Origin of the sequence: Bacteroides sp. AF25-38AC (assembly GCF_003602995.1) — a bacterium.
GTDB lineage: Bacteria > Bacteroidota > Bacteroidia > Bacteroidales > Bacteroidaceae > Bacteroides > Bacteroides uniformis.
Map to the genome: position 1 here is coordinate 57,672 of NZ_QTMD01000012.1, position 57,671 is coordinate 115,342.

39 protein-coding genes and 1 tRNA gene (2 of these 40 cut by a window edge) are annotated in these 57,671 nt (G+C 47.6%); 28 read left to right on the forward strand and 12 right to left on the reverse strand.

All coding sequences use genetic code 11. The features are described from left to right. From DWY55_RS10050 to DWY55_RS10070, 5 genes are all read left to right on the forward strand, one after another. Window positions 1-397, forward strand: partial view of a glycoside hydrolase family 3 N-terminal domain-containing protein gene (locus tag DWY55_RS10050; RefSeq protein ID WP_057256552.1) — the 3' end only. 1,994 nt of this gene lie to the left of the window's left edge; 397 of the gene's 2,391 nt are visible here — the last part of the coding sequence; its start codon lies beyond the left edge, outside the window; its stop codon occupies window positions 395-397. An 86-nt stretch (window positions 398-483) separates the two neighbouring features. Continuing rightward, complete coding sequence (gene bglX, locus DWY55_RS10055) at window positions 484-2,805, forward strand: beta-glucosidase BglX (RefSeq protein ID WP_057256553.1); 2,322 nt, start codon at window positions 484-486, stop codon at window positions 2,803-2,805. A gap of 25 nt (window positions 2,806-2,830) precedes the next feature. Beyond that, window positions 2,831-4,243: a glycoside hydrolase family 5 protein gene (locus DWY55_RS10060; protein WP_057256554.1), complete on the forward strand. Its 1,413-nt coding sequence runs from the start codon at window positions 2,831-2,833 to the stop codon at window positions 4,241-4,243. Window positions 4,244-4,265: 22 nt separating this feature from the next. Continuing rightward, on the forward strand, window positions 4,266-6,788 hold the full coding sequence (locus DWY55_RS10065; RefSeq protein ID WP_117878807.1) for a beta-glucosidase: 2,523 nt from the start codon (window positions 4,266-4,268) through the stop codon (window positions 6,786-6,788). 5 nt (window positions 6,789-6,793) lie between these two features. Continuing rightward, window positions 6,794-9,094 (forward strand): alpha-L-rhamnosidase C-terminal domain-containing protein, encoded by a 2,301-nt coding sequence (locus tag DWY55_RS10070; protein ID WP_070101232.1) that lies wholly within the window; start codon window positions 6,794-6,796, stop codon window positions 9,092-9,094. A gap of 246 nt (window positions 9,095-9,340) precedes the next feature. Here DWY55_RS10070 and DWY55_RS10075 read toward each other — a convergent pair. Then, a tRNA-Arg gene (locus DWY55_RS10075) sits at window positions 9,341-9,412 on the reverse strand. 165 nt (window positions 9,413-9,577) lie between these two features. On the opposite strand from DWY55_RS10075, the gene DWY55_RS10085 reads away from it, so the two are divergent. The 8 genes from DWY55_RS10085 (at window position 9,578) to DWY55_RS10120 (ending at window position 22,807) form a co-directional block, all read left to right on the forward strand. Next, on the forward strand, window positions 9,578-11,425 hold the full coding sequence (locus tag DWY55_RS10085) for a 2-oxoacid:acceptor oxidoreductase subunit alpha (RefSeq protein WP_005830698.1): 1,848 nt from the start codon (window positions 9,578-9,580) through the stop codon (window positions 11,423-11,425). 99 nt (window positions 11,426-11,524) lie between these two features. After that, window positions 11,525-12,529, forward strand: a complete 1,005-nt coding sequence (locus DWY55_RS10090; protein WP_005834397.1) for a 2-oxoacid:ferredoxin oxidoreductase subunit beta — start codon at window positions 11,525-11,527, stop codon at window positions 12,527-12,529. Window positions 12,530-13,158: 629 nt separating this feature from the next. Next, complete coding sequence (locus DWY55_RS10095; protein WP_373153235.1) at window positions 13,159-16,539, forward strand: SusC/RagA family TonB-linked outer membrane protein; 3,381 nt, start codon at window positions 13,159-13,161, stop codon at window positions 16,537-16,539. A gap of 31 nt (window positions 16,540-16,570) precedes the next feature. Then, on the forward strand, window positions 16,571-18,253 hold the full coding sequence (locus tag DWY55_RS10100) for a SusD/RagB family nutrient-binding outer membrane lipoprotein (RefSeq protein WP_008662569.1): 1,683 nt from the start codon (window positions 16,571-16,573) through the stop codon (window positions 18,251-18,253). Window positions 18,254-18,554: 301 nt separating this feature from the next. Beyond that, entirely contained in the window at window positions 18,555-20,063 is a 1,509-nt protein-coding gene (locus tag DWY55_RS10105; protein ID WP_008662567.1) for an amino acid adenylation domain-containing protein, read from the forward strand. Window positions 20,064-20,071: 8 nt separating this feature from the next. Continuing rightward, complete coding sequence (locus DWY55_RS10110; RefSeq protein WP_005830717.1) at window positions 20,072-20,314, forward strand: acyl carrier protein; 243 nt, start codon at window positions 20,072-20,074, stop codon at window positions 20,312-20,314. 3 nt (window positions 20,315-20,317) lie between these two features. After that, window positions 20,318-21,706 carry an MBOAT family O-acyltransferase gene (locus tag DWY55_RS10115; protein WP_055288298.1) on the forward strand — a complete coding sequence of 463 codons (1,389 nt, stop codon included), beginning with the start codon at window positions 20,318-20,320 and terminating at the stop codon, window positions 21,704-21,706. A gap of 12 nt (window positions 21,707-21,718) precedes the next feature. Then, window positions 21,719-22,807 carry a hypothetical protein gene (locus DWY55_RS10120; protein ID WP_034529249.1) on the forward strand — a complete coding sequence of 363 codons (1,089 nt, stop codon included), beginning with the start codon at window positions 21,719-21,721 and terminating at the stop codon, window positions 22,805-22,807. Here the strand turns inward: DWY55_RS10120 and upp are convergent. Beyond that, window positions 22,750-23,409, reverse strand: coding sequence for a uracil phosphoribosyltransferase (gene upp, locus DWY55_RS10125; RefSeq protein ID WP_117878829.1), 660 nt, complete (start codon window positions 23,407-23,409; stop codon window positions 22,750-22,752). The genes DWY55_RS10120 and upp overlap by 58 nt on opposite strands. 292 nt (window positions 23,410-23,701) lie before the next feature. Here upp and pckA point away from each other — a divergent pair, with 292 nt between their 5' ends. Then, window positions 23,702-25,309 (forward strand): phosphoenolpyruvate carboxykinase (ATP), encoded by a 1,608-nt coding sequence (gene pckA, locus DWY55_RS10130; protein ID WP_005830728.1) that lies wholly within the window; start codon window positions 23,702-23,704, stop codon window positions 25,307-25,309. Window positions 25,310-25,446: 137 nt separating this feature from the next. Continuing rightward, window positions 25,447-26,094, forward strand: a complete 648-nt coding sequence (locus DWY55_RS10135; RefSeq protein ID WP_005830732.1) for a nitroreductase family protein — start codon at window positions 25,447-25,449, stop codon at window positions 26,092-26,094. A 90-nt stretch (window positions 26,095-26,184) separates the two neighbouring features. On the opposite strand, the gene typA is transcribed toward DWY55_RS10135, so the two are convergent. Next, window positions 26,185-27,984: a translational GTPase TypA gene (gene typA, locus DWY55_RS10140; RefSeq protein WP_005830735.1), complete on the reverse strand. Its 1,800-nt coding sequence runs from the start codon at window positions 27,982-27,984 to the stop codon at window positions 26,185-26,187. A gap of 158 nt (window positions 27,985-28,142) precedes the next feature. Here typA and rpsO point away from each other — a divergent pair, with 158 nt between their 5' ends. From rpsO to DWY55_RS10170, 6 genes are all read left to right on the forward strand, one after another. Beyond that, window positions 28,143-28,412: a 30S ribosomal protein S15 gene (gene rpsO / locus DWY55_RS10145; protein WP_005830737.1), complete on the forward strand. Its 270-nt coding sequence runs from the start codon at window positions 28,143-28,145 to the stop codon at window positions 28,410-28,412. 92 nt (window positions 28,413-28,504) lie between these two features. After that, entirely contained in the window at window positions 28,505-29,392 is an 888-nt protein-coding gene (locus tag DWY55_RS10150; protein ID WP_005830741.1) for a helix-turn-helix domain-containing protein, read from the forward strand. A 13-nt stretch (window positions 29,393-29,405) separates the two neighbouring features. Next, the gene (locus DWY55_RS10155; protein ID WP_005830743.1) at window positions 29,406-29,894 is read left to right on the forward strand and encodes a DUF4251 domain-containing protein; all 489 of its coding nucleotides are present in this window, start codon (window positions 29,406-29,408) and stop codon (window positions 29,892-29,894) included. 143 nt (window positions 29,895-30,037) lie between these two features. Then, the gene (locus DWY55_RS10160; RefSeq protein WP_117878827.1) at window positions 30,038-32,362 is read left to right on the forward strand and encodes an outer membrane beta-barrel family protein; all 2,325 of its coding nucleotides are present in this window, start codon (window positions 30,038-30,040) and stop codon (window positions 32,360-32,362) included. Between the two features lie 176 nt (window positions 32,363-32,538). Then, complete coding sequence (locus DWY55_RS10165) at window positions 32,539-33,114, forward strand: helix-turn-helix domain-containing protein (RefSeq protein WP_117713750.1); 576 nt, start codon at window positions 32,539-32,541, stop codon at window positions 33,112-33,114. Window positions 33,115-33,201: 87 nt separating this feature from the next. After that, window positions 33,202-34,848, forward strand: coding sequence for an AMP-binding protein (locus DWY55_RS10170; protein WP_034525939.1), 1,647 nt, complete (start codon window positions 33,202-33,204; stop codon window positions 34,846-34,848). Between the two features lie 105 nt (window positions 34,849-34,953). Here DWY55_RS10170 and DWY55_RS10175 read toward each other — a convergent pair whose 3' ends face one another. Next, a complete protein-coding gene (locus tag DWY55_RS10175; RefSeq protein WP_005830754.1) occupies window positions 34,954-35,445 on the reverse strand; it encodes an S-ribosylhomocysteine lyase in 492 nt (163 codons plus the stop codon). 24 nt (window positions 35,446-35,469) lie between these two features. Then, window positions 35,470-36,174, reverse strand: coding sequence for a 5'-methylthioadenosine/adenosylhomocysteine nucleosidase (locus DWY55_RS10180; RefSeq protein ID WP_005830756.1), 705 nt, complete (start codon window positions 36,172-36,174; stop codon window positions 35,470-35,472). A gap of 244 nt (window positions 36,175-36,418) precedes the next feature. Between DWY55_RS10180 and DWY55_RS10185 the strand changes: the two genes are divergently transcribed. The 3 genes from DWY55_RS10185 to DWY55_RS10195 all read left to right on the forward strand — a co-directional run bounded on the left by DWY55_RS10185 (window position 36,419) and on the right by DWY55_RS10195 (window position 41,191). Then, complete coding sequence (locus DWY55_RS10185; RefSeq protein ID WP_005830759.1) at window positions 36,419-38,929, forward strand: YfhO family protein; 2,511 nt, start codon at window positions 36,419-36,421, stop codon at window positions 38,927-38,929. A gap of 694 nt (window positions 38,930-39,623) precedes the next feature. Next, window positions 39,624-39,956 carry a 30S ribosome-binding factor RbfA gene (gene rbfA, locus DWY55_RS10190; RefSeq protein ID WP_005834378.1) on the forward strand — a complete coding sequence of 111 codons (333 nt, stop codon included), beginning with the start codon at window positions 39,624-39,626 and terminating at the stop codon, window positions 39,954-39,956. Continuing rightward, window positions 39,956-41,191 carry an FtsX-like permease family protein gene (locus DWY55_RS10195; RefSeq protein ID WP_005830763.1) on the forward strand — a complete coding sequence of 412 codons (1,236 nt, stop codon included), beginning with the start codon at window positions 39,956-39,958 and terminating at the stop codon, window positions 41,189-41,191. Before rbfA ends, DWY55_RS10195 begins: the two co-directional genes overlap by 1 nt. A gap of 8 nt (window positions 41,192-41,199) precedes the next feature. Here DWY55_RS10195 and DWY55_RS10200 read toward each other — a convergent pair whose 3' ends face one another. From DWY55_RS10200 to aroQ, 3 genes are all read right to left on the reverse strand, one after another. After that, complete coding sequence (locus DWY55_RS10200) at window positions 41,200-41,829, reverse strand: O-methyltransferase (protein WP_005830764.1); 630 nt, start codon at window positions 41,827-41,829, stop codon at window positions 41,200-41,202. A 118-nt stretch (window positions 41,830-41,947) separates the two neighbouring features. Continuing rightward, window positions 41,948-43,405 carry a pyruvate kinase gene (gene pyk / locus DWY55_RS10205; RefSeq protein WP_005834375.1) on the reverse strand — a complete coding sequence of 486 codons (1,458 nt, stop codon included), beginning with the start codon at window positions 43,403-43,405 and terminating at the stop codon, window positions 41,948-41,950. A gap of 20 nt (window positions 43,406-43,425) precedes the next feature. After that, window positions 43,426-43,845 carry a type II 3-dehydroquinate dehydratase gene (aroQ, locus tag DWY55_RS10210; protein ID WP_005834372.1) on the reverse strand — a complete coding sequence of 140 codons (420 nt, stop codon included), beginning with the start codon at window positions 43,843-43,845 and terminating at the stop codon, window positions 43,426-43,428. Window positions 43,846-43,963: 118 nt separating this feature from the next. Here aroQ and xerD point away from each other — a divergent pair, with 118 nt between their 5' ends. The 4 genes from xerD to DWY55_RS10230 all read left to right on the forward strand — a co-directional run bounded on the left by xerD (window position 43,964) and on the right by DWY55_RS10230 (window position 49,509). Further along, a complete protein-coding gene (gene xerD / locus DWY55_RS10215; RefSeq protein WP_005830767.1) occupies window positions 43,964-44,917 on the forward strand; it encodes a site-specific tyrosine recombinase XerD in 954 nt (317 codons plus the stop codon). A 136-nt stretch (window positions 44,918-45,053) separates the two neighbouring features. Continuing rightward, the gene (locus DWY55_RS10220; RefSeq protein WP_117589182.1) at window positions 45,054-46,748 is read left to right on the forward strand and encodes a tetratricopeptide repeat protein; all 1,695 of its coding nucleotides are present in this window, start codon (window positions 45,054-45,056) and stop codon (window positions 46,746-46,748) included. A 111-nt stretch (window positions 46,749-46,859) separates the two neighbouring features. Beyond that, on the forward strand, window positions 46,860-47,933 hold the full coding sequence (locus DWY55_RS10225) for a TlpA disulfide reductase family protein (RefSeq protein WP_117878805.1): 1,074 nt from the start codon (window positions 46,860-46,862) through the stop codon (window positions 47,931-47,933). 37 nt (window positions 47,934-47,970) lie between these two features. After that, window positions 47,971-49,509 (forward strand): YifB family Mg chelatase-like AAA ATPase, encoded by a 1,539-nt coding sequence (locus tag DWY55_RS10230; protein ID WP_005830774.1) that lies wholly within the window; start codon window positions 47,971-47,973, stop codon window positions 49,507-49,509. Window positions 49,510-49,635: 126 nt separating this feature from the next. Here DWY55_RS10230 and DWY55_RS10235 read toward each other — a convergent pair whose 3' ends face one another. From DWY55_RS10235 to DWY55_RS10250, 4 genes are all read right to left on the reverse strand, one after another. Next, the gene (locus DWY55_RS10235) at window positions 49,636-52,320 is read right to left on the reverse strand and encodes a discoidin domain-containing protein (RefSeq protein ID WP_008662537.1); all 2,685 of its coding nucleotides are present in this window, start codon (window positions 52,318-52,320) and stop codon (window positions 49,636-49,638) included. 53 nt (window positions 52,321-52,373) lie between these two features. Further along, entirely contained in the window at window positions 52,374-53,564 is a 1,191-nt protein-coding gene (locus DWY55_RS10240; RefSeq protein ID WP_005830778.1) for a glycoside hydrolase family 172 protein, read from the reverse strand. Window positions 53,565-53,606: 42 nt separating this feature from the next. After that, on the reverse strand, window positions 53,607-55,982 hold the full coding sequence (locus tag DWY55_RS10245) for a GH92 family glycosyl hydrolase (protein ID WP_117878803.1): 2,376 nt from the start codon (window positions 55,980-55,982) through the stop codon (window positions 53,607-53,609). A gap of 76 nt (window positions 55,983-56,058) precedes the next feature. Next, a protein-coding gene (locus tag DWY55_RS10250) for a RagB/SusD family nutrient uptake outer membrane protein (protein ID WP_008662530.1) crosses the window boundary here: on the reverse strand, window positions 56,059-57,671 show its 3' portion. It continues 178 nt past the right edge of the window; 1,613 of the gene's 1,791 nt are visible here — the last part of the coding sequence; the start codon falls outside the window, past its right edge; it ends in the stop codon at window positions 56,059-56,061.

Sequence of the window (57,671 nt, forward strand, 5' to 3'; positions counted from 1 at the left end):
CCTAGTAGTTGACAAATCAGTTTTCACGACTGATGAGTTATTCAATATTTCCTTCAATGTGACTAATACCGGGTCGCGCGAAGGTGACGAAATCGTACAGATATATATATCACCTACTTCAGCAAGTCAACCATTGAAACCCATTAAACTCGCCGGGTTTGGTCGAGTATCACTTAAGCCGGGCGAAACTAAAAAAATAGACTTTATCATGTCACCGCAACAATTGGGTTATTATAATGATGGAATATGGGCTATAGAAAAGGGTGATTTCATTATAAAAGTTGGTGCAGCATCCAACGATATTCGCCTTACTGATAGTATCTGTCTCATCGGTGATGCTCACACTATGCCATTGCGCACAGTTTACTTTTCGGAGATGAAAACTATTGATAATTAACAATCTTAAGAGTCGTTAACAAAGTCTAATGTGGAGTGGTGAATCCTCTACAATTTTAGAACTCTAAATAATAAATTTAAGTGAATATGATGAAATATAGCAAATTGATTGCTTTAGCATGTGGAGTATTGACTCTGACCAGTTATACTCCCCCTCCCTCTGCTAATGGAGAGATGGATGCGTTTATCGATGACCTGATGGCAAAGATGACGCTCACAGAAAAGGTAGGACAGTTGAATCTTCTGGCGGTGCCTTCGTTTGTATCGGGCAACGCATCTGACGATAACGACAGCCGCGAACAACTCATAGTCGATGGCAAACTTGGCGCCATGTATGGCAGCTATGTGGCAGAAGATCTGCTGGCAGCACAGAAACTGGCAGTAGAGAAGAGTCGCCTGGGCATTCCACTGATGTTCGGCTACGATGTTATTCATGGTTTGCAAACGGTGCAGCCTATACCGCTAGCTATGTCCACCTCATGGAATCCGGAACTGATAGAGCGGGGAGCCCGCGCTGCTTCCCTTGAGGCTACGGCTTCCGGCATCAACTGGGTCTATTCGCCGATGCTGGATATCTGCCGGGATGCCCGTTGGGGACGCATTGCTGAAACATTTGGAGAAGACCCTTTTCTGTGCGGTGAACTTGGCAAGGCAATGGTACGCGGTTATCAGGGTACTGACCTTGCCGACAATACCACGGTAATGGCCTGCGTGAAACACTATGCGCTCTATGGAGCGGTAGAGGGTGGCCGCGACTACAACATTGTGAACATGGGACGCCAGGAGGCTCTTAACGGATTCCTTCCACCTTATCGTGAATCTGCCTACGAGGGTGCCGGCAGTTTTATGGCTTCTTTCAACGATTTCGAGGGTATCCCTGCACACATCAACCGCTATCTGCTCAACGACCTGTTGCGCGAAGAATGGGGATTCAAGGGATTCATCACCTCCGATTATGAAGGCATCAACGAATGTGTGAACCACGGCATAGGCGATATTGAGGAGGTTACTGCACTGGCCATAGAGGCTTCGGTAGATATGGACCTCAACGGAAGTGCCTATATGGACAATCTAGAGAACCTCGTCAAGCAGGGACGTTTATCGGAAAAAGATATTGAGGTGGCTTGTCGCCGGGTGTTGGAAGCCAAATACAAGCTGGGACTCTTTGAAGACCCCTATCGCTACCTGAATCTACAGCGTTACCAGCGCGAGATTCACACCGATGAGGCGCGTCAGCTCAGCCGTGAGATAGCCAGAGAATGCCAGGTGTTGCTCAAGAATGAAGCCAATGTGCTGCCTCTCTCCAAATCGGCCAAGATTGCCCTGGTGGGTCCGTTTGCGGTGGCAGCCAAAGAGATGCAGGGCAGTTGGTCCTTCTCCAGGTTTGCCGATGGCTGTGTAACTTTTTTGGAAGGTATGCAAGAAGCTGTAACAGGTCATGGCGGTTCGGTTACATACGCCGAAGGCTGTTGGGTGCTTGAAGACAAGCAACTGGAACAAGATATGGTCAACCAATATCTGGGCGCCTACAAGCCGGGACAGGTCATCAAACCTGTACATACTCGTCCAAACGAGCAACTCGTGGCAGAGGCTGTGGCCCTGGCCCGCCGGAGCGATGTGGTGGTGGCTGCCTTGGGTGAGCTGAACAACATGAACGGCGAAGGCGTGTCACGTTCCGACATTACCCTGGGGCTCCCGCAGGTAGAACTTCTCAAAGCGCTGAAGGCTACCGGCAAGCCGGTAATTCTCATCTTGACCGCCGGCCGACCGCTGGCGCTCACCGAGACCGAACCGCTGGCCGATGCCATACTTTATACATGGTCGTTGGGCGACCAGGCAGGTCGTGCCATGGCCGATGTGGTCTTTGGCGATGTCAATCCGAGTGCCCGTCTGTCCACCTCTTTCCCGCGCAACGTGGGTCAGTGCCCTATCTACTACAACCACAAGAACACGGGACGTCCGCATCAGGATGGTGCAGCCTATTCTCGCTTCAACAGCAACTATCTCGACTGCATCCACGGGCCACTCTATGCTTTTGGGCACGGATTGAGCTACACGACCTTCGAATACAGCGACGTCACACTATCAAACAATGAGATGACTGCCGACGGTCAGGTGAAGGCATCGGTGACGGTGACCAACACCGGCAAACGGGATGGCAAGGAGGTGGTACAACTCTATGTAAGGGACATCTATGCCACCAGTTCACGCCCGGTGAAGGAGCTGAAAGGTTTCGAGAAAATCAGTCTCAAAGCCGGCGAGAGCAAGACCGTATCGTTTGAGATTGGCCGCAAGCAACTGGAGTACTACAACCATGCGTTGCAACTGACCGTTGAGCCAGGCGACTTCGAGATAATGATTGGACATGATAGTCAGCATGTAAACAAAGCAAAACTGACTGTAAATTGAAAATTAACACTGAAAAAATATAATCATGAAAAAAATACTTTTCTTACTCCTCTCGGTAGCGTTGCTGGTTGGCTGCACCACCGGCAAAACCCAAAAACCATCGTTTACCGGCACTTGGTATGCCTCGCAGTACGGTTGTCGCAGCGTAGTCCACTTCAACGAAGACAGCACCATCACCATCAGCAGCGAGGCCAACTCCGCTGCCAACATGACCGTGGGCTATGTAGTTTCCCCCCAGGCCGATGGCTATCATTTCGACCTTAAGATGGGTATGGAGAATCGCGGTATCGCCCTCTTCGATGGCGCAGACCATCTGCAGATTGGTATCGTGTTCGGTCCGGAACAGTATGCTCCCCGTCCGCAGAAGTATGAAGATGCCAATTCGACACATGGAAATCTGATGCTGGATCTTTATCGGGATCCCACCAAGGTAATCTCCGTGCTCGACACCAAGGTAGAGGCTCCGGCAGAGGCGGCTATTCCCTTCGAACGGAACAAGCGTCTGGGTAGAGGGCTCAACATGAATGGATATGTGGATGCCAACCCCGTAGATGGTAACGATGCCCCCATGACCGAAGCTGATTTCCAGGGCATTGCCGAAGCCGGATTCCAAAGCGTACGTATCCCGACGACTTGGGTGAAGCACTGCGCCAAAGAGGCTCCCTATACCATCGATGCGGACTTCTTCCAAAAGATGGACTGGACCATTGAGCAGTGTTTGAAAAACAACCTCGCTGTCTCCATCGACCAACACTACTACCCGGCCATCAATATGGGCGAAGACGACCCTGACCTCACATGGGAACAGAACCTCGACCGAATTAAGTCGCTCTGGACACAGATTGCCGAGCATTACAAGGATTACCCCAACGACATGCTCTTCTTCGACTTGCTAAACGAACCCAACATGCGCCTTGGAGCCGATGGTTTGAACAAGCTGCATGCCGAACTCATTGCCATCATCCGCCGGACCAACCCGGGCCGTACACTGATTATAGGCACTCCCAATCTGGGACAGACCTGGACACTGGGCGAACTAAAATTCCCGGAAAACGAATGGAATATCATCGTTCAGGGTCACTACTACCTGCCTCATACCTTCACCCATCAGAATCTGGAGTATGTGCCGAGTGCGATGGTAGGACATCAGGTAGAGTGGCACGGAACCGAAAATGAGAAGGCGCCCATTATTCGCGACCTCGACTTCTGCCAACGCTGGAGCGAACAGAGCAGTCGTCCGCTCAACATCGGCGAATACGGTGTCTGCCTCAAAGCCGACCAGCAATCGATGAACCGCTACTTCTCCTTCATGCAAGAGCAGTTCCAATTGCGCGGATTCAGCAGCCACATCTGGGCATACCGCGGGCTGTTCGGCCTCTATGATCTCCAAACAAAGAAATGGAATCAGGAAAGTATTCAGGCGCTGACCAATTTCTAATTATAAAAGATTATTTATTCCTATGAGATATTTATTTAGCCTACTTTTCTTGCTGGCTTACGGGAGCACTGTGGCGCAACAACCGCCCATGTTGCCACGTGATGCCGCCATAGAAGCCAAGATAGAGAAACTGTTGGAGCAGATGAGCCTCGATGAGAAAATCGGGCAGATGGTGGAACTGGAGATAGGCATGATTACCTATCGAGACCCGCGTTACGTCGTGGAGAAGCTTGCCCGGATGTCGGAGCAGGAACTTGCCGACACCTTACGCCGCTTTGGGCTCGACAAGCAGCACAATGCAGCCCAGTTGGCACTGACAACGCCCGAAGATAAGCAAAACAGGGAAAAGCTAATGAGGCTCTACTGGGTGTCCAACGATATCCAGTCGAAGCTTCCCTTCCGGTTGGATGAGGCGGCGCTCGATTCCGTAGTGGGCAAATATAAAGTCGGCTCCATTCTCAATGCGCCACAAACTACCGCCCAGACCCCTGCTATGTGGAATCAGGTGGTAAAGACCATTCAGAATGTGTCAATAAAACATCTCGGTATCCCCACCGTGTATGGTCTCGACCAGATGCATGGCACCACCTACTCCGCCGGTGGTACGCTTTTCCCGGGTGCCATCAACATGGCGGCCACTTTCAACCGCGACCTTGTATATAAGATGGGCGAAATAGTGGCCTACGAGACTCGTGCCTGTAATGTACCCTGGATTTACAGCCCGTGTATCGACCTCGGCAGAATGCAAGCCTGGAGTCGGCAGTATGAATCATTTGGCGAAGATGTATTCCTCTCCAGCGAGATGGGGGCAGCCGCTCTTCGCGGCATGCAAGGTGATAATCCTAACCATATCGATGCATACCACGTGGCAGGCTGCCTAAAGCATTACTTTGCCTACGGAGCACCATACAACGGACTGGATCGTTCACCGGCCAGATTGAGCTACGAGGAACTGCGCGAGAAGCAGTTTGCGCCCTTTCTGCGGGGAATCCGGGAAGGAGCCTTAAGCATCATGACCAACAGTTCCAACGTAAATGGAGTGAAGGGCACGGTCAACCGGGAATTTATCACCGACTGGCTCAAGGAAGGGCTTGGCTGGGACGGAATGGTGGTAACCGACTGGGGAGACATCGATGGAGCCGTTACCAGCGACCGCGTGGTCCCTACTGCCAAGGAGGCAATCCGGCTAGCCATCAATGCCGGTGTAGATATGATGATGGTTCCCTCGCAATTCACTTACAACGGCTTACTCAAAGAACTGGTAGAAGAGGGTGGCGTCAGCATGGAACGCATTGACGATGCCGTGCGACGCATCCTGCGCCTGAAACACCGGGTGGGACTTTTCGAACAGCCTAACACCTTTGCTAAAGATTATCCCAAATTCGGTAGTGAGGAGTTTGCAGCATACAGCCGGCAGGCCGCATTGGAATCCATCGTTTTATTGAAGAACGACTCTGTAGACAGCCAAAGTCGCTTATTGCCCATAAAGCAAGGCACCCGACTGCTGGTATGTGGACCTAATGCCAACAGCATGCGTACACTCAACGGCGGCTGGAGCTATACCTGGCAGGGCGACGGTGCCGACCGCGAGGAATTTACCGGGCATTTCAATACCATCTATGAAGCCCTGCGAAACAAGTTCGGAAGCAATCATGTGACATTGGTAGAGGGCGTGAGTTACGACTCGAAACGCTGGGCAATGGATCATGCCGATAATATCGGCGATGCCGTGGCTGCTGCTGCCGACAACGACTATGTGATAGTGTGCATCGGAGAGAATACCTACGCCGAGACCCGGGGCAACATTGCCGATATCAATCTCAGTACCAATCAGAAAAATCTGGTGAAGGCACTGGCTGCTACGGGCAAGCCCATCATCCTGGTGCTGAACGAGTCGCGCGGACGCGCCATCAGCGACATCGAACCTTTGGCAAAGGCCGTAGTACACACCATGCTGCCTGGCAATTATGGAGGAGATGCGCTGGCCGAACTCTTAGCGGGCAATGAAAACTTCTCCGGCCGTCTGCCATATACCTACAGCGCTCAGCCGAATGCAATGGTCAACTACGACTATAAGGCGAGCGAAGTGCGCGAGACCATCAGCGGTGTATACGACTATAATGCCAAGACCTACGAACAGTGGTGGTTTGGAGCCGGTATGAGCTATACCACCTATACCTACAGCAACCTCCGTGCCGATAAGAATAGTTTCACGAAAGACGATGTGCTCACTTTCACAGTCGATGTAAAAAACACAGGCGCCATGGCGGGCAAGGAAACAGTAATGCTCTATGCTTCCGATCTCTATGCTTCGCTCATGCCCGACAATCGCCGCCTGCGCGGGTTCGAGAAGATTGTACTCGCCCCGGATGAAAGCAAAACAGTAACTTTCCGCATCAAGGCAAGCGACCTCGCCTTTATGGGAACCGGCAAGAAGTGGACACTCGAGGCTGGCGAATTCAATATCGCCTGCGGAGACCAGTCGGTGAACATCCACTGCACGGAAGACTATACCTGGGAAGAAGAAAATATACCTGATAACTGATGAATATGAAGAAGAGTGTTTTCGTTTTATTTTCTCTTTGCCTGGCACTATCCTGCGACGCGTCTGTATGGCCGGCTGTATGGATTGGTTGCCACGCAGAAAAATCGGGCGCGGATCTGCGTGTCGCCTATTTCCGTAAAAGCGCGCAGTTAAACACGGTGCCCGACGCGCACCTGATACGCGTATCGGCAGACAATAGGTATAAACTCTTTGTCAATGGAGTACTTGTTTCTCTGGGACCGGCGCGCAGCGATCTCAGCAACTGGAATTACGAAACGGTGGATATCGCACCCTACCTTCGCCAAGGGAAAAACACCCTGGCAGCCGTAGTATGGAACTATGGAGAGAAGCGTCCGATGGCACAAATGGGAACCAACGAGATTGCCCTATTGGTATGTGCCGACGGAGCAGACCCGGTGTTCAACACCGATTGGAATTGGCAGGTGCTGACGGGCGAATCCTATTCATCGCTCGACGACTTTGTAGTGCCCGGCTACTATGCGGCCGACCGCGGTGAGCGGTTTGACGCCAACAACTACCCCTGGGGATGGCAAACAGAGCAAGAAGCCCCCGGATTCGATTGGAAGCAAGCCCGGAACCTGGATGCGGCAGCCGACAAGGGTACACGCGACCGTGGAGGCCGCCTCCTTGTGCCTCGCTCCATACCACAAATGGAGATGCGCGAGGTGTCGGCAGGCGATATCAACTTGCCACTGACCGTTGCTCCACATACAAGAACGTCGGTATTGATTGATCGCGACTCGCTCACCAATGCCTATCTCCACCTGACCACTTCAGGCGGCAAGGGGGCTAGTGTGGAAGTATGTTACGCCGAGGCACTGTTCAATCCCGATATGCCCGACATCTGGCATGCCACCAAACCACATCGCGATGAGACAACAGGCAAAGTTATGATGGGAGTGAAAGACCAGTTCCTGATGGATGGGGGTACGCATCGGCAGACGACTACACTTTGGTGGCGTACCTGGCGTTATCTGGAACTGACGGTGGAAACAGCCGACGAAGCATTAACTATCGAATGCCTGGGAGCCACCTTCACGGCCTATCCGCTAAAGAAGGAGAGTCACCTGCGCGCAGGTCGGGAACTGGAGCAAATGGAGAAGATAGGCTGGCGCACCGCCCGCCTCTGTGCCAACGAAACCTATATGGACTGCCCCTATTACGAACAGCTTCAATATTTTGGCGACGCCCGGATTCAGGCCATGCTCACCCTGTACAACACCCGCGACACACTCCTGCCCCGGCACGCCATCGAGCAGGGACGCATGTCGATGACCGCCGACGGGCTGACACAAAGCCGTTACCCTTCGGCCTCGCCACAGATGATATCCTCCTATTCGCTCAGTTGGATAGGTATGCTCTACGACTACTGGATGATGCGCGACGGACATCAGTGGCTCCGTCAATACCTGCCCGCCGCTCGTCACATCATAGGCTGCTACGAGGAATACTTGCGGACCGACAAGAGTCTGGCGCGTATGCCCCATTGGTTCTTTGCCGATTGGGCCATGGGTTTCGACTATGGAGAACCCAACTACGGTCAAGACGGCAGCTCGGCCTATCAAAATCTGGTGTTTGTTATGGCACTGCGCGAACAGGCCGCTATGGAAAAGGCTTTCGGCTTAGAAGTTTTGGGAAATTATTACCATGATTTAGCTCGTCAGATAACCGCCGCCATCAAAGTCAAATACTGGAACAGCGCGCGCGGATTGTTGGCCGATACTCCTGAACACGATGTTTATTCACAACACGTCAATGCCCTGGCCATACTGGCTGAGGTGCTTGAAGAACACGAAGCGCAAGAGGTGTGCCGCAAGATGCTTGATGATACTACACTCATCCAAGCCACTTTCTATTTCCGCTATTTCGTACAGCAAGCCATGGATAAGGTCGGCATGGCCAACCGCTTGCTCGATACCCTGCAGCCCTGGCGAGACCAGCTTGCCATCGGGCTCACCACCTGGGCAGAAAATCCCGAACCGTCGCGCTCCGACTGTCATGCCTGGAGTGCCCATCTCAATATCGAGTTCTATCGTATGTTGTTGGGCATTCACTCTGCCGCTCCGGGGTTTGCCAAAGTTCGTCTGACTCCTGCTCTTGGTCACCTGTCGGAGGCATCAGGCTCCATACCCCATCCGTTGGGTAGCATCTCTGTAGCATACCTAAAGACGGGCCAAACCTTGCATGCCCGGATTGTGCTTCCGGAAGGAGTCCACGCTACCCTTGAATGGAAAGGTCAATGCGTGGAAGTAGAACATTCGCAGGAGTTAGTTATAGCAGAATAAAAACTTATTTATGTTTTATCAAAATCTCAATACGTTCGAATGAAAAAAATACCAAGATAACTTCTGAGCGGATAGCTATAGGCTATTCGCTCATTTTTTACCGGACAGTAATGGATGATGAATTGGACCGAAAAAACCTCCGCTTTAAATGTAGCCATATCTTTATTTGTAGAACATCTTACTGCAAAAGTAGCCTTATTTTGCGGATTCTGCGGAAACTCCACACTATCTAAATCTGTTATTTTGTACCCCTGAGCAGAATCGAACTGCTATTTAACGTTTAGGAAACGCTTGTTCTATCCGTTGAACTACAAGGGCTTTTGCATAGATTCTGCATATTGCAGTAGATTGCGGATGCAAAGATAATGTATTCTGTCGATTTTCCGAAAAAAGTTTTGTTAATCCGATTAACTTTACGAAATTTGTCGGTCAGTGATAGAATACAGTAACCCCCAAAAATTAATCTATAGTAATTCGTAAGTTATGGCAAACGACATGATGGTCAAAGAACTGGAGCAAGTGGTAGTCCGCTTCTCCGGAGACTCCGGCGATGGTATGCAGCTCGCCGGCAACATCTTTTCAACAGTTTCGGCTACCGTGGGCAATGATATCAGTACATTCCCCGACTATCCGGCAGATATCCGCGCCCCGCAAGGCTCACTCACCGGTGTTTCCGGTTTTCAGGTACATATCGGTGCAGAGAAAGTCTATACCCCAGGTGACAAATGCGACGTATTGGTAGCGATGAACGCCGCCGCACTGAAAACCCAATATAAGTTTGCTAAATCCACTGCTTGTATCATCATCGATACAGATGCTTTCCAGAAGTCAGACTTGGAAAAGGCCGCTTTCAAGACCGATAATCCGATAGAGGAAATGGGTATTAAGCAGGATGTCATCGCCGCCCCCATCTCGAAGATGGTGAAAGACTGCCTTGCCGACACCGGAATGGACAACAAGTCCATGCTGAAATGCCGCAATATGTTTGCAGTAGGCCTGGTATGCTGGCTGTTCAACCGCGATCTGAAAATAGCCGAAGATTTCATCCGCGAGAAATTCGCCAAAAAGCCCGAAATTGCCGGGGCAAATATCAAGGTCATCCATGCAGGATATGACTACGGACACAACACCCATGCTTCCGTAGCCCATACATATAAGATTGAAAGTAAGACTACCGTTCCCGGCAGATACATGGATATCACGGGGAACAAAGCAACTGCTTACGGTTTCATCGCCGCAGCTGAAAAGGCTGGCTTGAAGCTGTTCCTCGGCTCCTATCCCATTACTCCGGCAACCGATGTACTGCACGAACTCTCCAAGCACAAGTCTCTGGGCGTGATGACCGTGCAATGCGAAGACGAGATTTCCGGTTGCGCCACTTCTATCGGCGCCGCTTTTGCAGGTGCGCTGGCTGTGACCTCCACTTCCGGTCCCGGTGTCTGCCTGAAATCGGAAGCTATGAACCTGGCAGTCATTACAGAACTTCCGCTGGTTGTGCTCGACGTGCAACGTGGCGGTCCTTCTACCGGTCTGCCCACCAAGTCAGAGCAGACAGACTTGTTGCAGGCATTGTTCGGCCGCAACGGTGAAAGCCCAATGCCCGTCATCGCCGCCTCTTCACCCACAAGCTGTTTCGACGCAGCCTACATGGCAAGCAAAATTGCACTGGAGCACATGACCCCGGTCGTATTGCTGACCGACGGCTTTGTTGCCAATGGCTCCGGCGCCTGGAAGCTGCCCAAACTGGCAGACTATCCCGCCATCACCCCTCCCTACGTGACTTCCGAAATGAAGGACAACTATACTCCGTACAAACGCAATCCCGAAACAGGTGTCCGCTATTGGGCCATCCCCGGACAAGAAGGCTATATGCACATCCTCGGCGGTCTGGAGAAAGACAGCAATACCGGTGCCATCTCCACCGATCCCGAAAACCATGACTTGATGTGCCACCTGCGTGCCGAGAAGGTTGCCAAAATCCCCGTACCTGATGTAGAAGTGCAAGGCTGTGCAGACGATGCCGATTTGCTGATTGTCGGTTTCGGCGGTACATACGGCCACTTGTATTCGGCCATGGAAGAGATGAACAAGGCAGGCAAGAAGGTTGCCCTCGCCCACTTCACTTATCTGAATCCGCTCCCCAAGAACACGGAAACCGTTCTGAAGAAGTACAAGAAGGTGGTAGTTGCCGAACAGAATCTCGGACAATTTGCAGGTTATCTACGTATGAAGATAGACAACTTCACCCCGTACCAGTTCAACGAAGTCAAAGGACAACCGTTCGTCGTTGCCGAGCTGGTCGCAGCGTTCAATAAATTAATTGATAATTGACAGTTGACAATTGATAATAACCATGCGTAATATGCGGATTATCAATGACCAGCCACCAATTATCAACTATCAATTATCAACTATCAATTAAAAAAGATTATGTGCGAATATACAGCAAAAGACTATAAAAAAGGACAACCCCGTTGGTGTCCGGGTTGTGGTGACCACTTCTTTCTGGCTTCACTGCACAAAGCAATGGCAGAAATCGGCAAAGCTCCTTGGGAGAATGCCGTCATCTCAGGTATCGGCTGCTCCAGCCGTCTGCCCTATTACATGAATACGTATGCGATGCAGACCATCCACGGACGTGCTGCTGCCATCTCTACAGGTGCCAAGGTTGCCAATCCCAACCTGACGGTATGGCAAATCTCCGGCGACGGTGACGGTCTGGCCATCGGCGGTAATCACTTCATCCACGCCGTACGCCGTAACATCGACCTGAACATGATTCTGCTGAACAACCGCATCTACGGTCTGACCAAAGGTCAATATTCTCCGACCTCTCCACGTGGTTTCGTCAGCAAGTCGTCTCCCTATGGTACGGTAGAAGATCCATTCCACCCGGCAGAGCTTTGCTTCGGTGCCCGCGGCCGTTTCTTTGCCCGCGCGGTAGCTACCGATGCTCCGGGGACAGTGGAAATATTGAAGGCAGCCATGGCTCACAAAGGGGCTTCCGTTTGCGAGATTCTGCAAAACTGCGTTATCTTCAATAACGGTACGCATGACTCCGTAGCCAAAAAGGAAGACCGCGCCAAGAATGCTATCTACTTGAAACACGGCGAACCAATGCTCTTCGGCGAGAACAACGAATACGGACTGATGCAGGAAGGCTTTGGTCTAAAAGTCGTGAAACTCGGTGAGAACGGCATTACAGAGAAGGATATCCTCATCCACGATGCCCACTGCATGGACAACACCCTGCAACTGAAGCTTGCCCTGATGGAAGGTCCCGACTTCCCGATTGCACTCGGTGTTATCCGCGATGTGGAAGCTCCTACTTACGACGATGCTGTTCATGAACAAATCGAAGAGGTGTCTGCCAAGAAGAAGTATCACAACTTCGAGGAGTTATTGATGACGAATGATACGTGGGAAGTAAAATAAACCACTAAGATTTATTAATATCATGTTTGCACGAAACAAATAAGGTGCAAACATGATATTAATTTCCTAAAAGTAAGAGTACCTCCCTATCCTTTCTCTCCCAAACATAGATACTTATTACGCCAAACATGCAGTTCTTCCATCAAGAATAACTATATTTGCCACAGTAACCATAGTAGTCACATTTTGAAAGTAATTCTCTGATTTATACTGGCTTAATATCAATCTCACAAACCGCAGGCTGATAGCTCTTTCGTTCGAGTAATCCTTCCCGGATAAAGGTCAAAAACACTCCCACCCTGAAAAAAAATGCAACCACTGCAACTGCACCAGATTTTATTGTAGTGATAGAGCATACCTCCGATGAACAAGGCTACCAATAAGGGTCGACAACAAGACTTCAAGGGAAGAGAGGGAAATTGTGGAATACCTACTGTGGATTTTTTCCACATCTCCACACCACAAACACCCGAACTTCCCTTTTTCCCGATAGAAAATAAGCAATTGATTATCAACATTATTCATCCTTAAAAGGATAGTCTGCCTTTCGTTTGGCATACCTCTTGCTAAAATATCTGCCGAAAGGACGTAACATTTATAATAAGATAAATCAATTATTTTTCAGTAGTATGAAAATCAGGATGAGAAAACGGTGTGACATTCCACATTCAGCGTCGCACTTCCAAAAAAGTTTGATTATTGCAAGTTGGTTATTAACATTTCTTTTCACCGGAACAGCCTTTGCACAAGAGAACCGAACCATTACAGGCATTGTAAGAGATGTAACGGGAGAACCGCTTATCGGTGCCAGCGTCATACAGAAAGGCACCAACAACGGCGTCATTACCGATGTGGACGGCAACTTCACACTGACCGTTCCTGCAGATGCAACACTCTCTATCGCTTACATGGGCTATGCTACTCGGGAGATAAACCTGGCAAAACGAAAAAAGCAAGGCGACCTGAAGATTACACTCAGCGAAGATACCCAGCAACTGAAAGAAGTCGTAGTAACGGCAATGGGTATCAAAAAAGACACGAAACGTGTCGGCTATGCCATCAGTACCATCAGTGCAGACGAATTGGTAAAGGCAGGAGCACCCAACTTTGCCTCTGCCATGTACGGTAAAGCACCGGGAGTCCGCATCACACAGACACAAGGCGGTTCTGCCGGAGCTGTCTCCATCAACGTACGCGGACTGACTTCCATCACTGGAAATAACCAGCCACTCATCATTCTGGACGGTGTACCCATCCGCAACGGCGGCACGGGTAAAAGCACGGACTTCGCCGAATTTGGCAACGACGGACAAATCCGTTCCAATGGTCTGGTAGACATCAACCCAGAGGACATCGAGAGCCTCAGTATTCTGAAAGGAGCTTCCGCCACAGCTCTCTACGGCTCGGAGGCTGCAAACGGTGCGGTAGTCATCACTAGCAAGCGCGCCAAAAGCGGCAAGCTGACGGTGGACTTCAATGCCCAAGTCATGGCAAACTTACCGGCTTATCTACCAAAAGTACAGACCGTATACGGGCCGGGAACCTACAACACCGCATACAGCGATTATGAGAAACAGACGGGAGGCTTCTATCAGAGAACCCTAAACGGACAAAGCTACAAAAGCCTCCGTTCCACCACCTTGTCCTTCGGCCCGAAATACGACGGCAGCGAGGTACTTTACTGGGACGGGAAGATGCGCCCCTACCAGGCACTGACCGACAACCCGTGGAAAGAGTTGTTTCGCACCGGCTGGACCCAGACTTACAATCTCGCCATCTCACAAGGGACGGAAACCACCAGCAACCGCTTCTCCTACACATTCATGGACGAGATTCCCAATGCCCTGACCGGAAGCTTCACCAAACACAACTTCAAGCTGACCGGTTCGTATCAACTGGCGAAACCGCTGAAACTGGAATACTCCCTTAACTACATCGTACAGAATGTAGAAGACCGCCCGCAAACCTCGCTCAACCTATACAGCGGTTTCGGCAACATGTTCTCCACCTTCCTGGACATTCCCTATCTGAAACAAAGTTACGTCACCAGTCTGGGATACCGTAATACCTTTGTCGGAGGAAACGCCACGCTGACTCCTGAGGAATCATGGGCCTACGACCCCAGTTACGCCACCGGAGTGAACAACATGCTGTGGAATATGTACCATCACCATAGCGACGAGACAGAGAACCGGCTCATCGGTATGATTCGCCCCACCTGGCAGATAACCAACTGGCTGAGTCTGCGCGCCCAGGTTTCAACTGATATCACAGATGTGAAGCAAACACTGAAATATGAAAGCGAACAACCCAATTCCCTATACGACCCCAACGGTAGCTTCCAGTCCATCAACCGCCGTTACGACATTGTCTATGGAGATGTTATGTTGAACTTCAACTATAATATCAACCGCTTCGACATTGCCGCCACCGTAGGCTGGACCGGACGCTACGAAAATATGAACAATATCAGGGTCTCCACCAATGGCGGGCTTGTCACGGAAAACTGGTTCGACCTCAATGCCAGCCGCTACACGCCAAGCAGTACCCTGCAACGTATGGAACTACTGAAAACCGGCTATATGGGTACACTGAGCCTGGGATGGGACAACTATCTATTCCTTGAACTGACCGGACGCCAGGAACGCTCGTCTACCCTAAAAGACCAAAGTTTTTTCTATCCTTCCGCCAATCTGAGTTTCCTCTTCACCCAAGCCTTCCACATGCCGTCATGGTGGAACTATGGAAAACTGCGCCTCTCATACGGTATCGTAGGAAATGCTCCTGAAACCTATACCGCCAATATCGTCTACGAGCAAGGTTCGGACAACGGATTCACCTGGAACACCATTCCCTCTTCATGGGGGAATGCAGATATCCGTCCGGAAAAGAAGTACGAATACGAGATAGGTCTGGAAAGCAAGTTCTTAAACAACCGGTTGGGTATAGATGTATCTTACTACAACAACCGTGTAAAGGACCAGATACTCTCCACGCCGCAACCTTCCACATCAGGCGTAAAGAATGTGTTGATGAATGTGGGCGAGGTAGCCAACCACGGCTGGGATATATCAATCAGTGCCACTCCCATACTGACCAGAGATTTCCGCTGGGACCTGACAGCCAACTATGGTGTATATAAGAACAAAGTAGTGAAACTGGCCGATGGAGTGCCCTATCTGGAAATACTCAACTCCGGAGGCAGTGGAATAAAAATACAAGCTGTGGAAGGCCAGCCAATGGGTGACATCTATGCGCAGGTTCCCCAGGTGAACGAAAACGGTGAGTACCTCGTTTCCGATAAAGGTCTTTACCTCAACCAAACCGAATTGCAGAAAGTCGGCAACATCAATCCGGCAGGCGTAGGAGGTCTATTCAACTCTTTCTCCTACAAGAATGTATTCCTCGATTTCAGTATCGACTTCCGCATCGGAGGAGATGTCATCAACGAAATGAACCAATATGCCACCGCAGTGGGTCTGACACCCGAATCCCTAAAGTACCGCGATACGGAACACGGCGGACTGTCCTATTACTATCCGGGCGACAACAATTCCAGCGGAATTCCGGTACAAGTAGACCCTTCCACGGGTGCCGGCCCCAACGGAGAGATAATCTACCACGACGGCATCATCCTTCCGGGTGTAGTGGCCTCCACTGGCGAAAGAAACACACGTATCATTCCGGCAGGCTATTACTACAACACCACCTATAATTGGGGAACGGAGGCCGAACAGCTGACATACCGCCATTCGGTATTCGACAATTCTTATGTCAAACTGCGTGAATTGACCATCGGCTACCAATTTCCCGAAAAGATGATCTCCAAACTGGGACTGGGCCGGCTGAGTGTGTCGGTCTTCGGACGTAACCTCTTCTACTTCTACAAAGCACTGAAAAACTACGATGCGGAGTCGTCCGTCGGAACATCCTGGGCCAACCAGGCTACCGTGGGAAGTTCTACCACAGCTACCCGCAGTTTCGGTGTTTCACTTCGTGCAAGTTTCTGACAAAACAACCATCCAAAAAACAAAAAAGAGTATGAAAAAGACAAAGATATTATCTCTTGTTTCATTGGGAGCATTCCTCCTGACAACATCAGGCTGTACGGATTATGACTTCGACAGCAAATACGAAGACCCCTCCAAAGTAACCCAAGTCACCATCAGCAATCTGATGGTAGGAGTCTTCCAAAAAGTAAAGGACTATGATGTTTACGAATACAACCGGTTCTTCGGATTCGATTCACAGTTTACGGGCAAGTATGCACAAACCTTCGGCTACTCCAACACTACGGATATGTATACCCCCGGCTATATACCCGCTATTGACGGACAGTGGGACAATGTGTATTCGGCACTGGCCCAGTTCCGTAAGCTGGAATCTCTCTACGAGGAAGAAAGCGCGGCAGAACAAGCCCAGGACGAGGCATTCTATCTTGCCGCCAAAGTACAGTTGTACGATTTCTTTGCCGCCACAGTGGACGTTTTCGGGGATATGCCTTTCTCGGAAGCTTGTACGCTGCCGCTTACCAACGATGTAGGTAAATCGTATGCTCATTATGACAAGGCCGAGGATATTTATAAAACCATTCTTGATGAGCTCAAAGAAATTGCTCCACGGTTCCGTTCCATCCCCACACCGAGGAACTTCAATACACAAGACTTTATCAACAACGGGGACATGGACAAATGGGAACGCTATGCAAACTCCTTGCGACTGCGCCTTGCCATGCGCGTAGCCGCGCAAGGAGACTTGCAGGCGGAAGGCCGTACCGCCATCAAGGAAATCCTGGAAAATCCGTCAGCCTATCCGTTGATAGAGGAACAAGAAAACAACATTCTCATTGTCAACCAGAAGTCTGGGCAACTGAACTTCACTGCAGGCCACGGACTGGGTGACTGGGTAACTAACCGACTTGCTTCGGGCGCCATCATCGACCGCATGCTGGGCCATGGCAACTATGATATGACCAGCAATGACCCACTGAGCGGCGTTTATGTGAAAGGAGAAGACGACCCGCGCATCCTGCTCAACTTCAATCCCGTGAAGATTACCAACCAAAACACCGGTCAATTGGACGAACACCGTTATCTGGGCACAGACCTTACCGTGGCAGATGAGCTGACGGAATATTACAACTCGCAGGCACAAGACGAAGTCAATACCAGCAACACCGGTTTCTCACAAATCACGCAGAAAGGTTTCTTTTGGGAAAACGATAAATTCGACATGCTGATAATGGCCTCACCCGAAATCCATTTCCTGAAAGCGGAATCCTATGAAATGGGGTATGGAGTGGCAAAGAATGAAGCAAAAGCGGAAGAAGAGTTCAAAAAGGCTGTCAGCCAGTCCATCACGCTTTACTACTATTACGACTCGGTAAGTACGGGTGAAAACGCACGCCGGTATAATGCCCCCACTGCCGAAGAAACAGCCTCTTTCGCTGCTGCCAAATGGAACAGCACGGAATATGCAGACAAGCTGGATGCTATCATTACCCAAAAGTGGCTGCATTTCGGTTTCCTAGCCAGTCGTGAGGCATGGAGTGATATCCGACGTACCGGCTATCCGTCCGGCCTGGCCTTCCCCGAAGTGGCCGGTACCATCACAAATGTGCCGAACCGCTGGAGATACCCGAATACGGAAGTCAACTACAATCCCTACTATAAAGAGGTGTCAGCCGAAGACACTTACTACCACAAACTGTTCTGGGCAAAATAAGGACTTTGTTCGCAAACCCATTTTGCCCGAAGAGTATATCATACTCACCACAGAATAACACGGATTAACACAGATTGCCTTAGGAGTTCTGATAATAAAGAGCTTTTAGCAGTGTTAATCCGTGTTATCCTGTGGTGAGTATGTATTTGCCCCCTCTGTTTCTTTTATTCCGAACAGTATCCCTCCTTTTTTAGAAATCTTAAGGATTTCCCGGTAGGGAGATTGCGGGAAACCACTGTCTTTAATGAACGACGGACAAACATCGCTTCCGCAAAAACTGAACTATAACATAACGGACTAAATGAAAAAGTATCCAAATGACTTGATTGGCGACATCATGAAAGCCTTCGGCAAATATGCCGACCGACCGGCATTCGTCATCGAAGACACGGCCTGCACTTATGGAGAGCTGGCAACTTGCGTACAGAAAATATCCTCCCTATTCAAGGACAGAGAAGACAAAATTATCGGCATCGTCGCAGAAAACAGACTGGAAACATACGCATCCATACTATCTGCACTGATTTGCGGAAAGACATACGTCATCCTGCATCCTTCCTACCCCAAACATAGGAACGACAGAATTGCCGACTCGGCAGGCATTCGCCTCGTGCTGCATACCGAGAATATCCATGTCTTGAACCTCGACACCCGGAATCTGGAACTGATATGTACCTCCGAAATAGAGCAGGCAGAGAACTCCGCCACGTTCCATGCCGCAGAAGACATCCTCCATACGGCAGAAGAGGAAAATGCCTACATCATCTTTACCTCCGGAAGCACGGGCGAACCCAAAGGAGTACCCATCTCCCGCCGTAACCTGAATGCTTTCTATACCGCCTACCACCGCCTCGGCTGGCAACTGGACGAGAACGACCGGATGCTGCAGATGTTCGAACTCACTTTTGACGTTTCCATCGTATCCTTTCTATATCCGCTGACGCTGGGTGCTTGCATATACACCGTTTCTCCGGAAGGCGTGAAATACATCAACGTAATTGAAACTCTGGAAAAATACGACCTGACCTTCGCTGCCGTGGCCCCTTCACTGCTCCAGCTGCTACGTCCCTATTTTCCGGAGATACACCTCCCCGCACTTAGATATCTAGTGGTTACTGCCGAGGCTTCTGACGCGGAGCTGTTGGATGCTTTCAGAAAATGTGTCCCCAATGCCTCTTTCATAAACCTATACGGACCGACAGAGGGAACCATCTACTGCACTGCCTACCGGATACCCGTCACCTCCTGCAAGCATCACAACGGCATGACCGCTATCGGAAGGCCTTTCGAAGGCATCGATGCCCTAATTATGGATAACGACGGTCGCCCGCTGCCTACCGGAGAAACCGGCGAACTATGGATTAGCGGCAATCAAGTGATGGGTGGATACTGGAATGCTCCCGAAAAAAACGGGGAATGCCTCGTAGAGACCGCCAATGGAAAAGTATACTACAAGACGGGAGACCTCTGCCGGATGGATGCCGACGGTGACATCATCTATTGCGGACGAAAAGACTCACAGATAAAGATACAAGGATTTCGCATCGAGCTGAGCGAGATTGAACATGTGGCAAAAAACTTTTTCAACGGTGAATGCCGTGTAGTCGTCATTCCCAAATACGACAACGGCAATCAGTGCGAACTACATCTCGTCGTAGAGAAGAAACAGCTCGACAAACAGCAGATGGAGGAATATCTGTATAGCAGGCTTCCCTACTACATGATTCCCAAGCATATGCATTGCCTGGAACAGTTTCCGCTGAACACCAGTAGCAAAACAGACAGAAAGAAAATACAAGAACTAATTTAAACTTGACAATGGATACACAGACTATTTTGAATGAAATGAGCCTCATCTTTCGGGAGGTACTGAAAAGAGAGAACATTGTACTTGACAATGAGACCACCGCCCAGGATGTGGAAGGATGGGATTCACTGACCAACATGCAACTGATAAACAAGATAGAGAAGAAATTCAATGTACGCTTCACCTTCAGAGATATTGTAAAACTCAAAAACGTGGGAGACATCTGCCATGCCATTTTAACCAAAACCAACTAGGAAATGTCATTCATATCCCTGAACTTCGTCGTACTGTTTGCGTGTACTTTCATTCTATACCATACGCTTCCTTCACGATTCAGAAAAGCGACCTTACTGACAGCCAGCTGCCTCTTCATAGGCTTCTACCACCTCACTTTTCTGATAACGGCCCTCATCCTCACGCTTACCACCTTCTACCTTGGCAAATGGATAGGACAGACCAAGCGGGAAAGCAGCATGAAGGGAACTTATTTTTCAGGTGTGTGTTTTCTGGTCGTGAGCTGGTTGGCATTCCGGTATGCCGACCGGCTTACAGACTGCCACATCCTTTTTCCGCTGGGAATCTCTTTCTATACTTTCCAGGCCATTTCGTACCTGACAGAAATCTATTGGCAAGAAGAAGAACCGGAAAAGAGCCTGCCCGACTTCATGATATACATGCTCTTCTTCATGAAGTTCCTTTCCGGTCCCATAGAAAGGGCAGGTGACATGCTCCCCCAACTGAAGTCCTGCAAAGCTACGGACTATGCATCCATGGTCTACGGAATGAGACTGATTGTCGTGGGACTGATAAAGAAACTGATACTGGCCGACTCCATCGCCCCATACATAGACGGTGTCTTCGGGTCGGTATACACAGCCTCAGGCGTGCAATTGCTGATGGCATGCCTCCTATATCCGATAGAGCTGTATGCCGACTTCTCCGGATATACCGACATCGCATTGGGAGGAGCGCGCATGCTGGGATTCAAGCTCAGCCCAAACTTCAACCGGCCGTTCATTGCGCAGACCACTGCCGACTTCTGGCGCCGATGGCACATGTCGCTTTCATTCTGGGTACGCGACTATCTGTACCTCCCGTTGTCCTCGAGCCTGCGTGGATGGGGACAATGGGGCGTATTTCTAAGTCTGGCGCTGACCTTCACGGGACTGGGTATCTGGCATGGTGCCGGATGGAACTTTGCTGTCTACGGACTAATTCAAGGTGTCATCATCTTCTACGAGATGAAGACCACGACATTTCACCGCAGACTGAAAGCCCAATTGGGGAGCCGCTTATATGCCACACTATCCGTCGTAAGGACCTACCTGCTTTTTGCCGTCTCTCTGATATTCTTCCGAGCGGGCTCCATGGCCGAAGCGTTCCACTACATCAGCCACCTCTCCTTCGATGTGCATTACAGCTGGAAGGAAATGAACATCGGAATGCCGGACCACAACAGCATTGTGGCAGGAAGCGCACTCGTACTGATATTGGTTTACGAATATTTCATGTCCAAGCATGATTTGCTGGAAGCCTTCGGACGACAGCCGGCAGCCGTAAGATGGAGTATCTATTATCTGCTCGCCATAATACTCTTCACACTGGGACAGTTCAACTCGGACAGCTTCATATATTTACAATTTTGACAATAAAGACACATGATGAAGAAAAACAGCGAACGGAACGCAGCCATACGTTTCATGAAAAAGCTATTTATCCTTTTTATCCCTTTTATAGCCCTACTGGCAGTCTATTTCCTGGACGACCCTTTCATGGTCCTGAAGAACTATGAACGATACGACCAAACCCCGGTTGTACTAAACGAAGGGCACGTGGGGTGGCAGATGTATCTGAACAACCGGGATACTATCCCCATCGACTCCTATATCATGGGAAACTCCTGCACTATGGCTTATCAATGCCATGAATGGGAAAAATACCTCCACGGTGGAAGAGCCGTACGGTTATTCGGAAATGCCGAAAGCCTTGCCGCCGTCTGCCTGAAGCTGAAGGCACTGGACAAGGCAGGTGCAACAATCAAGAACCTGCTGCTGATTATCGACAAGGAATCATTGCACAACGACCGCTGCCTGACCGGACATTCCAACATTCTGCCGCCCGCCATATCGGGAATAAGCAACTTCAAGTTCCAGAAGGAATTCTGCCAAGCCTTCTTCTACCCGAACTTTCTCCTCCCCTATCTGGACTACAAGCTGTTCCACACCTATCGCCCTTACATGAAAGGGGTGATAAATCCCTATGGCTCCACCCGAAACCCGGTAACCAATGATGTGCTGAATCCCAGGGAGGAAATGATAAAGGAAGAGGGAGATAAGTACTGGGAAAACCGGAAAGGAGAATTCACCAAAGAGAAAATGAAGAATTATAGAGACGGGAAATACCGGGAAGCCCCCCAAGTGCTCAGGGAAAAACAAGTCAGCTTGTTGCAGGAAATAAAGTGGATTTGCCGGAAGCATGATACCGATGTGAAAATCATTATCAGTCCCGACTACCTGCAGGTCAACATAAGCCCTGCCGACGTAAAGACACTGAAGCGCTTCTTCGGAAAACGGAATGTATTTGATTTCACCGGTATCAACGAATACACGGAAGACATCCACAATTATTATGAACCGGGTCATTATAGGCCCGCACTTGGGAAAAGGCTGATGGAAAAGATATATGAACCTTATATCTTGTCACCGAACGCCAAATCTCCGGCATCTCCCAGCCCGGGAACGATATAGGAATGCTCGTTCATCTCCGGGTCGATTGCTGCACACCACAAGGTCACTTCATCTCCAGGGAACAGCTTTTCCAGATGCTCTACGCCCTGCTGGCTGGCTATGACACAAGCTATCTGCAACTTGGCTGGCATCCCCTTCGTAATGAAGGCCTTCCAGGCCAATTCCATACTTTCTCCCGTGGCAAGCATCGGGTCTACAATCAATAATGTCTTCTTGGACAAATCCGGAGTAGCGATGTATTCGATGTGTACATCCACCGTGCGGCATTCCTTATCCTTATAATAACGGTAAGCGGAAACAAAAGCATTCCCGGCATGGTCGAACATATTCAAAAACCCAGTATGCAAGGGCAGCCCAGCACGGAAAACAGTGGCAATCACCACCTCGTCATCGGGTGTGCTGACCGACGCCACTCCCAAGGGAGTCTGTACCTGCTTGACAGAATACGTCAGTTTCTTACTCATTTCATACGCCATTATCTCTCCAATGCGTTCAATATTACGGCGGAAACGCATACGGTCGCCCTGGACTGCTACATCACGAATTTCTGCCACGTATTGGTTCAAGACAGAATTTGTCTCGGCAAAGTTGATAACCTTCATAATTATAGAATGTTTTGATGTGCAAAGTAAACGAATTTCACCCAATTTGCAACATTCAGTTAGCAGATATTGTTATGGTTTTATAAAAGATTTCCTATTAGAGAAAAATTTCTCTAATAGAGCTTTTCTTTAAAAAGAAAGTATTACTTTTGTAGGCGAAAAACAAGGGACCTGCTGAAAAGCAGGAAAAAAAGAGCTTTTCTACACCCGTTTTTCCTTGTAAATCAAAGGTAAAAGAGATTAAGGAAAGAGATTATAAACCAAATACCAACATTTTAAATCATTAAAAGAAATGGCAAATTTAGATTTAAGCAAGTACGGTATCCAAGACGTGAAGGAAATTATCCACAACCCGTCTTACGATGTACTGTTCGCAGAAGAAACCAAACCAGGTTTGGAAGGTTTTGAAAAAGGTCAGGTAACTGAACTGGGTGCTGTAAATGTAATGACAGGTATCTATACCGGTCGTTCTCCTAAAGATAAATTCTTCGTAATGAATGAAGCCAGCAAGGATTCTGTATGGTGGACTTCTGAAGAATACAAAAACGACAACAAACCTTGCTCTGAAGAAGCTTGGGCTGACCTAAAGGCTAAGGCTGTAAAGGAATTGAGCGGCAAGCGTCTGTTCGTTGTTGATACTTTCTGTGGCGCCAACCCCGCTACTCGTATGAAAGTACGTTTCATCATGGAAGTGGCATGGCAGGCTCACTTCGTAACTAACATGTTCATCCGCCCGACTGCTGAAGAACTGGCTAACTACGGAGAACCCGATTTCGTATCATTCAACGCTTCTAAGGCAAAAGTTGACAACTACAAGGAACTGGGTCTGAACTCTGAAACAGCTACTGTATTCAACTTGAAGACCAACGAACAGGTTATCTTGAACACTTGGTACGGTGGTGAAATGAAGAAGGGTATGTTCTCTATCATGAACTACAAGAACCCGTTGCGTGGTATCGCTTCTATGCACTGCTCTGCCAACACTAACATGGAAGGTACTGACTCTGCTATCTTCTTCGGTCTGTCCGGTACTGGTAAGACTACCTTGTCAACTGACCCGAAACGTCTGTTGATCGGTGACGATGAACACGGATGGGATGACGAAGGTGTATTCAACTACGAAGGTGGTTGCTACGCTAAGGTTATTAACTTGGATAAAGAAAGCGAACCCGATATCTACGCTGCCATCAAGCGTGACGCTCTGTTGGAGAATGTTACAGTAGCTGCTGACGGTAAGATTGACTTCGCTGACAAGAGCGTAACAGAAAACACTCGTGTTTCTTATCCTATCTACCACATCAATAACATTGTTAAACCGGTTTCTAAGGGTCCTCACGCTCACCAGGTAATCTTCTTGTCTGCTGACGCATTCGGTGTATTACCTCCGGTATCTATCTTGAACCCTGAACAAGCTCAGTACTACTTCTTGTCTGGCTTTACTGCTAAGTTGGCTGGTACAGAACGTGGTATCACTGAACCGACTCCGACATTCTCTGCTTGCTTCGGTGCTGCTTTCCTGAGCCTGCATCCTACTAAATATGCAGAAGAATTGGTTAAGAAGATGAACAAGGTTGGTGCTAAGGCATACTTGGTTAACACTGGTTGGAACGGTAGCGGCAAACGTATCTCTATCAAAGATACTCGTGGTATCATCGACGCTATCCTCGACGGTTCTATCGACAAGGCTCCGACGAAGGTTATTCCTTTCTTCGACTTCGTGGTTCCTACTGAATTGCCTAATGTAGATCCGAAGATTCTTGATCCTCGCGATACTTACGAATGCGCTTGCCAATGGGAAGAAAAAGCAAAAGACCTGGCTGGCCGCTTCATCAAGAACTTCGCTAAGTTCACTGGCAACGAAGCTGGTAAGGCTTTGGTTGCTGCTGGTCCGAAGCTCTAATCTGACAATAAAGTTAGAAACATATGGAAAAGGTATCTCCTCCGGGAGATGCCTTTTTTCTTTTTTAATATCTCTATCTCATTGATAATCCGAAAGTTTTAGTAGTTTTGCAGAAACCATTATTCAAATAAAGCAATATGAAAAGTATCAGATTGATGTTGGCAGGCGCAAGTTTGTTGCTGCTCTGCAGTTGCGGTGCCCAGGTCCAGAAAGAGACCCAAGTTGCCAATGCAAATGAAAGCAAAGAGAATACGGTGATTGAAACCATCATGTCACGCCGCAGCATCCGCCAGTACAAACCGCAAGCCGTGAATCGCGACACCATGCAGATTATCCTGGATTGCGGTATCAATGCACCCAACGGACAGAACAAGCAATCGTGGGAAGTGCGTGTAGTGGATAACCCGGATTTCATCAACGGAATTACGGAAATCTACAAGAAGGAAAATCCCAAAGCCGCCGAAGACCCGAAATTCAAGAACATGTTCCGCAACGCTTCTACAGTAGTATTTATTGCCAATGACCCGTCTTATGACCTTTCACAGATTGACTGTGGACTGTTGGGTGAGAATATGATTCTATCAGCCTGGTCCATGGGAATCGGTTCTTGCTGCTTGGGCGGTCCCACGCGCTTCATGACCTCTACTCCGGCTGCTGCCGAATACCTGAAGAAACTGGATATTCCGGAAGGCTATCAGCTACTTTACTGTATCGCTTTCGGCTATCCGGACGAAACGCCCGCTGCCAAACCCCGTAATGCGGCAAAGGTAAAATTCATCGATTGACTTTCGTTTGAATGACGACAATAAAAAGGAGTGCCTCACCTTTCGGCAGGGCACTCCTTTCATATATAACAACTAAAACTCTTCTGTTTATCAGTTCTTGTTTGCGCGTTTACGCTCAAGCTCATCGAGGATAACCTTACGCATACGCATTGATTTAGGAGTAACTTCCACATATTCATCCTCCTTGATGTACTCCAGTGCCTCCTCAAGAGAGAACTGTACGGGAGGAATCAGACGTGCCTTGTCATCCGAACCACTGGCACGCATATTGGTAAGCTTCTTGGACTTCGTTACATTAATCACCAAGTCGTTGTCATGGGAATGCTCGCCCACTACTTGGCCTGCATAAACCTCTTCCTGCGGGAAAATGAAGAATTTGCCGCGGTCCTGCAACTTGTCAATGGCATAGGCAAAAGCCGTACCGGACTCCATGGCAATCATAGAACCGTTGGTACGCCGTTCAATCTCACCCTTATACGGTTGATATTCCTTAAAACGGTGTGCCATGATAGCCTCGCCGGCAGAAGCGGTCAACACATTGGTACGCAGACCGATGATACCGCGCGACGGCATGTCGAACTCAAGATTTACACGTTCGCCGGCACTTTCCATCTTCACCATTTCACCTTTACGACGGGTCACCATATCAATCATCTTGCTGGCATATTCTTCGGGAACATTGATGGTAAGCTCTTCAATAGGTTCGCATTTCACGCCGTCAATCTCCTTGAAGATTACCTGCGGTTGCCCTACCTGCAACTCATACCCTTCACGACGCATGGTCTCAATCAGTACGGAAAGATGAAGCACGCCACGGCCGGAAACAATCCACTTGCCGTCTTCCTCGCTCTTGCGCACGCGAAGTGCAAGATTCTTATCCAACTCCTTCATCAAACGGTCGTGGATGTGGCGGGAAGTAACAAACTTACCTTCCTTACCGAAGAACGGAGAGTCATTAATGGTGAAGAGCATACTCATCGTAGGTTCATCAATGGCAATAGGCGGCAACGCTTCCGGATTTTCGTAATCGCAGACCGTATCTCCGATTTCGAATCCTTCGATACCTACCAACGCACAGATGTCACCGGAAGACACTTCCTGCACCTTTACACGGCCCATACCTTCGAATGTATGCAATTCCTTGATTTTTGATTTCACGATACTCCCGTCACGCTTTGCCAAAGACACATTCATGCCTTCTTTCAATATGCCACGGTGTACGCGGCCCACAGCAATACGCCCGGTATACGAAGAATAATCCAGCGAAGTAACCAGCATTTGCGGTGTACCCTCCAACTGTTCGGGGGCAGGAATATTCTCCAAGATACAGTCCAGAAGCGGATAAATGTTATCAGTCGGCTGCTGCCAGTCGGTACTCATCCAATTATTCTTGGCAGAACCGTAGATAACGGGGAAATCCAGCTGGTCCTCGGTTGCATTCAGGCTGAACATCAAGTCGAACACCATCTCGTACACTTCTTCGGGACGGCAATTTGGCTTATCCACCTTATTCACAACAACGATAGGTTTCAGACCAATCTGCAGAGCTTTCTGCAATACAAACCGTGTCTGCGGCATAGGACCTTCGAAAGCATCCACAAGCAGAATGCATCCATCCGCCATATTCAATACACGTTCCACTTCACCTCCGAAGTCACTGTGTCCCGGAGTATCAATAATGTTAATCTTGGTGTCTTTGTAGTTGATAGAAACGTTCTTTGAGAGAATCGTTATACCTCGTTCACGCTCCAGGTCATTGTTATCCAACATTAATTCACCTGTGCTCTGGTTGCTGCGGAAAAGGTTTCCGGCCAAAAGCATCTTGTCAACGAGCGTCGTTTTCCCATGGTCCACATGGGCAATAATTGCAATGTTTCTAATCTTTTGCATATAATACCTATTATTTTCAAGCGACAAAGTTAGTGATTTTGGATTAGATATGCAGTATAGATATGATTTTTTTGCTGAATATCATTGTGATATAAAAGTTTATCCCTATCTTTGCAGCCCCGAAAGGGAATATTTATAATAACTTTTAATTAAACATTATGTATTTAGACGCTGCTAAAAAGCAAGAAATCTTCGGCAAATACGGAAAGTCTAACACTGATACTGGCTCAGCTGAGGCTCAGATAGCTTTGTTTTCCTACCGTATTGCTCGTCTGACTGAGCACCTTAAGCTCAACAGAAAGGATTATAGTACAGAAAGAGCTTTGACTATGTTGGTAGGTAAACGCCGTGCGTTGCTGACTTATCTGAAGGACCGCGACATCACCAGATATCGTGCTATCGTCAAAGAACTCGGCTTGCGTAAGTAATCTACTTGCGGCAAAACCATTAAAAAAGGAAGTTTTCCAAAAGGAAACTTCCTTTTTTGTTTATAATCCGATTTATACCTAATTTTGTATCCATGAAAAGAAAAGTATCAGCAGCAAATCTTTCGATAGCAATCACTTTTCTATTGATACTGCTATCATTCGGCTTCGGTTATCGCAGCTATTCGCAGGCAGAACAACGTGTGGTCTCTGACCTGAACCAGGCACTGCAACGCACAGTATTGCAGAACAAGGGATTATGGTTGAATGCGGACACAATCCAGACTTATGCCAAACTACAAGAAGTGATAGGTGCCCCCGTTTCTGTAAACGGTTCCCACAGAGCCTTTACCGAAGCATTGTCCATCACCGGATTGAAAGATGTCTCTACCCTTTCGCTGCATATACTGAAAAAGAACTCTCCCGCCACCGTATTCAATGAGATTCCTGCCGGATGTCTTGCCAGCGACACATTGGTATGGCTCTCCACCACAGCCGATGCATCTGGACTGACACTTTCCTTCCGGGGATATGCCCGTTGCTCAGCTACCATGCTGTTCAGCTTATCCAAGCAGACAATTCCGGCAACATTGCTATTGGCCGCCCTGCTGTGGGGAGGATTCACCTTTTTCTATTTCCGTCGGCGCACAAAGACTAATGCCAGTAACGGGCAGCAACAAGAAAACTTCATTACCTTCGGCAACCTTTCGCTTTCCCTCCAGGAAGCCTGCTTCTATAACGAACAGCAGGAAAAGCTAAAACTCACCCCCATGCAGTACACACTGATGGAGATGTTCTACCTTTCTTCCTCACACCTACTTTTCAAATCCGACATCTGCCAATCGCTATGGCCGGGAAAAGACAATGCAGACGAAACGCTTTACACATTGATACGGCGTCTGAAGCCCATTGTCGAGGATAACAGCAACCTCAGAATAACAACAGATCGTGGCCGCGCCTACGGACTGGAAATAAAAACCTAAACATTATAGAATCATGAAGACTAACAAACTTATCCTATTAGGGCTAATCTGCCTGACTGTCGCAATGCCGACAACCGCCCAAAACCGTAACGAAAAGAAAGAGCGCACTGAACGTGCTGTAAAAGAAGCTATTGCTGCTAAACAATACAAAATCAACGTAGATCGGATGCAACCGATGAGAGGCGGTAGCCGTAACTTGACCACCAACTACACACTGGAAATCAGAAACGACTCCGTTTTCTCTTACCTGCCTTACTTTGGAGTGGCCTACAATGCTCCGTATGGAGGAGGCAAGAGCCTGAATTTCAATGCATCCATCACCGGATACACAACCAGAGCACTCAAAAAAGGCAAAATCCAAATAGACTTCAAGACCCGTAGTGATGAAGACAATTATGAGTACCGCCTCACCATCTTTCCCGATGGTTCTACCAGTATCCATGTGCAACCCATGAACAAACAGTCCATCTCGTTCACCGGAGAGATGGATACAGAAAAGTAATCATCTTCCCCCTTTAAAAGGACAAAAGAAAGTATTGTCAGTCTATTGTCAGGCAAATGTCAGACAACTATCCGCTTTTTGTTTCTTCCATCCCGGCAGAAAGCGGATACCTTCGTGTCCCGAAATCAAACAACAACCGGAACATGAAACAGATAATATGTATTCTTGCCCTGCTCCTAATGAGCGTCACGACAACAAAAGCACAAACCAGCCCGGCAACACCCTCCATCCGAGGTAAAATTCTCACAGAGGAAAAGCAACCGATAGAGTTTGCCAACATCGCCCTCCTTTCCGAAGATTCCACCTTCATACAAGGAACGTGTAGCCGAAGCGACGGTAGTTTTGAACTTCTCCCTCCCACTCCCGGAAACTATCTACTACAAGTTTCTTCCATCGGTTACAAAGCCCTTTGCCAGCCTTGCCCCACCGGGAGTACCCACAACTGGATATTGCAAACCGATGCCGTGCTACTTGCGGAAACCGTCATCACCGCCGCCCGCCCCGTTTTCCGACTAAAGGGCGGAAAGTTGGAGACAAGCGTACGGCAAACCCTGCTCGCATCCTTGAATGATGCCAACGACGTATTGAAACATATCCCCGGACTACGCTCCTCTGATGAGGGGTATACCGTTTTTGGCAAAGGGACACCGGTCATCTATATAGATAACCGCCTTCTGCAAGACAACTCCGAACTGCAACGCCTCTCTGCCGCCGATATTGAAAAAGTGGAGCTCATCACCAACCCGGGTGCAGAGTACGATGCTACCGTTAAAGCCGTTGTACGCATACGCACCGTACGTAACAAAAGAGACAGTTTTGGCGGTAATTTCCGTGCAGGAATCACCCAACGGAGACGCAACAGCCATTACGGACAAGTCAATCTGAATTATCAGAAGAAAGGACTGTCCCTGCTGGGCATGCTGTACACCAATTATGAAAACAGAAAACGCCACCAGGAGGTTCGCTACCAGATACCGTCCGAAATACAATGGGATGTAAATAACCGGGTTCACTTATATAATAAGGGACTACTTGCCGGAGGAAAAGCAAGCGCCAGTTACGACTTCACCCCCCAACACAGCCTCGGTGCCTCCTATGAGTTTCATCGTACCCCCGATTATCACAGCAGTGACCATTCGGCATATACCGTCCGGGCAAATGAAGAATTGGCCGATCACACCATACATTCCTCCCAAAACTTGCAGCAAACCAACCGGCACCAGCTGAATGCCTACTATCAGGGCAGCATAAAGCAACTCCACATAAACTTCAACACCGACCTGGTATACGGAAAAAGTTATAATCACCAGGAGGCTAAAGAAGAAAGCCAGACCGAAGGCAATCGCGACATCAGCTCTTTCAACCACGCCGACAACCGCCTTTATGCCGCCAAGTTGATTCTGACCCATCCCCTTTGGAAAGGTGAACTGAAGACCGGTGCCGATTACACCTTCATCCGGCGAAATGACAATTTCCTGAACCGGCAGCACATACTTCCCGATACAGACAGTCGAATCGACGAAAGCAAGTCCGCCGTCTTTGCCGAATACTCACTGACATTAGGAAAAATCAGCCTTCTTGCAGGACTGCGCTTCGAGCATGCCGTCTCCGACTATTGGGAGCAGGAAAAGTACGTGTCCGGTCAAAGTCGTACTTACAATGACTGGTGCCCCAACCTATCGGTAGACTTTCCTCTCGGCAAAGCCCAAGCCAATCTCAGCTATACAGCCAAAAGCAACCGCCCCAGCTTCTTCCAGCTACGTAGCACACTGAGTTATAACAACCGTTTCATCTACGAAGGCGGAAACCCACTGCTCACCCCCGAAACCAACCACGACCTGCAGTTCACGGCCCTTTACAAGTGGGTACAATTCGGACTTAACTACCAATACCGCCGCAATGCCATTGCCTTCATGACCAAAGAATACGAGGACAATCCGGATGTTGTCATCTTCACTACCGGAAATTTCAAACGGATGCAGTATCTCACCGCCTCTGCCCATCTGTCACCCACCGTCGGCATCTGGAAACCGGAGCTCGGCATCTACTTCGCCCAACCGTTCTTCAAAGTCACCAATCAAGGCAGTAGCAAGAATATGAACCGCAGCAGCATTTACCTCTTTCTGCAAAACAGTCTCCAGCTTCCGGACGAGTGGATTCTCTCCCTTGATGCCGACTACCAGAGCGAAGGCAACTTCGGCGCCATGCTGCAACGTTCCTATTGGGGCATAAACGCCGGCATCCGCAAAACATTCTTCAACAAAAGGCTGACGCTCGGACTGCAAGCCAATGACCTGTGGAATTCTCGGTATGGCTCCTTCATGCTGTTCGGTCCCCGGCTGACCTATACGAAAAAGGCAAACCCGGACTCGCGCAGCTTCTCCCTGAACCTAAGCTATCGTTTCAATGCAGCAGGCAAAGCGTACAAAGGAAAGCACGTATCGGAACAAGACTTGAAGCGGCTATAAACAGAACTTTGGGGAAGAAAGAGAAACAGAACAGAAGAATATTATACAAATAAGCCGACCACCGGAGATATTTCAGCAATATTTTCCCTCAGAATGTTGCATCAAGTAAAAGTTTCTCTTATTTTTGCGGTTTAACAGCTATAAATTATAACCTTTAGACAGAAAATACTATCATTATGGATACCAGCAAAATCGTAGGAGAAAAAATAAAATCACTCCGTGAAAGCCAATCCATCAGTATGGAAGAACTGGCACAGCGTTCGGGACTTGCTATCGAACAGATTGAACGTATAGAAAACAACATCGACCTCCCGTCACTGGCTCCCCTCATCAAGATAGCTCGTGTGCTGGGTGTACGTTTGGGAACTTTTCTTGACGACCAGGATGAGAACGGTCCCGTGGTCTGCCGTAAGGACGAGTCGCAGAACAGTATCAGTTTCTCCAACAATGCCATCCACAGCCGCAAGCATATGGAGTATCATTCACTCTCCAAATCCAAAGCCGACCGCCATATGGAGCCGTTTATCATTGATGTGGCCACTACGGACGACAGTGACTTTGTACTCTCCTCACACGAAGGCGAAGAATTCATCATGGTGATGGAAGGGACCATGGAAATCAGTTACGGCAAAAATACCTACCTGCTCGAAGAAGGTGACAGCATCTATTACGATTCCATCGTTCCGCACCACGTACACGCCTATGAAGGGCAGGCAGCCAAGATACTTGCAGTAGTTTATACACCAATTTAAATTAATGGAAAATTAAAAGGTGAAAATGGAAAATGATAAATACTTTCTATTTTCACCTTTCAACTTTCCACTTTCAACTTCCACATCATGTTATACGAACGTACCCTCGGCCAATGGTTGGAACATTGGGCCGAAACAACACCAGACAAAGAATATATCGTTTACTCTGACCGCAACCTGCGCTTCACCTGGAGCCAGTTCAACCGCCGGGTGGACGACATGGCCAAAGGACTTATCGCCATCGGCGTGGAACGGGGAACACACGTAGGTATCTGGGCAGCCAATGTACCCGACTGGCTGACTCTATTATACGCTTGCGCCAAGATAGGTGCCGTCTACGTAACGGTAAACACCAACTACAAACAGTCCGAGCTGGAATATCTCTGCCAGAACTCCGACATGCATACCCTCTGCATCGTCAATGGCGAAAAGGACAGTGACTTTGTGCAGATGACCTATACCATGCTTCCGGAACTGAAGACTTGCCAACGCGGACACTTGAAAAGCGAACGTTTCCCTTATATGAAAAACGTCATCTACGTGGGGCAGGAGAAGCACCGGGGCATGTACAACACGGCCGAAATACTTCTCTTGGGCGACAATATAGAAGACAGCCGCCTGAATGAACTCAAAAGTCAGGTCACTTGCCACGATGTAGTGAACATGCAATACACCTCCGGCACTACGGGATTCCCGAAAGGCGTCATGCTTACCCACTACAACATTGCCAACAACGGTTTCCTTACCGGTGAGCACATGAAGTTTACCGCCGATGACAAGCTCTGCGTCTGCGTACCATTGTTCCACTGCTTTGGCGTGGTACTTGCCACCATGAACTGCCTGACACACGGCTGTACAGAAGTAATGGTGGAACGCTTCAACCCACTGGTAGTGCTCGCCTCTATCCACAAGGAGCGCTGCACGGCACTTTACGGCGTACCCACCATGTTCATTGCCGAACTGAACCATCCGATGTTCGACATGTTCGACATGTCCAGCCTCCGTACGGGTATCATGGCAGGTTCCCTCTGCCCGGTAGAGCTGATGAAGCAGGTGGAAGAGAAAATGTACATGAAGGTAACCAGCGTTTACGGGCTGACCGAAGCTGCTCCCGGAATGACCGCCACCCGGATAGACGACCCGTTCGATGTACGTTGCAATACCGTAGGACACGACTTTGAACATACGGAAGTAAAGGTTATCGACCCCGAAACCGGAGAAGAGTGTCCCGTAGGCGTACAAGGTGAAATGTGCAACCGCGGATACAACACCATGAAAGGTTACTACAAAAACCCGGAAGCCACGGCCGAAGTCATTGACGAGAACGGTTTCCTGCACTCGGGAGACCTTGGAATAAAGGACGAGGACGGCAATTACCGCATCACAGGACGCATCAAGGACATGATTATCCGCGGTGGTGAAAATATCTATCCCCGCGAGATAGAAGAGTTCCTCTATCAACTGGAAGGCGTAAAAGACGTGCAGGTAGCCGGTATTCCCTCTAAGAAATACGGTGAAGCCGTAGGCGCTTTCATCATCCTGCACGAAGAAGTGGATATGCACGAATCGGATGTACGAGACTTCTGCATCGGCAAAATATCCCGCTACAAGATACCCAAGTATATCTTCTTCATCAAAGAATTCCCCATGACGGGAAGTGGCAAGATACAGAAATTCAAGCTGAAAGACCTGGGATTACAGCTTTGCAAGGAGCAGGGGATTGAGATTGTGTGATAATAAAGGATAAGAGATAAGGGGTTAGCGATTAGGGATTATTTGGGGCCGCATAGACTTTAATATAGGCATAAACCCATCCTTAATCCCTAATCGCTAACCCCCTTATTTTTCTTCTTTTTCCGGATACTTCATATTCTCCTCTTTCATCTGTTCCAAGACCTCATGCAGGTATTTGGCAGACTCCCATTTAGCCATCGGAAGGTCGTGGAGCAGGTAGTTGCCGCAATCTTGCGGAGCGGCACCGGGGACTTCACCTTCATATTCGGCAACAAAGCGGAAGGTGTCCTGCATCAGTGTCAGTATGTCCTGCGGCTTCAAGTCACCTTTCATCAGCAGATAATTACCGGTGAGGCAGCCCATGGGGCCCCAATAGATAATCTTGTCCTGCCACTGCGGGTCGTTGCGCAGGTAGGTGGCGGCAAGGTGTTCGATGGTGTGCAGAGCACCTTGTCCCAAAGCAGGCTCACGATTGGGCTCTTTCATACGGATGTCGAAAGTAGTGACTGTTTCTCCGTTCACTTCATCCTGGCGGGATATGTAAATGCCGCGCAACAAACGGATGTGGTCGATTGTAAAACTAGGAATCTTCTTCATGAGTTATGAGTTATAAGTTATGAGTTATAAATTGCTGGGAAGGGTGGAGAGGAAGGTCCATATCGTGAGGAACGAACGCTCTGCCATGGTTCCCCAGAAATCGGCATACTGCGAAGCATGGTCCTCTACTCCGGGTGTGTCGCTGATGATGCGGAAGCTGAGAAAAGGAACATTGTACAGATAGCAAGTCTGCGCAATGGCGGCAGACTCCATATCAACGGCAAGACCGTCGGGGAAACGTTGCTTGATGGTATCCAGCTCCGTACGGTTGGTGATGAACTGGTCGCCGGTACAGACAAGTCCGCTGTGGATGCGGCTTTCCATTCCGGCTTCGTTCAGCGACAAGGCATGTTTCAACAGAGAGGAACATCCCTCGTAAGAGGCGGGAAAACCTTGCACTTGTCCGTACTCGTTACCGTCGCCGCACCAGACGTCGTGATACACCAGACGTTGGCTTGCCACTACATCCGTCACCTTCAGGCAAGCATCAATGCCGCCCGCCACACCGGTGCTGACGATGCAGTCCGGAGAAAAGCGCCGTATCAGTTCCGAAGCTCCTACCGCTGCACTCACCTTACCGATGCCGCATTGCGTCAAGATTACATGGTTACCGCCCAATGTACCTTCCACATAGCGGAAACTACCATCGCCCGACGTATTCTTATCCTGCAAGCGCTCCACCAACCGGCGGTGTTCGCTGTCCATTGCACTGATTATCCCTATTGTCATATCTATAATAATTTAAGCTTGCATATTATCGTTAAAGCACTTTAATCTTTTTTTGGAAAGGCAAAGGTACAACATTCTGCCGATAACGTGACAATAACAATCTGCATTTATGTATCTTTGCCACAAAAGCGAAGATAGGCTGCACCTCAACAAAACTTTTTCATGCAAGCATGAAAGTTCTGTATTCGGTTTGCACTATCTTTGCCCCACAATTGATTAATTGATAACTCATAACTTATAACTCATGAAGAAGCTTCTTCCCGATCTTATTGCCATCTTGGCATTCGTCCTCCTTTCCTTCGCCTACTTCTTCCCGGCGGATATAGAAAACCGTATTCTCTTTCAGCACGACACGGCTGCAGGAGCAGGGGCAGGACAAGAAGTCAAGGAGTATTACGAACAGACGGGCGAACGCAGCCGTTGGACAAACTCGCTGTTCGGCGGTATGCCCATGTATCAGATAGCCCCTTCGTATGACTCCACCAAGTCACTGCAGTGGGTACAGAAAGCCTACCAACTCTTCCTGCCCGACTATGTGTGCCTCACATTCATGCTGATGCTCGGCTTCTACATCCTGCTGCGCGTCTTCGGCATACCGGTCTGGCTGGCCGGACTGGGCGGTATCATGTGGGCATTCTCGTCCTATTTCTTCATCCTGATATCTGCCGGACACATCTGGAAGTTCATCACCCTTGCCTACGTGCCGCCCACCATAGCAGGCATTGTGCTCGCCTATCGTGGGAAACTGCTGTGGGGAGGCATCCTCACCGCCTTGTTCGTGGCCCTGCAAATCACCTCGAACCACGTGCAGATGTCCTATTACTTCTTCTTCGTCATCCTTTTCTTTGTGGGAGCCTACTTCGAGAAAGCATGGCGTACCAAGACATTGCCCCAGTTCTTCAAGGCAAGTGCCGTACTGATTGTGGCAGCCCTCGTCGGCATAGCCGCCAACGTATCCAACCTCTATCACACCTATGCCTACAGCAAAGAAACCATGCGCGGCAAAAGCGAACTGGTGCAGACCGGCGACGCTGCCAAGCAGACCAGTAGCGGGCTGGACCGCGACTACATCACCCAGTGGAGCTACGGCATCGACGAAACACTGACTCTGCTGGTGCCCAACTTCAAAGGCGGAGCATCTGCCGCCCTCAGCCAGAGTGAAACTGCCATGAGCAAGGCAAACCCGATGTACAGCAGTCTGTACGGCTCACTGACACAATATTTCGGTACCCAGCCCATGACGTCGGGTCCCGTCTACGTCGGAGCATTCGTCTTGTTTCTGTTCGTACTGGGATGCTTCATCGTGAAAGGACCGTTGAAGTGGGCATTGATAGGAGCCACCTTCTTCTCCATCGTCTTGTCCTGGGGCAAGAACTTCATGCCGCTGACGGATTTCTTCATCGATTACGTCCCGTTGTACAACAAGTTCCGCGCCGTGTCCTCCATCCTTGTCATAGCAGAGTTCACGATACCTTTGCTGGCTATCTTTGCCCTGAAACGCCTGCTCGAAGAGCCGGAAATCTTAAAACAGGAAAAGAAGCCCCTCGGCATCAGCCTGCTGCTCACTGCAGGCATCGCCCTGCTGCTTGCCATTGCCCCGGGCAGCATCGGCTCCGGCTACGTGCCCGCCCAAGAGGCACAGATGCTGCAGAATGCCGTCAACCAGCAGATGATACCCGCCAACGAACTCTCCGACATCCTTGCCAACTTGGGAGAGATGCGTGCCGAACTCGTCAGCAGCGACGCCCTGCGTAGCTTCATCATCATAGGCATCGGCTGCAGCCTGCTCTGGCTCTATGCAAGCGGCAAGCTGCGTAGCTCGCTGACCATTGCAGGTATCACCATACTCTGCCTGGCAGATATGTGGGGGGTCAACAAGCGCTATCTGAATGATGCCCAGTTCGTGCCCCACTCCATCCGTACGGAAACCTTCACCAAGACGAATACAGACGAGCTGATACTACAAGATACCAGCTTGGACTATCGTGTATTGAACTTTGCCACCAGCACCTTCGATGACAACAACACCTCCTACTGGCACAAAAGCGTCGGCGGTTATCACCCGGCCAAGCTGCGTCGCTACCAGGAAATGATAGAGCATCACATCTCTCCCGAAATGCAGGCGGCCTACAAGGCCATTGCCACCGCCGGAGGTGAGATGGACAGCGTGGATGCCAATAAGTTCCGCATACTGAACATGCTGAACACCAAATACTTCATCTTCCCTGCAGGACAGCAAAGACAAACCGTTCCCATCCTCAACCCGCACGCCTACGGCAATGCATGGTTTGTAAACAAGGTGCAGTATGTGAACAACGCCAACGAAGAGATTGACGCCCTGGACAGCATCATACCCACAGAGACAGCCGTAGTGGATGCCCGCTTCAAGGATGTGCTGAAAGGTACCACGGAAAGTTATAAAGACAGCCTCTCCAGCATCCGCCTGACAAGTTACACACCTAACCGCCTGACGTACGAAACGAACAATGCCCAAGACGGTATTGCCGTATTCTCCGAAATCTATTATCCGGACGGCTGGCACGTAACCATCGACGGACAGCCTGCCGAACTGGCACGCGCCGACTATATCCTGCGCACAATGTATGTTCCTGCCGGACAGCACACCATCGAAATGCGCTTTGACCCCACCAGCCTGCACGTGACGGAAGGCATCGCCTACGGAGCACTGGCGCTGCTGGTGATAGGTATCATCGTGGCAGTGCTGATAGCCAAAAGGAAGTATGTAAAGGCATAAGAACAAATATCATATCATTCCCCCACAAGCACCCGACGCATTCCGCTATTCATACCCTGATACGGAATGCGTCGAGTGCTTATGTCCGTTCCGTTATCCCCTCATGTTTGTTCTGTCATTCCCTTATGTCTGTTCTGTCAACCCCTATATATTGATGAAAAACCACGGCTGTGAAGCATATTCTTCACAGCTGTGGCACGTCTTCTTCACCGCTGTGGGAAAGGCGTACCACAGCCGTGCGCACATGATAAACCCAAAGGCTTCTCAAGACAAACCACCGTGCAAAACACAACAGAAGCCTATGTAGCACACAACGGAAGCCTATGCAAGAGACAAGAAAGCCCGGTCAGATGCGCAAAAAACCGTTTCTACCCTCCCGGGTAAAAACGGTTCAAGTCAATAATACATGAAAAAACGCTATTTAGAGAGAGTCTCTTCTATAACGGAATGGTTCTCTTCCTTCTTCACTCATCATCAGCAGTTCTCCGAACTGACATCAAAGTTAGGGAAGCATAACAAGAACAACAAATAGAATCTACGAAAAGGCATATCTCATCGACAGAACGGAAAAGAATGAACCCTACAATAGGGAAAAGAATGAAAAAAAAGCTATAAACAGTCGGCAGAACGATATATTTCAGTAACTTTGCTAACGTGAAAACAGGCTGCACCCCAGCATAAAAAAATGAACAGTATGGAAACTACCAGACAAAATAAAATAGCCCGTCTCCTGCAGAAGGAACTGAGTGATATCTTCTTGTTGCAAACCAAGTCCATGCCCGGCATACTGATTTCCGTCAGTGCCGTACGCATCAGCCCCGACATGAGCGTGGCACGCGCTTATCTCAGTATATTCCCCTCGGAGAAAAGCGAAGAAATAGTCAAGAACATCAACGGAAACATGAAATCCATACGCTTTGAACTGGGTACCCGCGTACGCCACCAACTACGCATTATCCCCGAACTGAAGTTCTTCGTAGACGACTCACTGGACTATCTGGAACGAATTGATGAACTGCTGAAATAATGTCCCTTCCCTTCTTTATAGCCCGCCGCTACCTCTTCTCCAAGAAGAAACACAATGCCATTAATATCATCTCCGGCATTTCGGTGTGTGGGGTGGCATTGGCTACGTTGGCGTTGGTATGCACCTTGTCCGTGTTCAACGGTTTTCAGGACATGGTGGCAGGCTTTTTCACAGCTTTCGACCCGGAACTGAAAATCACCGTCCGCGAAGGTAAGGTTTTCGACCCGCACGAAGCGTGCATCCGGCAAGTACACGCCCTGTCCGAGATTGACGTGTGGACGGAAACACTGGAAGAGAATGCCATGGTGCAGTACAAAGACCGCCAGGCAATGGCCGTCATCAAGGGAGTGGAGGACAATTTCGAACAGCTTACCTCCATCGACAGCTTGCTCTATGGGACGGGAAAGTTCCTGCTGAGCGACTCGGTGGTGGACTATGGTTTTCTGGGTGTGGAACTTATATCCGAGTTGGGCACCGGCATTCAGTTCGTGGACCCGTTGCAGGTCTATGCCCCCAAACGGAACGTACGGGTAAACATAGCCAACCCCACTGCGGCTTTCAACCGGGAGTATCTCTTCTCGCCCGGCGCCATCTTTGCCGTCAACCAGCAAAAATACGATTCACGCTACATACTGACGTCACTCGACTTTGCCCGCCGTCTGTTCAATTATGACACGGAAGTCTCTGCCATCGAGATGAAACTGAAACCCGGTTCCAACATCGGCTCCGTACAAAAGAAAATAGCAGGCATTCTCGGCGACCGGTTCATTGTACAGAACCGCTACGAGCAGCAGGCCGATGTTTTCCGCATCATGGAAATAGAGAAACTCATCTCTTATCTCTTCCTCACCTTCATTCTGGGTATCGCATGCTTCAATGTCATCGGTTCGCTGTCCATGCTGATACTGGACAAACGGGAGGACGTGGAGACACTGCGCAATCTGGGTGCCGATGACCGGCTTATAGCGCGCATCTTCTTGTTCGAAGGCAGGATGATTTCTGTATTCGGCGCCCTCTCCGGCATCGTTTTAGGATTGTTGCTGTGCTTTCTGCAGCAACGTTTCGGGTTGATTTCATTGGGGGGAGGCAATGGAAGTTTTGTAGTGGACGCTTATCCGGTAAGTGTACATGCCACGGATATTATTCTGGTATTCTTAACGGTCATCACTGTAGGCTTCTTGTCCGTATGGTATCCGGTGAGATACCTCAGCAAGCGGCTGCTGAGAAAAAGATAAAAAAACAGTTACTTCTTACGGATAATCGTCAATCCGTCACGCAGGGGAAGAATGACTTTCTCCACACGCGCATCCCGCGCCACCAAATCATTGAAGGCTTTGATACTGATTGTTTGCAGGTCTGTGCGATGGGGTTGTTCTTCCAGCACATGGCCATCCCACAAGGTATTGTCGGCAATGATATATCCACCGCCGGAAAGGCGGGCGAGCACCATTTCATAATACTCTATGTATTTACGCTTATCTCCGTCAATAAAGGCAAGGTCGAAAGTGAGGTCCAGTTGCGGTACCCGCTCCAAGGCATCGCCAATGTAGAACCTGATTTTATCCGCGTAATCGGAATTCTCCAGCCACGGACGGGTGAAGTCCTCCTGCTCGTCGTTGATTTCAAACGTATGCAGCATCCCGCCCTCCGGCAGTCCTTCTGCTATGCAAAGTGCGGAATACCCGCTATAAGTCCCTATCTCCAGCACCTGCCGGGGACGAATCATCCGGACAAACATCTTGAGCATACGCCCCTGCAAATGTCCGGAAGCCATGCGGGGATATAGCAACTTGACATGCGTGTCGCGATAGAGCGCTTTCAGATAATCGCCCTCATCATCAATGTGCTGCAAAATGTATTCGTCAATCGTCACTTTGTTAATGGATTATAGGTTAGGGATAAGGGATTAGGGGTTAGGGGTTAGTTCTGCGCACAATTATTAATTAATCATTAACCGCTAATCCCTAACCCCTTATCCTTAATCCCTTATCCTACAAGTATCTGTTACTGTTAGGCAGCACACTATCTTCAGCATGCTTCAAGGCATCTTCTACGACATTGATTTCAAGGAAAGAGGTCTGTGTGCCTTCCTTACCGCTACTCAGGTAGCCCACCATGTCCGTAGGACATAAACGGCCTTCCTTCAACAAGCGACGCAAGGCTGCAAAGTAATATTCCTGCCCGTTGGCAAGTTCGGGCATATAGATAGCTTCCACACCGTAGGAAAGGGCAAGGTGCCGCATGGTCTTTTCCTTGTAGCAGATGGCCAACACCGGATATTTGCCACGGAAAGCGGCAAGGTTACGGGCAGTACGGCCGCTGTAACTGTCGGTGATGATTGCACGGATTTTCAGTTTGGTGGTAGCCTTTACCGCTTGTTTGGCCAGGAACGCAGTCACGTCGTTGCTGTTCTCGTCCAGCGGAATACGGATATCGTTGTCAGACAGCTTGTCTTTCTCCGCTTGGGCGGCAATCTTGGTCATCGTCTTCACCGCTTCTACCGGATACTTTCCATAGGCGGTTTCACCGCTCAACATCAAGGCATCCGTACGATAATAGATGGCATTGGCAATGTCCGTTACCTCCGCACGGGTGGGACGCGGATTGGAAATCATGGTATGAAGCATCTGTGTGGCAACAATCACCGGCTTCTTGGCAAGAATACACTTGCGGATGAGCACACGCTGGATGCCCGGAATACGTTCCTGCGGAACTTCAATACCGAGGTCACCGCGAGCTATCATCACACCGTCGGCTACTTCCAGGATTTCATCGATATTATCAACGCCTTCCTGGTTCTCAATCTTAGCAACAATACGGATATCGCTGTTATGAGCGTCAAGAATCGCCTTGATGTCGAGTATATCCTGCTTATTGCGCACAAAGGAGTGGGCAATGAAGTCTATGTTCTTCTCAATGGCATAAAGGATATTGGTGCGGTCCTTCTCAGTCAGAGAAGGCAGATTGATGCGGACGCCGGGAACGTTGACGCTCTTGCGGCTGCCCAGAGTAGCCTCATTCTGTACTTCGCAGAGCAGGTAGTCGGGGGTCTTCTCTACAACAACCAACTCCAAGTCACCGTCATCAATAAGGATATGGCCGTCCACATTCAAGTCTTTGACGAAATGGGGATAGGATACCGAGATACATTCACGGGTAGTCTCCTGCTCCGGGTTGCCTACCACCTTCACGCGGTCGCCCGCCTTGAAAGGAATGGGCTCAGCCAGAACCGTCGTGCGGACCTCCGGTCCTTTCGTATCCATCAGGATAGCGATGCGGTTGGAAACCGAACGCACATTGTTAATCAACTTCTCGGCACCTTCACGGCCAAGATGTGCAGTATTCATACGTACAACATTCATACCTGCATCGAACAACTGCTTTATAAAATCAACATCACAGCGCTGGTCAGAAATCGTTGCGACAATCTTCGTTTGCTTCAATAACATAATCTATATACCTATTTTATTTAATAATCTTTTAATGCCTCCATGGCCAGACGGTAGGAGTTCAGCCCGAAACCGAGAATGACACCCTTGCAAGCGCAGGAAATCATGGACACATGACGAAAAGCCTCGCGGGCATGTACATTAGAGATATGCACCTCAATCACCGGAGAAGTGACCGAACGGATAGCATCTTGCAGAGCGATGGACGTATGGGTGTAAGCACCCGCATTCAAAATGATGCCGTCCACATCAAAACCTACCTGCTGAATCTTGTCTATCAGCTCTCCCTCAATGTTGGACTGGAAATAGTCAATCTGTACATCCGCATATTTCTTACGGAGTTCGGCAAGGTAGTCTTCAAAAGTAACGCTACCGTAAATGGAAGGTTCACGTTTGCCCAAGAGATTTATATTGGGGCCGTTAATAATCTGTATCCTCATAACACAATTTTTTATACCTTTGCGGTGCAAAGATAGTGCAAACCGAAAGCAGATGCAAATTTATTTGCAATTTGCTGAAATGCAGCCTATTTTCGCGAAGCAAAGGTAGAAAAAAGAAATGAAATCAGAAGAAAAATCCACGAATAAGGAGAAACAAACGCTGATAATCAGAAAGTACCACCAGTATCTGAAACTGGAAAAAGCACTCTCACCCAATACAGTGGATGCTTACCAAACAGACTTACAGAAGCTGCTGCACTTTCTGGAAGGAGAGGGTATCGCTATCCTTGACACTACCCTGGATGACTTGCAGCATTTTGCCTCCGGACTGCACGACATCGGCATCCATCCCCGCTCGCAGGCACGCATCTTGTCGGGCATCAAGTCATTCTTCCATTTCCTCGTCATGGCCGACTACCTGGAGGGAGACCCCAGCGAACTGTTGGAGGGACCCAAAATCGGATTCAAGCTTCCAGAAGTACTGACGGTGGAAGAGATAGACCGCATCATCTCCGCCATTGACCTAGGCACAAACGAGGGGCAACGCAACCGGGCCATCCTCGAGACTCTATACAGTTGCGGCCTACGGGTATCGGAACTGTGCAACCTGAAAATCTCCGACTTGTATTTCGACGAAGGCTTCATCAAGGTAGAAGGTAAGGGCAGCAAACAGCGCCTTGTACCCATATCGTCCCGTGCCATCAAGGAGATAAGGAACTGGTTCGTGGACCGCAATGGAGGCTGGAAAATCAAGAAGGACTTCGAGGACTATGTATTCCTGGCACGCTGGGGCAAAAATATCTCGCGCATCATGGTATTCCATCTCATCAAGGAACTGGCGAAGAAGGCCGGCATCACCAAAAACATCAGTCCGCACACCTTCCGCCATTCCTTTGCCACCCACCTGCTTGAAGGAGGAGCCAACCTGCGCGCCATACAAAGTATGCTGGGCCACGAATCTATCGCTACAACAGAAATTTACACACATATTGACCGGCACAGATTGCGCAGTGAAATCATAGAACATCATCCCCGCAATATAAAGTACCGCAAAGAGCGAGAAATTCATTAAATTATGATAAAATTGCTGCACGAGTTAACAAACTGTAATAGGATTTAATATCTTTGCGTTGTTATGTCCATGCCTAAACAGCACACTAACATGGAATAGACAAATTTCAATTACAAACAATTAATTTATACCTAAAATGACTAAGAAATTGTATCTGCCGTTTTTAATGGCAATGATTGTTGCATTAATGACATCGTGCAGCAAAAAGATGGGTGAATTGTCATCAGATTATTTCACCGTAACTCCTCAAGTTCTAGAGGCTGTAGGTGGTAAAGTTCCCGCTACAATCAACGGAAAATTCCCCGAAAAGTACTTCAACAAGAAGGCTGTGGTAGAAGTGACCCCTGTGCTGAAATGGAATGGCGGCGAAGCTAAAGGCCAATCGGCTGTGTTCCAGGGCGAAAAAGTAGAAGGTAACGACCAGACTATCTCTTACAAGATGGGCGGCAGCTACACTATGAAGACATCTTTCGACTATGTACCGGAAATGGCCAAATCCGAACTGTATCTGGAATTCAAGGCTACAGTAGGCAAAAAGACTGTCACTATCCCTGCTGTAAAAGTAGCTGATGGTGTAATCTCCACTTCTGAGATGCTGGAACAAACATTGGGCAGCGCTAACCCCGCCAATGGTGACGACGCTTTCCAACGTATCATCAAAGAAAAGCATGACGCCAACATCATGTTCTTGATTCAACAAGCCAACGTACGCGCCAGCGAATTGAAGACTGCCAAAGAATTCGGCAAAGAAGTGAAAAACATAGACGAAGCTGAAAACAAGAAAATCAGCAACATCGAAATCTCCGCATACGCTTCTCCCGATGGTGGTGTAGGCTTGAATACTACACTGGCTGAGAACCGCCAGGACAACACGGCTAAAATCATCAACAGAGATTTGAAGAAAGCAAAAATCAATGCAGCAGTAGACACCAAGTATACGGCTCAGGACTGGGAAGGCTTCCAGGAACTGGTATCCAAATCAAACATCCAAGATAAAGAATTGATTCTTCGCGTTCTTTCCATGTATCAGGATCCTGAACAAAGAGAACAAGAAATCAAGAACATCTCTTCTGTTTATAAGACTTTGGCTGACGAAATCCTGCCGCAACTGCGTCGTTCACGCCTGACTTTGAACTACGAAATCATCGGTAAGTCTGACGAAGAAATCGCAAACCTCGCCGACAGCGATGCCAAGCAGCTGAACATCGAAGAATTACTGTATGCCACCACCTTGACTAAAGATGCTGCCAAGCAAGAAGCCATCTTCACAAAAGCTACTCAAATCTACCCGAACGATTTCCGTGCTTACAACAACTTAGGTAAACTGGCTTATCAGGCTGGTGATCTTGACAAGGCTGAAAGCTACTTCAAGAAAGCTCTCTCCATCAAGGATGCTCCTGAAGCAAACATGAATCTCGGTCTGATTGCCTTGACCAAGGGCGACAGAACAGCAGCAGAAAGCTATCTGAGCAAGGCTTCCGGTTCTAAGGAACTGAACGAGGCATTGGGTAATCTGTATGTTGCTCAAGGACAGTACGACAAGGCTGTCAGCTCATTTGGCGACACTAAGACTAACAGCGCTGCTTTGGCACAAATCCTGGCTAAGGACTACAACAAGGCTAAGAACACACTGGCTGCTATCGAAAGACCAGACGCTTATACTGACTACCTGATGGCTGTACTTGGCGCAAGAACCAACAATACATCTATGGTAACCAGCAGTCTGAAGAATGCCATTGCAAAAGAACCGGCTTTGGCAAAGAAGGCTGCTTCTGACCTGGAATTCGCCAAATACTTCACTAACACTGACTTTATGAATATCATCAAATAATAAAGGTTAGATTGAAAAGAACGTGCCCGGCATAGAAATATGTCGGGCATTTCTTTTTATTCACACCAAAAAGAAGTATTTTCGCGACGAAGTATCAGAAAAAGAACCGGAATGAAGAAAATCTATCTTGCATACCTTCTGCTTATTATATTGTCTGCCTGCGGCAGCAAAAATACAAATTCAGTCTACCTAAATGGTGAAATCAAAGGGCTGGGGAATGATACCCTTTATATATATGGTACGGACAAGTTCTATAACCGTATGGACACTCTGCTTGTCAAGGATGACAAGTTCTCTGCAACCCTCACCACCGACACACTTGCCTCTACATGGTTGCAATTCAGTGACGGTACGGAATATCCGCTTTACCTGGACAAAGGAGACAACATAAAGATAAAAGGTTCTGCCGCCGAACTTACTTCACTGGAAATCACGGGGAATGTTCCCAATGAAGAACTGACCGCCTTTCAGAAAGAGTTGAAAGGTTTGAGTACTCCCTCGGAGAAAGCATTGGAAGAAAAAGCAGAAGCCTTCATCAACAGCCATCCTTCTTCACTGGTAAGTATCTATCTGCTGGAGAAATATTTCGTGCAAAAACCGCAACCGGACTTCTCCTTAATCAAAGAAATGACAGAACACATGACCGGAGGCCTGAAAGACCGCCCATATGTGGACGAACTGCTTGACCTTATCCAAGAAGAAGAGAAGGTATCCGTCGGGAAAACCATCCCTTACGTCAACCTGCCCAATGCCAAAGGTACATCAATCAGCCGTACTAGCTTTAAAGATAAATATCTGTTGATACATTTTTGGGCATCCTGGGACCCACAAAGCATGGAGGCCAACGCTGCCCTGCGTCGGATTTACAAGAAAGAAGAAAAGAACAAGCTATTCGCACTCTGGGGCATTTCCTTGGATATCGACAGAAAGGAATGGGAAGAAGCAATCAAAAGAGATACCCTGAAGTGGGAACAGAGTTGTGATTTCTCCGGATGGAACACAGCGCCCATCAAACAGCTCGCCATACAAGCATTGCCTGCCAATCTGTTCCTTAGCCCTTCCGGAAAAATTGAAGGGAAGAATATGAGTGAGGAAGACATCAAAAAGAAACTGGAGGAGATAGAGCAAAAGGAAAAAGAGAAGAAAAAGAGTGAAAAGAAACTCAAAAAACAAAACCGACGGTAGCCTATCCTGCCATCACTAACCCCTAATCACTAAAAACGTGCTCATAAAAGTTTTTGGAGCGGCTGTTCAAGGTATTGACGCAACCCTCATCACCATTGAAGTCAACAGTTCCAGAGGCTGTATGTTCTATTTAGTCGGTTTGCCGGACTCTGCGGTCAAAGAAAGCCATCAACGTATCATATCTGCTTTGCAGGTCAACGGCTACCGGATGCCGACCAGCAATATTGTCATCAACATGGCTCCGGCTGACATCCGCAAGGAAGGTGCAGCTTACGATTTACCTTTAGCCATCGGCATACTTGCCGCCAGCGAAGTTATCCAGTCCGATAAGCTGGAACGCTATCTGCTGATGGGTGAACTAAGCCTTGACGGCAGCCTGCAACCTATCAAAGGAGCACTCCCCATTGCCATCAAGGCCAGAGAACTGGGGTTTGAGGGTATGATTGTACCGCAACAGAATGCCCACGAAGCGGCAGTAGTAAACAATCTGAAAGTGTACGGAGCGGGAAACATCAAGGAAGTTATAGAATTCTTTAATGGCACGCAGGAATTAACCCCTACGTTAGTCAACACCCGCGAGGAATTCTATTCCCAGCAGAGCAACTTTGATTTCGACTTTGCAGAAGTAAAAGGACAGGAAAATGTGAAACGAGCCTTGGAGGTAGCTGCTTCGGGCAGCCACAACATACTTCTCATCGGTTCGCCGGGCAGCGGTAAGTCCATGCTTGCCAAGCGTCTGCCGTCTATACTTCCTCCCCTCTCTTTGGGAGAGAGTCTGGAAACGACCAAGATTCATTCTGTTGCCGGAAAGTTGGGCAAAGACGGTGGACTCATCTCGAAACGCCCGTTCCGCGCCCCTCACCACACCATTTCTACGGTAGCGATGACCGGTGGAGGAAGTTTCCCCCAGCCCGGTGAAATCAGTCTGGCACATAACGGAATTTTATATCTTGATGAACTGCCAGAGTACAGCCGTAACGTATTGGAGGTTCTTCGCCAACCGCTGGAAGATAGGAAGATTACCGTGTCACGCATCCGATGCAATGTAGAGTACCCGGCAAGTTTTATGCTGGTAGCCTCTATGAATCCGTGTCCATGCGGGTATTACACGCATCCCACCAAGGCTTGTGTATGCAGTCCTGGACAAGTACAAAAGTACCTGAACCGCATATCCGGACCTTTGCTCGACCGTATCGACCTGCAAATTGAAGTCACCCCACTCCCCTTTGAAGAGATGGCAGATTCTCGCCCCGGCGAATCGAGCGCCACCATACGCGAGCGTGTGATACGTGCCCGACAAATTCAAGAAGCAAGGTATGCAGACATTCCCGGCATATATTGTAATGCCCAGATGAACAGTAAACTGCTTGCTCGCCACGCCCGTCCGGATGACAAAGGACTTGCCATGCTCAAAACTGCCATGAACCGCCTAAACCTTTCGGCCCGCGCCTACGACCGTATATTGAAAGTATCACGCACCATCGCCGACCTGGAAGGCTGCGAATTGATACAGCCGGCACACTTGGCGGAAGCTATCGGATATAGAAATCTGGATAGGGAGGACTGGGCAGGATAAATCGTCGCGAAATAAAAATATAAAATTCCGTGGAACTTCCCAGCCCCACGGAATCATGATCAAGAAATCTATTATCTTTTTATAATAGTAGTTCTCCACATATTATACAGAAGAAATTCTCACATCTTATTCTTCATTTTGAATACCGAGTATCATATACCCATAAGGAGGCAATGTAATATGATAGTCCTCAGACAATACAGGTGGTATATTATCTCCATCCAATAGATTTAGAGGAGTTTGTCCCAGCAAGATACCCGTATTCTTCAAATTCACAGAAATGGTTTCCGTACTATTCTGGAAATTCATAATGACTAGGGCCGAAACTTTCCCATCTTTATTGCTTCGTTTAAAGACAGTATACTTACTATCATCATTTGAAGGAATACAAGTGCGCTGTCCCATGGGAGCCAACCCGTTATAGCCATTCTGCAACCTGATTAAATCATAAAACTTCTTCTGGTCCTTTTGAGGCCACTTATCAAGAATTAATTGGGCTATATAATCCGAATGATGATCACCATAATGGTTTATTACTACTGTCCCCATGGAAATTAAATAAGCCAATTCAAAAAGGCGCTCCTCATTAGTAGCTGGAATCTCCCACATTGGTGGAGTAATAGTTGTTGCCCCCAATGCCACAATACGGTCTCTATAACTCTTCAACTTTCCATTCAATTCACATGGGTTCTGATTTCTTCTGGCATTTAAGACCTCACTTCTTTTTCCACCGCCCCAACCATACATATCAAAACCTTGAATTAGTTTAAAATCAAACCTGCTAATCCATTTTTCAATATTTGAAGCTCCCTCCGCATTAGTTAGAATGCCTCTACGATTTAAAACTTTTATAATAGACTCATTGATAATATCGTCAGTAATACCATCATAGACCTCAGGAGCATCCAGAAGTATTCCATCCACCCCCTTATCTGCCCAAAAGTCCAGATAATTCCGACACTCTTCCTGCCACTCCCAATTGTTAAAGTTGTAGCTTGGAATGCGTCCTTCAGCCCCATCCGAGTTTCCCCAACACGAATAGTAATAAGCCTGGGCTCTGTCACTCCAAAACCAATTGTCATTCAACTTCTTATCACTGAAATGAAACCAGTTCCTCTCCTTACTATATACACCATTACGCTGATCATCACATGCTTTTTCAAAGAAAGGAGCTTTATACCAACAATAACCAACATTTCCAAAGAAAGTCAGCCTCATATCCCGTGCATGTACTTCACGGAGAAGGTCCTCAAAATCTTCCAATGTTCCAATAGACGGGTCTATGGCATAGTTATTTGTAGCTCCAAGCCCTCCCCACACACTAGGATCACCTTCATATATAGCCGAAAGTTCAATATTACGATAACCTTGTGCCTGCAATATATCCAAACTGTCTTTTATAGAGTTAAGCGTTTGGCGATAGTATTTGGGGTAATACCTTGTCATACCAGAAGTCTCTTCCCACCACGTTGCATTACGTGGTGAACCAAACCCCTTAATGACCAACGAACGGCTACCTGCTCTACTTTTACTTTTGGCATCCAATATAGTTAATTTGATATACCGATATACACCATTCAATTCTTTTACGTACTCAGTACCGGCAATACCCGAACGACAGTCTGCCAATAAGTCCCATTTTTTATTATCATTTGACCCTTCAATAATAAAGGACCAAACATCTTTTTCCACAAAAGTCTGTTTTATATTCCGAACATCACATGGCAAACCTAAATCCGCACATAACCATTGCGGATAAGCATTATTGTCCGCATACCAAAAAGTAGTATTGTCACCATCAAAGGCCTTCTTCTGAGTATGATTATTGTCGCAAAACGAAGAAGTGGCAGCTAAAGCATTAAAGGCCAAATCCTCAAGTTCCCGACCGCCTAAAGAAACCACATCTTTTTCTGTTCCAAAAACTCGAAATTCACAACTGTGTGCCCAATATCCCTTCGCTGAGCCCAAAATAGTCAGTCTAATATAACGGAATTCTCCTGAAACCGGAGTTTTGAAATCAAATCCACTAATACCATCTGTATTATCAACCAAAACAGCCCAGTGCAATTCATCATTGGAACCTTCAATCTTAAACTTCCAGCTATCATGGTCTTTAAAGATTTGCTGAATTCCGGATAACGTACAAACCTCTTCCAGATCAACAGTCAAAGATTGGGGAAACTGCTCATTATCAGCAATCCAATAGGTTGACATATTTCCATCCAAAGCATCATTCGGATTATGATCCTTTTGCAGCACCACATTAGTGCATTGCTTACCTAAAGCAATATTCTTATCCGCATTTGTTCCATTTATAACAAATTCTTTCGAAGAAGGCAGAAAACCATCTTTAGACTCAAGGACAGTTAATTTTACATAACGGTACACGCCACTCACACTTTCTGCAAAAACATCACCGGAAGCTCCTTTCGTCTTATCTACCAACAGCAACCAATTCTCTTTATCAACAGAGCCTTCTACCTTGAATTTCCAAACAGACGATTCATGAAATACCTGACAAATGCTAGTCAATGAATAAGAGGTTTTCAAATCTACTACAATCCATCCGGCAGACTGGCTAGATTGCCAGAAAGAAGTCAAACTACCGTCTACAGCTTTGGCTGAAGAATGCTTCCCTTTGGAAGAAGATGCCACAGTGGACGCTCCTACCGATAAATTTCCTTTCCTTACTTCAAGAATATCCGTTCCAGACCTTGCAAAAGAGAAACTATCACCATACTTTTCCCGAGAATAGCCATGGAGAGATAGCATCATCACCAATACCCATACAATCTTAAATTTCATAATCATCTTAAATTTGTTTATCATGTTTATTTGAATCTCATAGATAGAACGTTATCGAATTATCCCCCAACTTGAGTTTCATTTCCCCACAGTTTGGCACCATTACCCAAATTCTTTCGCCACTCATGCCTCCATCTATGTATATCCTGATCACGAATAAAAGCTTTAGGCCTTCTATCTTCTTTGGTCGGAGCAGGAGGTAGAACTCCAGCTTCTGATTGATACCAGTATACCACACTACTAATATCCAGTGTCAAATTATTATTATGCCCATGTTCTATTGTCCCTCTTAACGATTTCTCAAAATAAATCGGATCTGCCACAAAGAAACGATACACATGCGTTCTTCCCAACCAACCATTGTCATTATTAACCCTTGCATAACCATAATAAGGATGATTGAACAAGGTCTTCGGACACCACGAAGTATTAAAAAAGTCTTCAGTGCCCGTACCTAACAAAGATGCCTTTTCTTCACCATCAATGAATATCATATCATCTCCTTCTCCATACCACATTGTTGAAGGAGAATGGACATAATAATTTATCCCTACAAAATGTCCTTTACCCTTTATATCAGCAAACAGATAGTTATTAGCACCGTCCACATTATTACCCATTGGTCCTACCAATCCCCATTCGGTTTCACCTTCTGGTAAAGCTTCCGTCAATTCATGATTATACCATGCATGGAAACGTCCTGAACCCACCGGCAATTTTCTCATTTCTACATAATCTACATAAAAATAGATGCAATCAATATTTATATCGCTTTGATTCTCTATCTCTAAACGGGCACCATTGGCAAAAGGCATCTGGAAATAAGAAACCAAACCAGTCCCATTTGTAGGACCAACTGCCAATGGGAGTGTAGCATATTCATAATGCTCGTCCCATCCATTTCCAAAAAAAGCAGCAATCGGAGACTCTACTGAAGGAGTAGACCGTCCATCCCAATATATCCTGAATATGAGATCATTTCTCATAATATGCATCGGGGCAATAGTAAACCAAATATGGTTAATAATACCAGTACCCGGAATATCAACACTCCATTTCTCTCCTGGTTTTATAGGACCTACATTATCATTATTATTCCCCGTTTTATCGGCACTACTTATTCTACGGTTACGGACACCTTCTTGAATAGTAGTCAACCCTCCTAGTTCTCCACCCCTCACTTGAGTATGACCATCTAAAGTTGCGAACATACTCAAAAAGAACAACATAATCAAATTTATTTTTTTCATTCTTAATGTATTAATCAATTAAACAATACACATATTGATTTTTTACTGGGTATTGGAAGACATGGAAGGTGGAGCATCTTGCGGCCTACTTCCCCATTTATAATTAGGCTTTTTCCCCATTATCAACTCCAGTTCCCCCCCATTTACCAGTTCAGAGTGATAGAACCAAGGTTTAGAAAGTTTCTTCCCGTTCAATTTGGCAGATTGTATATACCGATTCTCATTGGACACATTTTTTGCTTCAATTACAAACTTACCACCTTTATAGTATTTTTCATCCAAATGAATGGTTACCTTCTCAAATAATGGCGAACTAATCTCATAAAAAGGCTCCACACAGCCTCCTCCATTCACTTCAAACAGCCCCATTGCAGCCATTACAAACCAAGCTCCACCTTGTCCCTGGTCTTCATCACCCGGCCAACCATGAATAGGGGTCGAGCCATAATATTTATTCATCATTTCTCGTGCCCAGTACTGCGTTAACCAAGGCTTTCCAGAATAATTAAACAGAAAAGCCGCCTGCATACACGGTTGATTACCGTGATTCACATAAGCCGCACTGAACCTATCACCCGGAGGAGAGAAACTGTATTCAGAAGAAATTTCAAATCCTTCATTTAACCGACGGTTAAATTCTTCCCTACCAATCATCTTAACCAACTCATTCATATCATGAGGTACCATCCACGTATATTGCCACGAGTTACCTTCTACAAATCCAGAGCCCAGCCACGACCAACTGGTAGAATGCTCATCTTTATTAATAGGTTCAAAATCCGGCATCCACGTTCCATCACTATATTTCGGCCGGACATATTTCGTTTCCGAATCGAAAACATTTTTATAATTATAAGCACGTCTTGTAAAATAATCATAATCCTCTTCATAGCCAAGAGCCTTGGCAAATTGTGCCGCATTCCAATCATCAAAAGCGTACTCCAATGTATTAGAAGTTGGCCCCTCATAGGTAGTTCCAAAGACATTATGATGAGATTTCTCACCATAAGGCACAAATCCATACTTCAAGTAAACATCCAAATGCCTATTGCCTACAATACCACCAGAAGAAAGTGCTGTTCCCTGTGTTGTCAAGGTCTTTTTAACAGCTTCATACGCTTTATCTACATCATAATTACGAATACCTTTCTGATATGCACTCACCATAAGAGGTATCTCATGCTGAGCTCCCATAATATCACAATACTCCACTCCCGGAGGTCCATTGGGTAACCATCCACCCACTCTGTAATACTCCAATAATGACTCTACCCACTTATTCATAATGTCTGGAGTAGCAAGTGCCCACAATTGATTGAGATTCCAAAAAGTATTCCAAAAAGCATCACAGCCATAAATAGGCGAAGCAGGATCTTTCAATTGTTGTGTTCGCTCATACATATCAACATATTGACCGTCCACATCACTGAAAATAGTCCTTGAACAATAAGAACGATATAAATTCGTATAGAACTTTCGTTTATCTTTCTCAGTTCCTCCTTCAATTTCAATGGTGCTTAAGATTTTTCTCCATTCATTAACGGCATATTTACGGACTGCATCAAAGTTCCAGCCAAAGCCTCCAGACTCCACTTCCAAATTCTTTCGTGCTTGTTCAATACTCACATACGATATAGCAGTCTTAAGCTGGATAATCTCACCCTCCTCCGTATCAAAATTCATAAAAGCACCGATATCATGTCTTCCCCAACAAATGCTTGAAGTAGTATCCACATACCCATTGACCCATGTTCCAAAAGATTTCATCGGTTTATCGACACGAGCAACAAAATATACTGTATAATCATTCAGCAGATTGGTTGGCTCATCATACGACGATTGGGTAGAGAAACCTTCTATTTCATAATCACTGACTTTGGATATAGAAGCCCATCTAACTTCATATGGATATTCCGAACCATTCTCCAAATCAAATAAAATACGGGAACTATCCGATTTTGGAAATGTATACCTTTGAAACCCCGTACGTGTTGTAGAAGTTAGTTCCGCTTTTATATTATAATCATCCAAAAGGACTGAATAATATGATAAAGAAGCTTTCTCATTTTTATGATTAATACGGGAGCGGTAGCCGCTATCAGGTTCGTTTTCTTCTCCCGGCTTAATTTTCAGAGGTCCGGTAACAGGCATGGTCAGTAAGCCCCCCATCGTCCAACTATGTATATGACTAAAACCTATGATCTGATTAATTTTATACTCATAACCACCTCTCCATACATTCCCCTGATTGTCCGGACTAAGCTTTACCATTCCGAATGGCATAGCTGGTCCGGGAAATTGCATCCATCTCGAATCAGAATTTCCAATCATAGAATCAACGTACTCTGTGACATCCCTTGACTGTCCCCAAAGAGAAGAGCTAAAGTATAACAAGAACAATAATATCACCTTTTTCATACTTATAAGTATATGAATTTCATATAAATACTTTACATGCCTACCGAACCTCTTTGATTAAGTTCAAATTCAGCTATCAATTAATTCCACCCCATCCCGGATTCTGTACAAAAATATCAGGATTCTTATTAACTTCATCTTGATGGAACGGCCACAAATAGTGCTTAGGTGCCTCAAATACTCTTTCCTCAACCAAAGTACGTTTAAAGAAACTATTATCACGGGCACCAATATCCATACCATGGACCGCTTTTACCTGATCGCTTATCTTCCAACGATTACAATCGAAATACCGATGAGTCTCCAAAGCTAATTCCACTTGACGTTCGCGTCTAATTTTTTGTCTCATTTCATCTTGAGACAAACCTGCCTTCAACCCTGGCAATCCCGAACGTTTACGAATCAAATTTACATATTTATAGACATCATCCACCGGACCAGAAGCCTCATTCAATGCTTCTGCATAATTGAGGTAAAGTTCCCCCAAACGGAAATAATTCCATGTCTTATTTACAAAAACTCCTCTTAAAATATCTACACCATCCTCATCCAAAAACTTACGCATCAGATAACCAGTAGTTGTATAGTCAGGTCCACCAGTACGTCCATCAGGAGCTCCCATACGGAAATCAATCTGACGTCCTCTCCAGTAAGCACCGCTATAAGTAACTGTTGCATAGAATCTCGGTTCTCTGTCTACAAACATATTAAAAGTATTTTCCGGATAATACCCCTCTGCATCTGCCTCTTCCGTAAACCCTTCTTCAGAATATCCTGATTCAGAATTAATTATTGGACTACCATCAGCATTATATCCTAAAATAGGAGTTGTACCATCTGCCATTTCATATGCATCAACAAGCTCCTGAGTAGGACATAAGCCTGACCAACCGCCTAAACTGAGCGGAGCGGCAGCACGTTCCATCTGGTCATAAATCGCCACATTCTTTGCAAAAATAATCTCCTTATTCCAGTTCTCTACAAACAAGTAACGGTAATTCTCCATTGGGTCACCTGACGGTGCATAATACAACCCATAACCTGCCTTTTCCATTTCATCTATACATGTTTTGGTATATTCGGCAGCAATCTTCCAACGTTCCGCTTCATAAGAGAGGGGGAACAAGTGATTTCCTTCTTTATCTGTAAAGTTTGCATAATCAGGATTACCATTCCACAAGGGGCTAGCCCTATAAAGTAAAGCCCTCGCCTTTAATGCCATAGCAGCAGCTTTTGTCACACGACCATATCTGTCTGCTCCTTCTTTCATTTTCAGCATACCTCCAGCCTTATCACACTCGTTAGTAATAAAATCTACACACTGATCTAACGGCATTCGTTTACACAATTCTGAAAAATCTTCATTGGGATCAAATACTTTCTCTGTAATGTGTATCGGCCCATAAATACGCAATAATTGGAAATGAAAAAATGCACGTAAGAAAGTAGCCTCTCCAATCCAACCGGCACGCTTTGACTCATCCATAGGAACCTTAGCTACATTTTCAAGAAAGATATTCGTTTTTCTAATACCCTGGTATGCCATATTGGAAATATCTTTTAAAACATTATCAGGTGTCCAGGACCCATTATTCATGAAGTAGGCAAAACAATTTGTATAAGGATAATCCAGCTCATCTGCCGCACCAACGAATGGATTGTGCCCCCAATCATTCGTGAAATTCAATT

Coding starts and splice junctions, on each gene's coding strand:
- bglX (WP_057256553.1), top strand. CDS start 484: ATGATGAAATATAGCAAATTGATTGCTTTAGCATGTGGAGTATTGACT.
- DWY55_RS10060 (WP_057256554.1), top strand. CDS start 2,831: ATGAAAAAAATACTTTTCTTACTCCTCTCGGTAGCGTTGCTGGTTGGC.
- DWY55_RS10065 (WP_117878807.1), top strand. CDS start 4,266: ATGAGATATTTATTTAGCCTACTTTTCTTGCTGGCTTACGGGAGCACT.
- DWY55_RS10070 (WP_070101232.1), top strand. CDS start 6,794: ATGAAGAAGAGTGTTTTCGTTTTATTTTCTCTTTGCCTGGCACTATCC.
- DWY55_RS10085 (WP_005830698.1), top strand. CDS start 9,578: ATGGCAAACGACATGATGGTCAAAGAACTGGAGCAAGTGGTAGTCCGC.
- DWY55_RS10090 (WP_005834397.1), top strand. CDS start 11,525: ATGTGCGAATATACAGCAAAAGACTATAAAAAAGGACAACCCCGTTGG.
- DWY55_RS10095 (WP_373153235.1), top strand. CDS start 13,159: ATGAAAATCAGGATGAGAAAACGGTGTGACATTCCACATTCAGCGTCG.
- DWY55_RS10100 (WP_008662569.1), top strand. CDS start 16,571: ATGAAAAAGACAAAGATATTATCTCTTGTTTCATTGGGAGCATTCCTC.
- DWY55_RS10105 (WP_008662567.1), top strand. CDS start 18,555: ATGAAAAAGTATCCAAATGACTTGATTGGCGACATCATGAAAGCCTTC.
- DWY55_RS10110 (WP_005830717.1), top strand. CDS start 20,072: ATGGATACACAGACTATTTTGAATGAAATGAGCCTCATCTTTCGGGAG.
- DWY55_RS10115 (WP_055288298.1), top strand. CDS start 20,318: ATGTCATTCATATCCCTGAACTTCGTCGTACTGTTTGCGTGTACTTTC.
- DWY55_RS10120 (WP_034529249.1), top strand. CDS start 21,719: ATGATGAAGAAAAACAGCGAACGGAACGCAGCCATACGTTTCATGAAA.
- upp (WP_117878829.1), bottom strand. CDS start 23,409: ATGAAGGTTATCAACTTTGCCGAGACAAATTCTGTCTTGAACCAATAC.
- pckA (WP_005830728.1), top strand. CDS start 23,702: ATGGCAAATTTAGATTTAAGCAAGTACGGTATCCAAGACGTGAAGGAA.
- DWY55_RS10135 (WP_005830732.1), top strand. CDS start 25,447: ATGAAAAGTATCAGATTGATGTTGGCAGGCGCAAGTTTGTTGCTGCTC.
- typA (WP_005830735.1), bottom strand. CDS start 27,984: ATGCAAAAGATTAGAAACATTGCAATTATTGCCCATGTGGACCATGGG.
- rpsO (WP_005830737.1), top strand. CDS start 28,143: ATGTATTTAGACGCTGCTAAAAAGCAAGAAATCTTCGGCAAATACGGA.
- DWY55_RS10150 (WP_005830741.1), top strand. CDS start 28,505: ATGAAAAGAAAAGTATCAGCAGCAAATCTTTCGATAGCAATCACTTTT.
- DWY55_RS10155 (WP_005830743.1), top strand. CDS start 29,406: ATGAAGACTAACAAACTTATCCTATTAGGGCTAATCTGCCTGACTGTC.
- DWY55_RS10160 (WP_117878827.1), top strand. CDS start 30,038: ATGAAACAGATAATATGTATTCTTGCCCTGCTCCTAATGAGCGTCACG.
- DWY55_RS10165 (WP_117713750.1), top strand. CDS start 32,539: ATGGATACCAGCAAAATCGTAGGAGAAAAAATAAAATCACTCCGTGAA.
- DWY55_RS10170 (WP_034525939.1), top strand. CDS start 33,202: ATGTTATACGAACGTACCCTCGGCCAATGGTTGGAACATTGGGCCGAA.
- DWY55_RS10175 (WP_005830754.1), bottom strand. CDS start 35,445: ATGAAGAAGATTCCTAGTTTTACAATCGACCACATCCGTTTGTTGCGC.
- DWY55_RS10180 (WP_005830756.1), bottom strand. CDS start 36,174: ATGACAATAGGGATAATCAGTGCAATGGACAGCGAACACCGCCGGTTG.
- DWY55_RS10185 (WP_005830759.1), top strand. CDS start 36,419: ATGAAGAAGCTTCTTCCCGATCTTATTGCCATCTTGGCATTCGTCCTC.
- rbfA (WP_005834378.1), top strand. CDS start 39,624: ATGGAAACTACCAGACAAAATAAAATAGCCCGTCTCCTGCAGAAGGAA.
- DWY55_RS10195 (WP_005830763.1), top strand. CDS start 39,956: ATGTCCCTTCCCTTCTTTATAGCCCGCCGCTACCTCTTCTCCAAGAAG.
- pyk (WP_005834375.1), bottom strand. CDS start 43,405: ATGTTATTGAAGCAAACGAAGATTGTCGCAACGATTTCTGACCAGCGC.
- aroQ (WP_005834372.1), bottom strand. CDS start 43,845: ATGAGGATACAGATTATTAACGGCCCCAATATAAATCTCTTGGGCAAA.
- xerD (WP_005830767.1), top strand. CDS start 43,964: ATGAAATCAGAAGAAAAATCCACGAATAAGGAGAAACAAACGCTGATA.
- DWY55_RS10220 (WP_117589182.1), top strand. CDS start 45,054: ATGACTAAGAAATTGTATCTGCCGTTTTTAATGGCAATGATTGTTGCA.
- DWY55_RS10225 (WP_117878805.1), top strand. CDS start 46,860: ATGAAGAAAATCTATCTTGCATACCTTCTGCTTATTATATTGTCTGCC.
- DWY55_RS10235 (WP_008662537.1), bottom strand. CDS start 52,320: ATGATTATGAAATTTAAGATTGTATGGGTATTGGTGATGATGCTATCT.
- DWY55_RS10240 (WP_005830778.1), bottom strand. CDS start 53,564: ATGAAAAAAATAAATTTGATTATGTTGTTCTTTTTGAGTATGTTCGCA.
- DWY55_RS10245 (WP_117878803.1), bottom strand. CDS start 55,982: ATGAAAAAGGTGATATTATTGTTCTTGTTATACTTTAGCTCTTCTCTT.